48 protein-coding genes (1 of these 48 running past the window's edge) are annotated in these 57,671 nt (G+C 67.1%); 16 read left to right on the forward strand and 32 right to left on the reverse strand.

All coding sequences use genetic code 11. The annotated features are described in order from the left end of the window. The 4 genes from AC1DK4_RS23370 to AC1DK4_RS23385 all read right to left on the reverse strand — a co-directional run. Nucleotides 1–925, reverse strand: a 925-nt coding sequence (locus AC1DK4_RS23370) for a glycosyltransferase family 2 protein (protein WP_477131808.1), incomplete at its 3' end; no start/stop codon positions are given. Beyond that, complete coding sequence (locus AC1DK4_RS23375; protein WP_441611771.1) at nt 922–2,232, reverse strand: hypothetical protein; 1,311 nt, start codon at nt 2,230–2,232, stop codon at nt 922–924. The genes AC1DK4_RS23370 and AC1DK4_RS23375, both read right to left, overlap by 4 nt. An 11-nt stretch (nt 2,233–2,243) precedes the next feature. Then, nucleotides 2,244–3,458 carry a glycosyltransferase gene (locus tag AC1DK4_RS23380; RefSeq protein ID WP_441611772.1) on the reverse strand — a complete coding sequence of 405 codons (1,215 nt, stop codon included), beginning with the start codon at nt 3,456–3,458 and terminating at the stop codon, nt 2,244–2,246. A gap of 39 nt (nt 3,459–3,497) precedes the next feature. Next, complete coding sequence (locus AC1DK4_RS23385; RefSeq protein WP_441611773.1) at nt 3,498–4,346, reverse strand: class I SAM-dependent methyltransferase; 849 nt, start codon at nt 4,344–4,346, stop codon at nt 3,498–3,500. An 886-nt stretch (nt 4,347–5,232) separates the two neighbouring features. Here AC1DK4_RS23385 and AC1DK4_RS23390 point away from each other — a divergent pair. The 4 genes from AC1DK4_RS23390 (at nt 5,233) to AC1DK4_RS23405 (ending at nt 10,411) form a co-directional block, all read left to right on the forward strand. After that, nucleotides 5,233–6,129: a helix-turn-helix transcriptional regulator gene (locus AC1DK4_RS23390; protein WP_441611774.1), complete on the forward strand. Its 897-nt coding sequence runs from the start codon at nt 5,233–5,235 to the stop codon at nt 6,127–6,129. 465 nt (nt 6,130–6,594) lie between these two features. Continuing rightward, nucleotides 6,595–7,689, forward strand: a complete 1,095-nt coding sequence (locus AC1DK4_RS23395; protein WP_477131811.1) for a polysaccharide biosynthesis/export family protein — start codon at nt 6,595–6,597, stop codon at nt 7,687–7,689. Nucleotides 7,690–7,700: 11 nt separating this feature from the next. Further along, a complete protein-coding gene (locus tag AC1DK4_RS23400) occupies nt 7,701–8,165 on the forward strand; it encodes an arsenate reductase/protein-tyrosine-phosphatase family protein (protein ID WP_441611775.1) in 465 nt (154 codons plus the stop codon). Then, nucleotides 8,162–10,411, forward strand: coding sequence for a polysaccharide biosynthesis tyrosine autokinase (locus AC1DK4_RS23405; RefSeq protein WP_441611776.1), 2,250 nt, complete (start codon nt 8,162–8,164; stop codon nt 10,409–10,411). The genes AC1DK4_RS23400 and AC1DK4_RS23405 overlap by 4 nt, the downstream gene beginning before the upstream one ends. Before the next feature lie 112 nt (nt 10,412–10,523). On the opposite strand, the gene AC1DK4_RS23410 is transcribed toward AC1DK4_RS23405, so the two are convergent. The 15 genes from AC1DK4_RS23410 to AC1DK4_RS23480 form a co-directional block, all read right to left on the reverse strand. Beyond that, nucleotides 10,524–10,832: a hypothetical protein gene (locus AC1DK4_RS23410; protein WP_441611777.1), complete on the reverse strand. Its 309-nt coding sequence runs from the start codon at nt 10,830–10,832 to the stop codon at nt 10,524–10,526. Nucleotides 10,833–10,858: 26 nt separating this feature from the next. After that, nucleotides 10,859–11,050: a DUF2141 domain-containing protein gene (locus AC1DK4_RS23415; protein WP_441611778.1), complete on the reverse strand. Its 192-nt coding sequence runs from the start codon at nt 11,048–11,050 to the stop codon at nt 10,859–10,861. Nucleotides 11,051–11,107: 57 nt separating this feature from the next. Then, the gene (locus AC1DK4_RS23420; RefSeq protein WP_441611779.1) at nt 11,108–12,955 is read right to left on the reverse strand and encodes an alpha/beta fold hydrolase; all 1,848 of its coding nucleotides are present in this window, start codon (nt 12,953–12,955) and stop codon (nt 11,108–11,110) included. A gap of 207 nt (nt 12,956–13,162) precedes the next feature. Further along, a complete protein-coding gene (locus AC1DK4_RS23425; protein ID WP_477131812.1) occupies nt 13,163–15,547 on the reverse strand; it encodes a polysaccharide biosynthesis tyrosine autokinase in 2,385 nt (794 codons plus the stop codon). A 51-nt stretch (nt 15,548–15,598) separates the two neighbouring features. Further along, nucleotides 15,599–16,321: a Crp/Fnr family transcriptional regulator gene (locus tag AC1DK4_RS23430; protein ID WP_441611781.1), complete on the reverse strand. Its 723-nt coding sequence runs from the start codon at nt 16,319–16,321 to the stop codon at nt 15,599–15,601. Nucleotides 16,322–16,599: 278 nt separating this feature from the next. Continuing rightward, on the reverse strand, nt 16,600–19,179 hold the full coding sequence (locus AC1DK4_RS23435) for a glycosyl hydrolase 2 galactose-binding domain-containing protein (protein WP_441611782.1): 2,580 nt from the start codon (nt 19,177–19,179) through the stop codon (nt 16,600–16,602). A 25-nt stretch (nt 19,180–19,204) separates the two neighbouring features. Continuing rightward, nucleotides 19,205–20,197 carry a DUF1839 family protein gene (locus AC1DK4_RS23440; RefSeq protein WP_441611783.1) on the reverse strand — a complete coding sequence of 331 codons (993 nt, stop codon included), beginning with the start codon at nt 20,195–20,197 and terminating at the stop codon, nt 19,205–19,207. Continuing rightward, nucleotides 20,197–21,192: an amino acid--[acyl-carrier-protein] ligase gene (locus AC1DK4_RS23445; RefSeq protein WP_441611784.1), complete on the reverse strand. Its 996-nt coding sequence runs from the start codon at nt 21,190–21,192 to the stop codon at nt 20,197–20,199. The genes AC1DK4_RS23440 and AC1DK4_RS23445 overlap by 1 nt, the downstream gene beginning before the upstream one ends. Before the next feature lie 10 nt (nt 21,193–21,202). Next, nucleotides 21,203–22,402 (reverse strand): acyl-CoA dehydrogenase family protein, encoded by a 1,200-nt coding sequence (locus AC1DK4_RS23450; RefSeq protein WP_441611785.1) that lies wholly within the window; start codon nt 22,400–22,402, stop codon nt 21,203–21,205. Then, nucleotides 22,399–22,650, reverse strand: a complete 252-nt coding sequence (locus tag AC1DK4_RS23455; protein WP_420997529.1) for an acyl carrier protein — start codon at nt 22,648–22,650, stop codon at nt 22,399–22,401. The genes AC1DK4_RS23450 and AC1DK4_RS23455 overlap by 4 nt, the downstream gene beginning before the upstream one ends. 126 nt (nt 22,651–22,776) lie before the next feature. Next, nucleotides 22,777–24,180 carry an undecaprenyl-phosphate glucose phosphotransferase gene (locus tag AC1DK4_RS23460; RefSeq protein ID WP_441611786.1) on the reverse strand — a complete coding sequence of 468 codons (1,404 nt, stop codon included), beginning with the start codon at nt 24,178–24,180 and terminating at the stop codon, nt 22,777–22,779. A gap of 104 nt (nt 24,181–24,284) precedes the next feature. Then, the gene (locus AC1DK4_RS23465; RefSeq protein ID WP_441611787.1) at nt 24,285–24,953 is read right to left on the reverse strand and encodes a phosphatase PAP2 family protein; all 669 of its coding nucleotides are present in this window, start codon (nt 24,951–24,953) and stop codon (nt 24,285–24,287) included. Nucleotides 24,954–25,638: 685 nt separating this feature from the next. Next, nucleotides 25,639–25,950, reverse strand: a complete 312-nt coding sequence (locus AC1DK4_RS23470) for a hypothetical protein (RefSeq protein WP_441611788.1) — start codon at nt 25,948–25,950, stop codon at nt 25,639–25,641. Nucleotides 25,951–26,049: 99 nt separating this feature from the next. After that, nucleotides 26,050–26,502, reverse strand: a complete 453-nt coding sequence (locus tag AC1DK4_RS23475; RefSeq protein WP_477131809.1) for a DNA-binding response regulator — start codon at nt 26,500–26,502, stop codon at nt 26,050–26,052. A 209-nt stretch (nt 26,503–26,711) separates the two neighbouring features. After that, nucleotides 26,712–27,569 carry a helix-turn-helix transcriptional regulator gene (locus AC1DK4_RS23480; protein ID WP_441611790.1) on the reverse strand — a complete coding sequence of 286 codons (858 nt, stop codon included), beginning with the start codon at nt 27,567–27,569 and terminating at the stop codon, nt 26,712–26,714. Between the two features lie 499 nt (nt 27,570–28,068). Here AC1DK4_RS23480 and AC1DK4_RS23485 point away from each other — a divergent pair, with 499 nt between their 5' ends. Next, nucleotides 28,069–29,673, forward strand: coding sequence for a phage integrase family protein (locus tag AC1DK4_RS23485; RefSeq protein ID WP_441611791.1), 1,605 nt, complete (start codon nt 28,069–28,071; stop codon nt 29,671–29,673). Nucleotides 29,674–29,772: 99 nt separating this feature from the next. On the opposite strand, the gene AC1DK4_RS23490 is transcribed toward AC1DK4_RS23485, so the two are convergent. Beyond that, on the reverse strand, nt 29,773–30,786 hold the full coding sequence (locus AC1DK4_RS23490) for a ParB/RepB/Spo0J family partition protein (RefSeq protein ID WP_441611792.1): 1,014 nt from the start codon (nt 30,784–30,786) through the stop codon (nt 29,773–29,775). Between the two features lie 2 nt (nt 30,787–30,788). Next, complete coding sequence (locus AC1DK4_RS23495; RefSeq protein WP_441612254.1) at nt 30,789–31,448, reverse strand: AAA family ATPase; 660 nt, start codon at nt 31,446–31,448, stop codon at nt 30,789–30,791. 368 nt (nt 31,449–31,816) lie between these two features. Here AC1DK4_RS23495 and AC1DK4_RS23500 point away from each other — a divergent pair, with 368 nt between their 5' ends. Further along, complete coding sequence (locus AC1DK4_RS23500; protein WP_006159056.1) at nt 31,817–32,020, forward strand: cold-shock protein; 204 nt, start codon at nt 31,817–31,819, stop codon at nt 32,018–32,020. Nucleotides 32,021–32,261: 241 nt separating this feature from the next. Here the strand turns inward: AC1DK4_RS23500 and AC1DK4_RS23505 are convergent, their stop codons facing one another. Next, the gene (locus AC1DK4_RS23505) at nt 32,262–33,305 is read right to left on the reverse strand and encodes a replication protein RepA (RefSeq protein WP_441643134.1); all 1,044 of its coding nucleotides are present in this window, start codon (nt 33,303–33,305) and stop codon (nt 32,262–32,264) included. A 1,826-nt stretch (nt 33,306–35,131) separates the two neighbouring features. Then, a complete protein-coding gene (locus AC1DK4_RS23510) occupies nt 35,132–35,335 on the reverse strand; it encodes a cold-shock protein (RefSeq protein WP_017228340.1) in 204 nt (67 codons plus the stop codon). A gap of 379 nt (nt 35,336–35,714) precedes the next feature. On the opposite strand from AC1DK4_RS23510, the gene AC1DK4_RS23515 reads away from it, so the two are divergent. The 3 genes from AC1DK4_RS23515 to AC1DK4_RS23525 all read left to right on the forward strand — a co-directional run bounded on the left by AC1DK4_RS23515 (nt 35,715) and on the right by AC1DK4_RS23525 (nt 39,639). Then, the gene (locus AC1DK4_RS23515; protein WP_441611793.1) at nt 35,715–37,064 is read left to right on the forward strand and encodes an NCS2 family permease; all 1,350 of its coding nucleotides are present in this window, start codon (nt 35,715–35,717) and stop codon (nt 37,062–37,064) included. A 638-nt stretch (nt 37,065–37,702) separates the two neighbouring features. Continuing rightward, nucleotides 37,703–38,143: a hypothetical protein gene (locus AC1DK4_RS23520; RefSeq protein WP_441611794.1), complete on the forward strand. Its 441-nt coding sequence runs from the start codon at nt 37,703–37,705 to the stop codon at nt 38,141–38,143. Between the two features lie 125 nt (nt 38,144–38,268). Then, nucleotides 38,269–39,639: a sigma 54-interacting transcriptional regulator gene (locus tag AC1DK4_RS23525; RefSeq protein ID WP_441611795.1), complete on the forward strand. Its 1,371-nt coding sequence runs from the start codon at nt 38,269–38,271 to the stop codon at nt 39,637–39,639. 67 nt (nt 39,640–39,706) lie between these two features. Here the strand turns inward: AC1DK4_RS23525 and AC1DK4_RS23530 are convergent, their stop codons facing one another. The 7 genes from AC1DK4_RS23530 to AC1DK4_RS23560 form a co-directional block, all read right to left on the reverse strand. Beyond that, nucleotides 39,707–41,047 (reverse strand): transporter, encoded by a 1,341-nt coding sequence (locus AC1DK4_RS23530; protein WP_441611796.1) that lies wholly within the window; start codon nt 41,045–41,047, stop codon nt 39,707–39,709. Nucleotides 41,048–41,108: 61 nt separating this feature from the next. Beyond that, nucleotides 41,109–41,891, reverse strand: coding sequence for a hypothetical protein (locus AC1DK4_RS23535; RefSeq protein WP_441611797.1), 783 nt, complete (start codon nt 41,889–41,891; stop codon nt 41,109–41,111). 1 nt (nt 41,892) lies between these two features. Continuing rightward, nucleotides 41,893–42,585 carry a C39 family peptidase gene (locus AC1DK4_RS23540; RefSeq protein WP_441643111.1) on the reverse strand — a complete coding sequence of 231 codons (693 nt, stop codon included), beginning with the start codon at nt 42,583–42,585 and terminating at the stop codon, nt 41,893–41,895. A 104-nt stretch (nt 42,586–42,689) separates the two neighbouring features. After that, entirely contained in the window at nt 42,690–43,493 is an 804-nt protein-coding gene (locus AC1DK4_RS23545; protein ID WP_441611799.1) for a hypothetical protein, read from the reverse strand. 18 nt (nt 43,494–43,511) lie between these two features. Beyond that, nucleotides 43,512–44,099, reverse strand: a complete 588-nt coding sequence (locus AC1DK4_RS23550; protein ID WP_441611800.1) for a hypothetical protein — start codon at nt 44,097–44,099, stop codon at nt 43,512–43,514. Then, nucleotides 44,096–44,416 carry a hypothetical protein gene (locus tag AC1DK4_RS23555; protein WP_441611801.1) on the reverse strand — a complete coding sequence of 107 codons (321 nt, stop codon included), beginning with the start codon at nt 44,414–44,416 and terminating at the stop codon, nt 44,096–44,098. The genes AC1DK4_RS23550 and AC1DK4_RS23555 overlap by 4 nt, the downstream gene beginning before the upstream one ends. A 682-nt stretch (nt 44,417–45,098) precedes the next feature. Beyond that, nucleotides 45,099–45,248 (reverse strand): hypothetical protein, encoded by a 150-nt coding sequence (locus AC1DK4_RS23560; protein WP_441611802.1) that lies wholly within the window; start codon nt 45,246–45,248, stop codon nt 45,099–45,101. Nucleotides 45,249–45,446: 198 nt separating this feature from the next. Here AC1DK4_RS23560 and AC1DK4_RS23565 point away from each other — a divergent pair, with 198 nt between their 5' ends. The 3 genes from AC1DK4_RS23565 to AC1DK4_RS23575 all read left to right on the forward strand — a co-directional run bounded on the left by AC1DK4_RS23565 (nt 45,447) and on the right by AC1DK4_RS23575 (nt 48,350). Then, nucleotides 45,447–45,611, forward strand: a complete 165-nt coding sequence (locus tag AC1DK4_RS23565; RefSeq protein ID WP_441611803.1) for a DUF1328 domain-containing protein — start codon at nt 45,447–45,449, stop codon at nt 45,609–45,611. A 43-nt stretch (nt 45,612–45,654) separates the two neighbouring features. Continuing rightward, nucleotides 45,655–46,641 (forward strand): YihY/virulence factor BrkB family protein, encoded by a 987-nt coding sequence (locus AC1DK4_RS23570; RefSeq protein WP_441611804.1) that lies wholly within the window; start codon nt 45,655–45,657, stop codon nt 46,639–46,641. A gap of 134 nt (nt 46,642–46,775) precedes the next feature. Further along, nucleotides 46,776–48,350 (forward strand): peptide chain release factor 3, encoded by a 1,575-nt coding sequence (locus AC1DK4_RS23575; protein WP_441611805.1) that lies wholly within the window; start codon nt 46,776–46,778, stop codon nt 48,348–48,350. A 180-nt stretch (nt 48,351–48,530) separates the two neighbouring features. Here the strand turns inward: AC1DK4_RS23575 and AC1DK4_RS23580 are convergent, their stop codons facing one another. Continuing rightward, the gene (locus tag AC1DK4_RS23580; RefSeq protein ID WP_441611806.1) at nt 48,531–50,723 is read right to left on the reverse strand and encodes a TonB-dependent receptor family protein; all 2,193 of its coding nucleotides are present in this window, start codon (nt 50,721–50,723) and stop codon (nt 48,531–48,533) included. 326 nt (nt 50,724–51,049) lie between these two features. Here AC1DK4_RS23580 and AC1DK4_RS23585 point away from each other — a divergent pair, with 326 nt between their 5' ends. The 3 genes from AC1DK4_RS23585 (at nt 51,050) to AC1DK4_RS23595 (ending at nt 54,023) form a co-directional block, all read left to right on the forward strand. Beyond that, nucleotides 51,050–52,303, forward strand: a complete 1,254-nt coding sequence (locus AC1DK4_RS23585; protein WP_441611807.1) for an MFS transporter — start codon at nt 51,050–51,052, stop codon at nt 52,301–52,303. 268 nt (nt 52,304–52,571) lie between these two features. After that, nucleotides 52,572–53,066 carry an asparagine synthase-related protein gene (locus tag AC1DK4_RS23590; protein WP_441611808.1) on the forward strand — a complete coding sequence of 165 codons (495 nt, stop codon included), beginning with the start codon at nt 52,572–52,574 and terminating at the stop codon, nt 53,064–53,066. Between the two features lie 72 nt (nt 53,067–53,138). Beyond that, on the forward strand, nt 53,139–54,023 hold the full coding sequence (locus AC1DK4_RS23595) for a mechanosensitive ion channel family protein (protein WP_441611809.1): 885 nt from the start codon (nt 53,139–53,141) through the stop codon (nt 54,021–54,023). A 35-nt stretch (nt 54,024–54,058) separates the two neighbouring features. On the opposite strand, the gene edd is transcribed toward AC1DK4_RS23595, so the two are convergent. Further along, nucleotides 54,059–55,885 carry a phosphogluconate dehydratase gene (gene edd / locus AC1DK4_RS23600; RefSeq protein WP_441611810.1) on the reverse strand — a complete coding sequence of 609 codons (1,827 nt, stop codon included), beginning with the start codon at nt 55,883–55,885 and terminating at the stop codon, nt 54,059–54,061. Nucleotides 55,886–56,546: 661 nt separating this feature from the next. On the opposite strand from edd, the gene fusA reads away from it, so the two are divergent. Next, nucleotides 56,547–57,671 carry the 5' portion of an elongation factor G gene (fusA, locus tag AC1DK4_RS23605; protein WP_441611811.1) on the forward strand. Its footprint extends 909 nt past the window's final position, so 1,125 of the gene's 2,034 nt are visible here — the first part of the coding sequence; it begins with the start codon at nt 56,547–56,549; its stop codon lies beyond the right edge, outside the window.

A 57,671-nucleotide genomic window follows, 5' to 3' on the forward strand; every position in this document is an offset into this window, starting at 1 on the left:
GCCGGCGTCCGGCGAAGAACCCGCTCCAGCCGCCCAGCAGCTGCCCGGGCAGGCAACGCGGGCGCCGCAGCAGGCTGTGCGCGAGGAAGAACGCGCCGGGACAGCCGCGCGAGCCGATCAGCAACTGGTGCAGCACCAGGCGCGCGCGCATCGCCGGCGGTGCGTACGCCATCGTGATGGCCGTCATGTTGCAGGTCTCTTCGAAGCAGCGCTTGCGCGCGAAGCTCTCGCGCTCGTAGTTGTAGCGCACCGCCGGGTAGTGATCGACGATGGCGGCGGGATCGAGCACCAGCCGCCAGCCCGCGTGCCGCAGCATCTGGCACATCCATGTCTCGTTGCCGGGCTGCGCGCCCTGTCCGTGCAGGCGCTCGTCGAAGCGGGCCGTGCCCATCGCCGCGCGGCGCAGGATCCAGTTGCAGCCCTTCAGGGTCTCCGCCGCGCGCGGCGCGCCGCAGACCCTGTGCGTTTCGCCGATGATGCGGCCCCAGCCGTCGCGGTAGGCGGCAAGCGGCACGTCGGGCAAGGGCAGCGGCCTGCCATCGGCGCCATGCACGACATCGCGCCCGCCAACGCCGCCCACCTCCGGATCGGAAAAATGCGGCAGCACGCGCGCCAGCCAGTCCGCGCGCGGCAGGGCGTCGTCGTCCAGGATCGCCAGCAGTTCGCCAGTGACGTGCGGCAGGCCGGCGTTCATCGCAGCGATCACGCCGGGCTCGACCACCGTGACTGCCTGCAGGCCGGGATAGCGTTGCGGCGCGGTCCGTGCCAGCCAGTCGGCCGTCTCCGCGTCATCGGCGCCGCGGCAGACCACGATCCATTGCGCGGGCGCGGGCGCCAGCGCGCTCGCTGCCTGCAGGCAGCGCTGCAGCATGTCCAGGCGGCGGAAGGTCGGGATCATCAGCGTGACGCTGGGCGCATCGCTCATGGTGCGCTTCCTCCGTTGGCGGCAAGCTGCTCGTCGGCAGGCAGCAGGCGCCCGGCGCGCACGGCGCCGGCAATCTCGCAGACGATGGCCGCGGCCAGCCCCGACGACAGTCCGAGCTGGAACCACAGCACGCCGTCCAGCGTGGTGAGGTCAAGCAGCCGCGGGGCCAGCGCGCACCACGCCGCGACCACCGGCACCTGCACAAAGGCAAAGTGATTCAGTCCGCGGTTGGCCAGCAACTGCCAGGCGATGCCCACCACGCTGGCAAACCCGGAGCCCAGGCACGCGACCACCAGTTCGGCGTGCAGCGCGGCGTAGTTCGGCCCGACCAGCCACAGCAGCAGGCCGGGCCACAAGATCGCGAGCAGGACCAGCGCGGCCGCCGGCAGGCAGGCCAGCGCCACCCATGCCGCAAAGCGCCGCAGCACGCCTTCGCGTGCCTGCGCAAAGCGCGGAATCACGTATGCCGCCACCACCGCGCCCACCGGCATCAGCAACTGGCCRATACGCGACAGCGCACCCAGCGCCGCGGTCTGCCCGACCGCGCCGTGGAACGCCACGATGGCGAACACCATCTGGCCCTGGATGCAGTAGAACGCCTCGAGCGGCAACTGGCGGCGCATCACGCTGCCGATGAACTGGCGGTCGGCGGCGGCGCGGGCGCCATGTTCGGCATGCGATAGACCGGCACCAGGGAGCGTCGCGCCCGCGCCGGGAATCTCGCGTGCGATCCAGCGCCTGACCACCGGCACCCGCAGCCCGGCGCACAGTACGTTGACAAGCGTCGCGCCGAGCACGCCGAGCATGCCCAGCGCGTAGAGCGCCGACGACAGCACCAGCCGGGCGACGGACAAGGCGGTATCGAGCGCCTGGAGCGCCGGCGCGCGGTTGGCGAACAGCAACACCTGGTCCACCACGCGCGACTGCATGTCGAAATACCAGGTAGCCAGCAACAGGGCCAGCAGCAGCGCGGTCAGCACCATGCCAGCATGATTGCGATGCAACAGCCAGGCGGCGATCGCCAGCACCACCGGCAGTAGCCACGCGGAGAGTTTCCAGCGCTGCCCCATTGCCGCGCGGGCGAGTTCCGCCGCGCGCTGGCGGTCCGGCCAGGTCTTGCCGAGCAGCGCGTTCAGCCCGAGCTGGATGCCGCCCTTGGTGACCACGGCGATGGCACCCATGATGATGCCGACGACCGTATAGATGGCGTAGTCGCCAACGTCGAGCCAACGCGCCAGCAGCAGGCCGGTGATGGCGCCAACCCCCTGCGACAGCACGGCATAGACGAGGAAGTTGAGCAACTTCACGGCGTGGCCCCCTAGGCCGCCGGCGCGTGTTGCGCGCGCTGCGCAGGCGGTGCGGCCCCGATGGCGCCGCCCGCGCCCGTTTCCGCCCCGATGATCTCGAGCAGCCGAGCCGCCGCCTGCTCGGCGCGGAAGCGCCGGCTGAAGCATTGCCCTGCGGCCGCGCGCATGCGCGCCTGCGCGGCGGGCGCCATGCGCAGCCACCGCTGCAGGCACGCGGCCGTGCCCTGTGCAGTGTCCGGGCCGACCAGCCCCGCCCCGTCCTCGACGATCTCGCGCCAGATATTGACCTTGTCGGAGATCAGCACGGGCACGCCGCAACCAAGCGCCTCGGCCACCGCCACGCCGAAGTTCTCCTGGTGCGAGGGCAGGCAGAACAGCTCGGCCGCGTGGAAGGCTCCCCACTTGAGATCGCCCTTGAGCATGCCGGTCCAGCATGTGCGCGCGGACAGGCCGTACCCGGCAAGGCGCTGCTCCAGCGCCGTGCGCATCGCCGCATCGTACGGGCCCGCCAGCACCAGGTGCAGCGCCGCATCCTGCGCAGCCACGCCGGCGAACGCGTCGACCAGCAGGTCGCAGCCCTTCTTCTCGTGGATACGTCCGAGAAAGAGCACGATGCGCTTGCCGCGCGTGGCGGGGAAGGTGCAGAAGAACGCTTCGCGCAGTGGCGCGGCCTGCTGCGGCGGCTGTGCCGTACCGTAGGTGGCCACCACTTCGCGGCAGCGATACGGCCAGAAGGCGCCGTGCGCGCGCAGGCGTTCCTCGCTGCAGGTAAACAACACGCCGCGCGCGCCGCGCAGCACCCAGTAGTCGCCCAGCAACCAGTAAACGCTTTTCTTGAGATGCTTGAGCGGATAGTGTTCGCGGAACCACGGGTCGAGCATGCCGTGCGTGAAGACGAAGTACGGCACCTGCTTGCCGCGCAGGGCCAGGCACACGGCCAGCGCGTGGAACTGCCACAGTCCTTCGACGATCACCGCGTCATAGCCTTCGGCGTGCGCGCGCAGCCATTGCAGCATGCGGCGACTGAAGCCGTACTTGAGCGAGGACGGCCCCAGCGCGATCACGTCGAGTTCGCTGTCGCGCACGCAGGCCGCATCCGGCGCGTCACCGCAGCACACCTGCACCTGCACGCCGCATTCGCTCAGGGGCGCGCGCAGCTGGCGCACGCCCTCGATGGGCCCCCCGCCACCGGGATCGATCGAGGAGATGACGTGCAGGATCCTCATCGCTGACTCACTGCCGACTCATTGCCGATCATTGCCGGCTCATTGCCGCAATGGCGGGGTGGCGGGTGCCGCTGCCTTGCGCGCAATGAAGTGGAACCAGTAGACCTCGTCGAGCGCCTGGCCTTCGCGAAGGGGCTCCTTGTCCACGTTGCCGTACACGACTTCCGTGTCCAGGCCAAGTTGCGCCAGCGCGCGGCGCTGCGCCTCGAGCTCCGTGTAGACGATCACGATGCCGAACTTGTGCGCGGCGCATACGCGGATGGCGTAGCCGTCGAACTCGCGGTTCAGGCGCGAATAGCGCAGGTAGTTGAACGTGGCCAGCGGCAGGTTGCACAGCACGCGAGCGGTATCGATGCCCACCGCGATCGGGTTGCCCGACAGATGCGGCAGGCGCAGGAACATCGAGAGATTCTCGCGATAGCTCGGCCCGCGCATGTTGTGGCTGGAGAAGAGCACCAGGCCGCCGGGGCGCAGCACGCGCGCGAACTCGCGCAGGATGGCCTCGCGGCCCGGATAGTCCACCGCGTCGATACCGTTGAAGCTGAACATCACCAGCGCGAAGCTGTTGTCGGCGAAGCGCGACATGTCGCGCGCATCCATCTGCGCGACACGCACGCCAGGATGGTTGCGCTGGCAGATCTCGACCATCTCCGGCATGTAGTCGACCGCGGTGTAGTCGTCGCTCAGCGCGCGCAGCATCGGCACGGTACGCCCGCCGCCAACCCCCACGTCGAGGATCGGCTGTCCGCGGACTTCCTCGGCGAGCCAGGCGATGGCAGCCGCCTCGCCGGGATCGGTCCAGTCGCTGGCGGTGCCAAACCACCGCCGCGCGCCCCAACTACGCCATGCGTGCTGATTGATGCGATCTTGTGCCGTGCCTGACGCCATGGGAACCTCGCTCGAGAAGAGCCGCCGTGGACCAGAGCGCCGCGCTGCCGCAGGCATGCTCCGGGGGCAGGTGACCAGCCTGCGTGCATCGAGAATGCCGAGGCGAGGGACCGGGTTCTGTTCGTTGGCACACACGCTTGCCGCCACCTTGTCGCCGTCTTGCCGGTACCGCTCCGGCCGCCCGGCGCGGCGCGGCGACGACCCGCGCAGAAGGTGCCGGCGACGCCGCACGCAAGCATTTTGCAAGGGGATTAGCACCGGCGCGGCAGGGGTTCAGGCAGCGCTGTCTCTCCCCTCATCCTGATGGCTGAGATGGTCCTCATCCGTTTGTCGTGCGACGGCCAGCGCATGGGTGCAGAGGTAGCCCGTAAATGCGCCGTACTTCACCCTGCAGGAAGTTTCAATTTTGTGCCGAAGGCCTCGGGCGACACCTTCCCGCACCATAGGAATGCGGGCTCCCGGTATTTTCTGTTGCAGCGGTGAAACATAATCCGGCGATGACTGTTTCACTCCTGAAACTTAATCTTTTTGATTATCCCTAACCCGTTCGGGTACCCCGCCATTCGGCCTCCACCAAGGCTTTCCGGATGATGAAAGCAAACCGCACCATCCCATCCCGGGCGCCGACAAAGCAACTTGATTTCGTGCAGATCAGACCATAAGATGACCTTAATTCGTTTTAAGACGAATGGCATTTTGGGGTGGGTTCAGGGGGTCAGCCTTCCGCCATGCTTCTAGTTTCCGACAATAAGATGAGCGGAACTTTCATGGCGGTAGTACGGGGATAAATTAAGGCGGCGCAAGTCAGCAGCTTGGGTCGTGCAGGTCATTATTCCGCGCTGCGTTCAACCTGTTCCTGCCTCAATCATACGGGGGGAATAAGAACATGAACGCGCTTCTCATAGAGGGTCATCCATTGCTGCGTCTCGGGCTGCTTCAGATGCTCGAGCGTATCCACGGCGTGGACCATGTCATCACCGTCGATCCGGGCGACGTTGCGCTGCTCGACGGCAATCACTGCGACCTGCTCGTCTTTGGCATGCCCGCCGATCTCGATGCGGGATGGCAGCTCCTCAACAAGGTGCGTTCCGTGCTCTCGGCGGAGCGCCTTCTGCTGCTCGCCGATGTCCTGCCGCTGCAGATCCCGGCGCTGGCCATGGCGCAGGGTATATGCGGCTGCCTGCCCAAGTCGGCCTCGCTCGCCGTGCTCGAGGCCGGCATCCGGCTGGCGATGGTGGGCGGACAATACGGGCGCGGCCAGAACGGCCGCCAGGCTGGCGGCGCGCCGGGGATGTCCGCCGGCGGCTACCCGCTGGGCGGGCGCGTGCCGGTGCTGGCGCCGCTGACGGATGGCGCCGCCTGCGGCCCCTCGGGCACCCGCATCCAGGGCACGCCTTCCTCGCGCGACTCGCTGGGCGCCGTGGCGCGGCAGGGCGCCGCGGCCGGCGACGGTGGCAGCCAGAACAGCCATGGCGAAACCGCCTACGACGAAGCCGAGATGCTGCAGATCACGCCGCGCCAGTACGAGGTGCTGGTGCTGCTCGCGCGCGGTCATCCGATCAAGACCGTCAGCCGCATGCTCAATATCTCGGTCGCCACGGTAAAGAGCCATGCGTGTACGCTGTACCAGCGGCTCAAGGTGCGCAACAAGGGCGAAGCGGTCTATGCGGCGCTCCAGCGCGGCGCCTTGCTGGAGTGGGTCAGCGGTGACGACGCGGCGCCGCGCAACTCGGTGCGCGCATCCGCCGAATACAGCACCGGAGCTTCCGCGGCGATGCGCTGACACGCTGCATCCTGCACACCTGGCGGCGGCCCCCGGCCGGAGCCGGGGCGTGCAGGCTAGCTTGCACAGAACAGGCCTGTGCGGCGAAGAGTTGGGCGGGAAATGCCGCCGGGAGTCCCCGGCGACCTTTCCCGCAGTGCATTTCACGGTCGCCAATCTGTCGTCGCGAGCCGCCAATGTGTCGCCGCCAGACGACCGCCGCGGCCGCCCCGCGCAGCCCGCTACGCCTTGCCTGGCGCCGTTTCCAACGATTTCCCCGGTGCCGGCTCAATGTGGGACAGCGCACCGATGGGAGGTCATGCGCATCCTAGGATGACAACACGGGGGATTGTCGCAGTCGTTGCGATGGACCTGTCACCGTTAGAGCGGGAGCCTGCCGTGAACGAGACCATCGACCTTGGGATGCAACACTCGACTGGCCAGCTTGCAGAACGGCGCGGCTCCAGCCCACTGGCGTGCCTCGCCATGCTGTGCGCGGCGCTGCTGCTGGGCGCGTGCTCGAGTTCTCCCGGCATGCACTTCGACGCCAAGGCGCCGGTCAGCGCGATCGGGCCCGACGCCATGCCGAACATCACCCCCATCACGCTGGACCTGGTGCGCAGCCAGAAGAACGTGGCCCAGCGCGAACTGGACAAGCTCGACGAACTGTACGGCAAGCCCGAGCCCTACCGCATCGGCGCCGGCGACATCGTCTCCGTGGTGGTGTGGGATCACCCGGAACTGGTCTTCCCCAACCAGACCTACAGCATCGGCGCCGCCTATGAGATACCCGCGGTCGGCGGAGGCGCCAACGTGCCCGGCTACGTGGTCAGCGCACAGGGCGACATCCAGTTCCCCTACGCCGGCGTGATGAGGGTGGCCGGCAAGACTTCCAACGAAGTGCGCGACCAGATCGCGCGGGTGCTCGCGCGCGTGGTGCGCGATCCCCAGATGACGGTGCGCGTGCTGGCGTTCCGCAGCCAGCGCATCTACGTCGACGGTGAAGTGCGCACGCCCGGCATGCAGCCCATCGACGATGCCCCGATGACGCTGATCGAGGCGCYCAACCGCGCCGGCGGCGTACTCAACACGACCGGCGACAACAGCCGCATCCGCATCACGCGCGGCGAGCGCAGCTGGCGCGTCAACATCCCGGCGTTGCTGGCCCGCGGCGTCGATCCGTCGCGCATCATGCTCAGGAACGGCGACATCGTGCGCGTGGAGCAACGCGAAGACAGCAAGATCTTCGTCACGGGCGAAGTCGTGCGTCCCATCACGCTGCTGATGCGCAACGGCCGCATGACGCTCAACGAAGCGCTGGGCGACGCCGGCGGCGTCAATCCGGGTTCGGCCAACGCGGAACAGATCTTCGTGATCCGCAAGGCGGAGGACGGCGAGCCGAAGGTCTTCCACCTCGACGGTACCTCGCCGGTAGCGCTGGCCATCGCCGAGGGCTTCCAGCTCGAGGCCAAGGACGTGGTGTACGTGGATGCGCGCGAGCTGGTGCGCTGGAGCCGTGTGATGAACCTGCTCATACCATCGACCGGCCCGGTCCTTGGTACGGCGACGATGGTGAAATAGGCGCACGCGTCATGATCCGCTCGATCCTGGTGGTGTGCATCGGCAATACCTGCCGCAGTCCGATGGCGCAATGCCTGCTCGGCAATTCGCTGCCCGGCTGCACCATCACGTCGGCAGGCCTGGCGCCGCTCGAAGGCGCCGCCGCCGATCCGCACATCGTGCGCCTGCTTGCGGAGGACGGGCTGGATCTCCCCGGACACCGCGCTCGCGTGCTCGACGCAAGCATGGTCAGCGGCGCCGACCTCGTACTGGTGATGGACACAGAACAAAGAGAGGCGCTGGAGCGCCTGTACCCCCATGCGCGCGGCAAGGTCTACCGGCTTTGCGAATTCGTGCACGCCGACGTACCCGATCCCTATGGCTGTTCGCAGAACATGTTCAGGATCGTGTTCGGGCTCATCAAGCAAGGCGTCGATACATGGGTGGTGCGGATTCGCGCCATTGCACGGGATGCATATCACGGGGAGGTAGCATGAACACGTTCAACCCGCACGAAGCCCTGAGCGGCCCCCAGCGGGGCGCGGCCCGGGAAAAAGGGATCGACCTGACCGGCTATCTCGACATCCTGATGCGGTACCGCTGGACGTTTCTCCTGGTCGCCGGCGTGATCTTCCTGCTGGGCGCGACCTATGCCTTCTTCACCAGGTCCGTCTACCGCACCGATATCGTGGTGCAGGTAGAGGATACGGGCGGCAGCAGCAACACCAGCAAGCTCGCCGGCAGCGTGGCGCCGGTATTCGACGTCAAGCCCGCGGCGGCCTCGGAGATCGAGCTGCTGCACTCGCGCATGGTGGTGGGCAAGGCCGTCGACAACCTGCGCCTGGCCATCGACGCCAGGCCGCGCTACTTCCCGCTGATCGGCCAGCCGCTCGCGCGCTACAACCCGGGCCTGTCCGATCCCGGCCTGTTCGGCTGGGGTGGCTTCGTGTGGGGCGGCGAACACATCGCGGTCACGCGGCTCGACATGCCCGCGCGCATCGAAGGCACCCACATGCTGGTCACGGTGCTGGACAACAACCGCTATAGCCTCAAGATCGAAGGCGAGGACACCGTGGCCACCGGCACCGTCGGCCAGGCGCTGCTGGCGCCCACTTCGCGCGGCAACGTCGGGATCATGGTCTCCGAACTCGACGGCAAGCCCGGCGCGACCTTCACGGTGATGCGCGTGCCGCGCGCCAATGCGATCGCCAAGTTGCAGGAGACCCTGCAGATCGTCGAGCGCGGCAAGTCCAGCGGCGTGATCGGCGTCACCCTCGAAGGCCCGGACCCGGATCTGATCGCCGCCACGCTCAACGAGATCGGCGCCGAGTACGTCGACCAGAACGTGCGCCGCAGGGCAGAGGAAGCCGAGAAGTCGCTGGCCTTCCTCCAGCAGCAGTTGCCGCAGGTCAAGCAACAGGTGGAGACCGCCGAGACGCGCTACAACGCGCTGCGCAACCAGCGCGGCACCATCGACCTGAACGAGGAATCAAAGCTGATCCTGTCGCAGTCGGTGCAGATCCAGACCCGCGTGCAGGAGTTGCGCCAGAAGCGCCAGGAGCTGGTGACGCGTTTCACCGGCAACCATCCCAGCATCGGCATCGTCGACGAACAGATCGCCAGCCTGACCGCCGCGCTCAACGGCGTGACCGCGCGCATCCAGAAGCTGCCGGAAGTGGAGCAGAACGTGGTGCGGCTGATGCGCGACGTGAAGGTAAGCACGGAGATGTACCAGTCGCTGCTCAACGATGCGCAGCAATTGCGGCTCACCAAGGCCAGCAAGGTCGGCACCGCGCGCCTGGTCGACCCCGCCGAGGTGCCGCTGCTGCCGGTGCGGCCCAACCGCAATCTGCTGGTGATCTTCGCCGCCCTGCTGGGCACCGTGGGCGCGTTGATGATCGTGTTCCTGCGCCACCTTCTCGACGGCGGCGTCTCGGAAGCCGACGACATCGAGAGCCAGACCGGCTTCACGGTGTACTCCACCATCCCGTTCAGCCCGGAACAATCGCGCCTGATGGCCAAAGGCGGGCCCAACGCGCTGCTGGCCTGCCGCATGCCGGAAGACCCCGCGATGGAGAGCCTGCGCAGCTTCCGCACCGCCTTGCAGTTCTCGCTGCTGGGCGTCCATCATCCGGTGGTGCTGGTGACCGGGCCCTCGCCCGGCGTGGGCAAGTCCTTCATCTGCGCCAACTTCGCCACGGTGCTGGCCGCGGGCGGCAAGCGCGTGGTGCTGATCGACGCGGACCTGCGCCGCGGCAACCTCAACCACCGCTTCGACACCGAGCGCGGCCCCGGCCTGACCGAGCTCCTGCGCGGCGCGCCGGTGGAAGGCGCGGTGCGCAGGCAGGTGGTCCCCGGCCTGGATTTCATTCCCACCGGCACGCTCCCGACGCACGCCGCCGACCTCCTGCTCAGCCCGATGATGGACACGTTGCTCGATGCGCTGAAGTCGAACTACGACGTCGTGCTGATCGATACGCCCCCGGTGCTGTCCGCCTCCGATACCGGCATCCTCGCCACCAAGGCCGACGCCGTGTTCATGGTCGCCCGCGCCGACTCCACCACGGTGGACGAGCTCGAAGCGGCCGGCAGGGCGATCCGGCAGGCCGGCGGCGAAGTAAAGGGTGTGCTGTTCAACGGGCTGAACGTGCAAGGCCGCTGGTACCGGGCGCACTACAGCTTCGGCAAGTACCGGTACCTGAGCTATCGGTACCAGGATGTGGAAACGGTGGAGGGCAGATAGGCCGGGCGGCGGCCTTTGCCAGGGTGCAGCCAGAGTGGTCTTCTTCGGTCACCCGGGCCGCATTGCGGGCGCGCCGGCGGCTCGCCGCCAATGCGGCGCGCATCGTTCGCGTTCAGGCCCTGCGGGTCGCCTTCATCGGGAACCGCCCGAACACGCCGGCGGTGATCGTGCCTTCCATCGTGTCGCCCGAAAGCTGGGCTTCCACCTTGAGCGTCAATGGCATCGGCGCCGTGAGCTTCATCTTGAAGGTCACGCGGTCGCCATTGAGCTCGCCGTCGATGACCTCGGCCGTAGCCTTCTCGCCCGCATTGGTCCCGCCGAAGCCGCCGGCCCCGGTGCCGACGATGGTAAGCACCGAGCGCTGCTCGCCGCCCGGCGTCTGGGAGATACAGTCCCATTGGCCTTTGATTTCTGTCGTCATAAACAATTTCCTGCTGCTTTTTTTCGTCAACGTAAAAACCATACGGATGTCCCGCCAAATCCCGGCGGCCCGGCTGGAAAGCCGATGGCATTCCTGTCGAGCCGTCCATTGGCGTTGGCGTTCTTGTCCTGGTACGCGATGATCGCATAGTCGCCGGCCGGCACATGCTTGAAGATCACGGCAATACCGGCACGATGGGCAACTGCGCAGGCGGCCACCTGGCAGGCGCTGGCCGCCTGCCATCACGTTCAATGGCACCAGCGCGCGGCGCCGCCTCAGGCTTGCACCGTACCCGGCACGACGTCGTCCAGCGCATTCGACGCCTCGGCCTCGCTGGCGGCTTCGGCAAGCGCGGCGCGCGCGACCTGCGCTTCCATGTACCACACCAGGTGCGCCTGCAGCGCCGCGCGGCTTTCCGCCAGGAACAGCGAGTGATCGAACTTCGACAGCGTCCGCACGCGGATATGATCGAGTCCCTGCAGCGCCTCCAGATTGCCGCCGAAGCGGTCCCGCGCTTCCTCCAGCCCGATATCGCTCATGCCGTAGAGGAAATCCGTCTGGACGCCGCGCCGGTCGAGCTCGCGCATGGCGGCACGCGCGAAGCCCGTCACGGTGGTGGTGTCCTCGCCGCCGCGCCAGCGTGCCACGGCGGACACCGCGCGCTGGCTCAGGCGGCGCGCGCTGCGGCGCACGAACCCGTTGAGGATCGGCACGACCTTCATCTGGCCGCGCATCAGCCGCAGCCAGGTCTCGGCGCGGCGCGCCGCGGCGACGTAGCCGCGCATCGATTGCACGCGCTCGTTGACCGCGGCGGTATCGGTCTCGTCCCAGCGGAACTTGGCCAGGTTGGCCAGCACCACGCCCGCTACGGCCGGGTTGCGCAGGGCCACGTGCAAGCTGATGAAGGCACCCGAGCACACGCCCGCGACCACGATCCGCCGCATGCCCCGGGCACGCAGCCAGTCCACGGCGGCGCTGGCGTCTTCGCAGGCGCTCGGGTCGTATACGGCGGGAATGCTCATCTGGCGTGCCGGCGCGGGGCTGTCGCCGAGCGCGGAGAGGTCCAGGCGCAGCGCGGTGACGCCGTGGCGCGCCAGCTCGCGCGACAAGGAGACGAACAGCCGCCCGTCGCCGACATGGTGGTTGCCGCCGGTGTTGGGGAACAGGATCGCGACCCCGCCGGCGGTGCGCCGCGCGGGTTCGCACAGGATGCCGAACTGGCGGCCGCGGTCCAGCCACACGCGCTGCTCGCGCACGCCGTCCACTTCGCATTCCAGCGCCGGGCGGTCGTCGTGGGCCGCCGGCGCGCCGCGCGCGGCGCCTCTGCCGCCGGCGGCCAGCGCCGGGCGCATCCAGGCCAGTACCGCCTGCCAGGCGGCTTCCGGCACCTTGGCGTATTCCGGCGCCTGCATCATGCCCGGGTACTCGGCAAAGCCGTCCAGCGTGACCTCGGCTCCGGCGTTGCGGTAAAGCGTACCCATTTCTGCGACCGGCGATGCGGTGCCTGGCCATGCATCGAGCAAGAGCACGCGGGGCGCCGGGCAACCCTTGCGACGCGCCATGCGCAGGCCCTCGAGCGCGGCCACGGTGTCGGGCTGGAAGCGGTAGGCGAGCACGTCCAGCGAGCCGTCGGTGGGCGGGATCAGCTGGATATCGGGGATGACGTTGTTGACCCAGCCGGTATGCAGCGCACGCAGTTCTCGCAGGTAGGCGCGCCCGCTCGCGACCGGCGCCAGCAGGACCAGCCCGGCCACCACCCCGGCATCGCGCGCGGCCAGCGCCTCGGCGGCCAGCACGGCCAGCGCGGCGCCAAGGCGCAGGCCGCACAACACCACGCGCGTCACGCCGCCCTGCTCGCGCAGGGTCCGCACCGCGGCCAGGATGCCATGCACGCAACAGGCGATATGGTCGACATCGGCATCGCTGCCGGCGGAGTCCCCGGTGCCGGGATAGTCGAAGCGCAGCACCGGCAGCCCGGCCGCCGCGAGGTCGCCGGCAAGGTGCCGGTAGGCGCGGTGGGACCACATGGCTTCGTGGCCGTGCGGATTGCATAGCACCACGCCCGTGGTGCCCGGTGCTTCATGGAGCCACCCGGCGCACCCCTCGAACAAGACCGGTTTCATCGCTTCTCCCAAGGGAAAACGGGGCTCGGACCCCCGGCATTCGCGCACGCAGAAACGGGTACGCTTTTGTTCTGCTTGTTGTCCTGGCGGGCCATTACCGCCCGCGGCCCGCCGCGCCGGGAGGGCGCGCGGGCCGCCTTGTCTCGCGCTGCGAGGAAGCACGCAGAAACGGGTACGCTCMTGGCCGCCTCGCCGCGTTGCGCGCCGTCAGGCCGCCGGCATCGAGTCTTGTCCGGCCGGCCGGTCCTGCTCCTTGGACGGCGCGCTGCGCGCCTCGAGGGCCAGCGCCTCGGGCTGCGCGGGAGGCAGCGGCAAGCCCAGGTAGGGATTCATGGCGGCGAAATCCGCGCGGTTGCTGCGCCGGCGGATGACGCCGTTGAGCATGCCGCCGGCCAGGCGGGCCTCGGCGCGGGCCAGGCGCTTGACGGCTTCGTCCACCTGGCTCGCCGGCGTCACGTCGGCACGCACCACCAGCAGGGTGGAGCCGGCCAGGTTGGCGACCAGGGTGCCGTCGGCCACGGCCAGCACCGGCGGCGTATCGATGATGACCAGGTCGAAGCGTGCCTTGCAGACCTGCAGCATCTCGGCCAGCGACGGCATCATCAGCAGCTCGGACGGATTGGTCGGCGTTGCGCCGGCAGTGATCAGGCAGAGGCCGGACACCACCGTGGGGCGCACGACTGCCGCCAGGTCGGCGCGGCCCGCCAGCAGTTCGGCCAGCCCGGGCTCCGGCGCCTGGTCGAACCAGTTGGCGATCTTGCCGCGACGCAGGTCGGCGTCGACCAGCAGCACGCGCTGGCCGGCTTCGGCGAACAACACCGCGAGGTTGACCGAGGCGAAGGTCTTGCCCGCGCCGGGCGCGGGGCTGGTCACCGCGAGCACGCCGTCGGGCGCGTTGCGCACGGCGAAATGCAGCGCCGCGCGTACGCTGCGCAGGCCTTCCACCGCAAGCGCATGCGGCGAACGCCGCGCCAGCAGGAAGCGGTCGTGCAGCCCGCAGCGCAGCATCCGCTCGCCTTCGCCGGCGGCAAACGCACCGGGCTCGGCCAGCGCGCTGCCGGGCGCAGGCGCATACAGGCGCGGGCTCGCCGTGGCGGCAAACCCCATCATCACGCCCAGGCGGCGATGCACCTCGGCCTCGTGCTCGAGCTCGGTCTGCTCGCTGCTGAAGGCGATCTCGCCCAGCATGGGCATGCCGAGCCGCGCCTCGGCGTCGGCCGCATCGGCCACCGAGGGCTTGTAGCGCTGGCGCGCCGCCGCGCCGGCCAGGCCCAGGCACAGGCCAAGCAGCGCGCCGCCGAAGGTCAGCGGCACGGGGCCAAGGCCGTCCGGGCGCGAAGGCGGCATCGCCGCATCGACGATGCGCATGGTGTTGGAGCGGTCGGACTGGGCCAGCGAGAGCTGCTGCGCGCGGTTGCGCAGGGTCATGTACATATCCTCGGCCACCTTGACGTCGCGCGTGAGCGCCACCGACTCGCGCTCGGTCTCGGACAGGTTCTGCATGCGCGAATCCATGTCGCGCCGCACCTTGCTGAGTTCCTGGATCTGGGTATCGACCGTGCGCACTTCGTTGCTGTCCGTGGTGAAGCGCTGCAGCAGGCGGGTACGCTCCAGGCGCAGGGCGGCGATCTGGCGCTGGTAGTCCATGCTGCCGCTGAGGTAGGACTGGGCCTCCTGCGAGGGCGCCATGGTGCCGCTGCGCGTGCGATAGCGCGTCAGCGCCGCTTCCGCGCGCTCCAGCTCGCCCTTCACGCGCGGCAGCTCGCTGCTGACGAAGGCCAGGCCGCCGGCCGCGTCATCGCGGCGCTGGGTGGTCTGGCTGTCGATGTAGGCCTGCGCCACGCCGTTGACCAGCGCAGCCGCGAGCTTGCGGTCCGGATAGCGCCACGCAACGCGTACCGTGCCGGCGTCACGCGTGTGTTCGTCCACCACCAGTTCGCGCGAGATGCTGTCCACCGTGGAGAGCGGATCGCTGCGCATCAGTTCGAAGCGCGTGCCGGGCTGCGCATCGATTTGTGCGACCTGCAGCTCCACCTCGTTGGCCGATGCGGGTTCGCCCGTCACGCCTTCGAGCAGCATTGCGTCGCCGGCATAGAGCTGGTAATGGCCCTGGGGCTGCGCCACCAGTATCAGCGGCACGTTGAGCAGGCGCTCGGGCACCGAGAGGCTGTCGAGCTGGATCCGCTCGCCGCCCCAGGCGTAGCCGAGGCCTTCGGGCCACGGCCCGATGGCATGGCCCGGCTCGGCGAAGCGCGCCGCGAGCGCCCCGAGCAACGGCGCACGCACGGGCGCCGCCGAGACGTCCAGGTGCAGACGCTCCACCACCGGCCCGACCACCGCGCGGCTGGTCAGCATGCCGGTATCGAACTGCACCGCCGAGGCATTGACCTGGCCGGAGTTGCGCGGCGCTACCTGCACCAGTGCCTCGACGCGGTAGCGCGGCGGCGTCGACAGCGCCACGAACGCGCCGATCCCTGCGCCGGCAAGCGTGAGCCCGATGATCCAGCCGAGGTGATCGAGCAGGGCGCGCCGCCGGCGTGCGCCCGGCGGCGCCGGCTCATCCGCAGCCGGCCTCGTGGCGGAGAAATACAACCTGTTCACGACGTTCTCCCTGGGCAATGGCCATGTCCTGCCGCTCCTGCCTCAGACGCTTGCCAGCGCCGGCAAGAGACGGTCGAACTCACGCTTGACGAGCTTGTAGCACTCGCACGAATGCGCTTCCAGGCCAAGGCGGTCGAGCACGGTGATGTGCCCGCGGCTATGCTGGATCAGCCCAAGGTCTTCGAGCTTGCCGGCGGCTTCGGTCACGCCTTCGCGGCGCACGCCAAGCATGTTGGCGATGACCTGCTGCGTGATGACCAGCTCGTTGGACGCCATGCGGTCCAGCGCGAGCAGCAGCCAGCGGCATAGTTGCTTGTTGAGCGAATGGTGACGGTTGCACACCGCGGTCTGGGCGATCTGCGTGAGCACGGCCTGCACGTAGAGCAGGGTCACGCGCTGGATTGCCGGGGAATGCAGGAATTCCTGCTTGAGCGTGGCTGCCGACAGGCGGTAGGCAAAGCCCGGCGTGCGCACCTCCACGCGGCACGGCATGGTGTCTCCGCCGGTGAGCACCGGAATGCCGACCAGCCCTTCCTTGCCGATGGCGGCGATCTCTACGGTGGCGCCATCTTCCAGCAGCGAGAGCATCGAGACGATGGCAGTCGTGGGGAAGTAGACATGGTGGATACGCTGGCCCGAGTCGGTCAGCAGCTGGCCGGCACGCATGCGCACCAGCTCGAGGTGCGCCGACAACGACTCCCAATCCTTGCGCGGCAAGGCACCCAGCACATGATTGACGTGCAGATCCGAACGCTGACTGATCATTTTCCTCTCCCCGTGACCAGCCGCACGAACACTTACGACCGAAGCCGGTCCGTCGCATAGCGGGGACCCGCGCCGACCACCTATTCTTTAACCCCGGTTCGTACAGCCTCTGTGTCTGTATTAAGTGCCATATGTGGTCCTCCCAACAGTAGCCGCACGGCTGAAACCTGATCATCCTTCGGTAGGTCTTAGAGCGCCGGAAATCACAACACCGGCGACCAAGCCATGAAGCCCCGGCGCCGCGTGGCACAGCATTCGTACTCCGCGTGTACGGCGTATCAGGCGCCTGGCGCGCTGTAGGCCACCGCACGTCTCGCATTGAGCGCATGGACCTCCCCCATCGGGATGGGAGCCGCACACGCCAGCCCTACATCCTGGCCTCCTCCATTCGGGTCGCCCTCGGGCAGCAGCTTCACGCGCCGGCACGCACCTGGCGCCAGGTGGAACCAGTCGTACTCGGGGCGCATGGCCGCATCGTCGATATGCACCCAGCGCGCGAAGCGCCGCGCCGATATCGTCAGCCACCAGTCGCCGTCCTCGCGCGCCAGCGCCACCGCCAGCTCGGGCGGCTCGAGCGCGGCCGCGCTGCGTTCGGGCAGGTAGCAGGCCTGGCTTATCTGGGTGCCGTCGGCGGGATCGCACAGCGTGGCGCACACCACATCATGCGTACGCGGGCCGAAGCGGTAGGCATAGGTGAAATCGAAGAACGTGCCGGCCAGTTCGGCGCCGCCCATGCGCTGCATGGAGTGCGGCGGCAGGCACAGCTCGCGCGCCACGTCGAGCAGCGCCGTCTCGCCGTCGCGCCAGCATTGCAACCGCAGGCGTACCGCGCGCGGCGCCGGGCTTTCGTTGATCAGGTGCACATGGATGCCGTTGAGGCCTTCGTCGGTGATCAGCACCTGCAGCGGCTGCCATACCTGGCGCAGCGCGTGCCATGCCGATTTCGGCCGCGCCAGCGCATCGACGATGCCCCAGCCCGCGCCCGGCAGCAGGTCCTGCAGCTGCCACACCAGCGCGCCGGAGCAAGTCGAGCCGCTGCGCCGCCATTCGCTGAAGACGTCGGTCATCACCTCGGCCACCACCGCGCGCGACAGCGCCAGGTAGCGCACGCTGTCCTCGTAGCGCAGGCGCGGCGGGTCCACCTTGAACAGTTCGCGCAGGTAGAAATCCCGCACGTCCTCGAAATCCCATCCGCTGCCCGCATCGCGCGGCACGCGCGCCTTCCAGCGCGGGTCATGCGCGGGTGCGACCGGCAGCGCGTCGGCCAGGGTGCGCGCGCACGGCACGTTGGAAAAGGCCAGGCATTCGGACGTGAAACGCACATTGGCACGGCGCGCGTCGTCGAGCGGGCGCTGGTAGGCACCCACGCCGTAGTAGTGCGAGACGCCGCTGTCGGGCTGGAATGGCCACGCGCCGCCACTCGGCGAGTTGCGCACGTATACGGCGTCGGGATGCCAGGCGGCCACGCAGGCCGGGATGATTTCGTCGAACAGCGGTTGCCGCCAGCTCGCGCAAGGCACGCCCATCATGGCGGCCTGCTGTTCGACCTCGCTGCCGCCGCACAGCACCGCCACGCTCGGATGGTGACGATGCGCGGCCAGCCACTCGCTGACTTCGCGCGTGGCCTGGGCCATGAGCGGACGCGCGGCTTCGGCGTTGGCGCAGTAGTCGAAGTTGGCGAACATGAAATCCTGCCAGACCATCAGGCCGAGCGCATCGCAGGCAGCGAAGAAGGCCTCTCCCTGATAGCAGGTGACGCCGCTCACGCGCACCATGTTCATACCGGCCCCGTGCGCCAGCGCCAGCCATTTCCCGACTTCCGCGGGCGCATCGACGTGGCCGGCGAGGTCGTGGCTGGTCCAGCAGGCGCCGCGGCAGAAGATGCGTTCGCCGTTGACGCGCAGGGCGAAGCCATCCTCGCCGGCTGCGGTGCGGCGGTCGATCTCGATGCGGCGAAAGCCCACCTGCGCGCAATCGATGCGCGCGTCGCCCAGCCGCAACTGCACTGCATAGCGCTGCGGCGCACCGTGGGTATGCGGCCACCACAGGCGCGGCGCGCTCACGGCAAGCTCGCCCTCGTACACGATGCCGCCGGGGCCGGCGTCCACGGCGGCGAGCGGCGCCTCGCGCCCGTCCGCGCACAGCATCAGCGGCACGCCCGCCGGCAGCGGCGCCACGTCGCGCAGGCGCAGGCGGATCACGCCGCGTGCAAGATCCGCGTCGAGCGAGGCCTGCAGGTCGTAGCGCGCCGTCAGCAGCGGGCTGGCGCCAGCGTCGAGCGGCAGCAGGTCGACGCCGCGCCAGGGCCCGATCGTATGCACCGGCGGGCACCAGCCAGGCATATGGCCGAGCAGCGTGGTGCGCACCAGCCGCAACGAGGGCGGCGAGACCAGGCGCGGCTTCCACCGCACCGGTCCGCGCTGGCTGCGCAGCCAGCGGTGCAGCGAGCGGAAGCACAGGCAGAGCACGTGGTCGCCGTCGAGATGCAGTTCCGCCTCGTGCGCCGTAAACATGTTCTGCGCGTCGAGCACGCGCAACTCGTCGAGCCATACCTCGGCCACCGTGGCCAGGCCGTGCAGGCGCAGGCGGCAGGCACCCGCGCCGGACAGCGGCACGCGGTACCAGTAGTCGTGGTCGTGCAGGGCGCGCGGCGCGTCGGCCTGCCATTGCCCTGCCGCCTGCAGCGCCTGCGCAACGGTGCCGGGCACCGCCGCGGGCAGCCATGGGCCGCGCCCTTCCAGCCCGGCCGGCGATGCAGCGGCGCCGCAGGGCGTCTCCAGCAAGGCCCAGGCGCCGGCGAGGGGCTCGCGGTGGACTGGCCGCCCGGGAACAGGCGTGAGGACGAGAGGCGCGTGCATGGCGGCGGGCGCAGGTCGGCGGTATCTAGTATTCGGCCTCGCCCACGTAGCTTGCCAGCGCCGGGATCGCCGCGTCGTAGGAGACTTCGAGCTGGTCCAGGCAATCCTGGCAACGGTCCACCCTGCGGCTGATGATGGAGCGCACCAGGCGGAACTGCATCACCATGGCTTCGGAAGCGAGCTTCTGGCATGCACCCGCGATGCTGTCGGGCATCGGCTGGCCATGCTGGGCCAGCCAGCGCAGGTACTGCGCCAGCAGTTCGAAGTTGGCGCCGAGCTGGCGCAGCACGCTGAAGGCGTAGGGATGGAAGACCTGCTCGCCGCCCGCCATGAGCGCTTCCTGGTGCGCGGGAAACGCCGTGCGGAAGGCGGTGATGGGGTTTTGCCGCGGGCGCCGCGCGAGATGCTTGCGCAGCAGCGCGAGCGAGGCGCGTACCAGCATCGCCCCTTCCAGCGCCGGGAAACGGCGGCGCACCACCTCGGCATAGGGGAACAGCAGGTTCACGTCGTCGACCAGGCCGGGCAGGCGGCGGAACAGCCCGCCGTAGTCCTCGCCGCTGGCCACGTGGTAGCCCTCGTTGTGGTAGTAGCCCACCGACTGCGCGTCGGGCATCATCACGTCGATGCCGATGGTGGTCTTGGTGTGCTCGCGGCGGTACGAGGTGGCGCGGTTGTCGGGCAGGTAGAATCCGTCCACCTCGAGCAGCACCACGTGCCCGCGGCAGGTCTGCGCGGCCACGCGCGCTTCCATCGATTCATACAGCGACAGCTCCTGCACCACCACGCCGTACAGGCGCTCGAGATCGTCGTGCGGGTATTTGAAGAAGGTGAACTGGTCGCCCTCGAAATCCTGCGCCACTGTGAAGCCGAGCGCTGCCACGGGGTCGAGCCCCCAGCCGTGCAGCAGCTCGATCCACAGGTCCACATAGCAGTTGGTCTGCGGCCAGACCGGGTTGCCATTGTGCAAGGCGTGCGACACGTGCGTGCCGCGCTCCAGGGTATGGGGGTCGACCAGCATCACAGCCCTCCCAGCGTGGCGCGTACGTCCTTGGGCCAGTGCCCCACGTCAAAGCCGTGGTGGCGCAGCAGCGCCAGCGTCAGGCGCTCGATGCCGAAGCCGACGCAGCCGGTGTGGGCCGGCTCTCCATCGGCGGTGCGCAGTTCCCAGACCTGGCCGAAATGATCCATGTGATAGTTGAAGCTCATGCAGGCGGTCGGCGGGGCGCCGTCGTTGATGGGAACCAGCAGCTCGAACTTGAGCTTCAGCTCGCGCTGGCTGTCGGCCACGATCTTGCCGCCGCGGCCGAAGAACGGGTCATTGGCGACCTCCACCTCGTGCGGCAGCTTCAGCATGCCCGCGAGCTGCTGGCCGCGCTCCATCCACAACTGGCGGAACGCGATGATCTGCGCGGCATTGCCCAGGCGCACGTACTCGCGCTGGCGGAACATCTGCATGCGCGCCGGATCGATCGACGGCTCGTGGCGGAAGCAGTACGACAGCACGTCGACCACCAGTCCCTGCGGCGGCATCGGGCCGCGCCGGGCCACCGCGGGGTAGATCGGATAGCAGGCCGCGGGCGTCAGCACCACGCGCGTGGGACGTTGTTCGTCGGCCCATTCTTCGCCGTCTTCGAGCCGCGCCAGCAGGCGGTGATGATCGCGGTCGTTGCCGCAGAAGCTGTGCACGGTGCCGGCCAGTTGCGGGAAGCTCTTGAGGTAGTCGCTGGCCTCGAAGTCCTTGCGCGACATCGCCGGCGGAAAGCGCATCACTTCGGCGCGCTGGTCCGCGCCAAGCGCGGTGACAGCCACGTTCAGGCCATCGGCGATCGCCTCGAACACGGCGCTGCGGCCATACACGCCATCGACGCCGCCGGGAATCAGCAGGCCGGCTTCGATCAGCGCCTGCTGGTAGCGCCGCTGCCCGACCAGGGGATCGCCATAGGGTGGCGCAGCCGCGGCAGCGGGCTCGAAGGGCGCCGTGCTGGCGTTGTCCGCGCTAATGTTGGCATCCATATCGTGCTCCTCAGCTCGAACGCTCCGCCAGCAGCAGGCTGGCGGTGTTGGTCAGGATCCGGTCGTTGTTGATCATCAGCGGCGCTGACCAGAGATCGCGCAGATGGCGCCCGAGGCTGTAGGGGGTACCGTGCTTGTAGCCTGCCATGCCGCAAATCAACATCGCCTGCTGGACCGCCTCGATGCCCAGCGCGGAGACGCTGGTCTTGAGGCCGTTCATCTCGGCGGCCAGGGAGAACAGCGCCGATACCGACAGGCCGGCATGGCGCTGGCGCTGGTGGGTCAGCGCGAGTTCGAGCCGGCCTTCCATCATCTGCACCATCGCCACCGCATCCGCCACGCGCGTGGCCGACGGCGGCAGCGAGCCGGGACGCGCGCGCGCCTGGCCCTGGAAGAAACTCTTGGCGCGGTGCACGGCGTCGCCCGCGATGCCCGTCCACAGCGCCGCCCACAGGATGTGCGAAACCGGCGTCATGGTGCCGTCGGCGATCTCACCGAAGGCGACCGGCAGGATCTGCTCGCACGCGCCCCGCGCCTCCAGGCGAAAGCCGTTGCTGCAGGTGCCGCGCATGCCCAGCGTGTCCCAGGTGCTGAGGGACTCCAGCGTGAAATCGGGCTTCAGCAGGCACACCATGACCTGGTCGGACGGCGAGGCATCGGCATGCCGGCGCGCGGTGGCCAGGATGGCGTCGGCGTGCGCACCGTAGGAGATCGTCGGCGCCATCTTGAGCAGATGGAAGCGATCGTGCTCCACGTTGACCGCGCAGCCGCTGTTGCGCAGCGCGCCGCCGATGGCCTCTTCGGAGGTGGCGGAGGCCAGCAGCAGCTGTTCGCCGGAGATGCGGTCGAGCAATTGCTCATGCCAGGGGCTGCCGCTGCCATGCTCGACGATGCAGGCGACCTGGATCTGGTGCATGGCGTAGATCATCCCGGCCGACGAGCAGGCCGCGCCGAGCACGCGGCAGATCGCCGCGATGGTGTCCAGCGAAGCGCCCGCGCCACCGTGCTCGGCCGGCACCAGGGCGCTGAGCAGGCGGTGCTGGCGCAGCACGGCGAACGCCTGGTGCGGGAAGGCGGCGTCGCGGTCCACCTGGTCGGCATGCTGCGCCGCCTCGGCGGCAGCCAGTGCCGCGCCGGCCATCAGCTCGGCGGTGCCGGTGTGGGCCGACATCGGGCGCGCCAGCTCCACGCTGGCCAGCGGGGGGCTCATGCTGCCTCCTGCTGCTGTCTGAGTTGCTCGGCCGCGGCCGCCAGCGAATTCACGCTGCGGAAGAGTTGACGGGTGAGCATCGCATCCGGGATCTCGATATTGAACGCATTCTCGATGGCCAGCATCACATGGACGGTTGCCAGCGACGAGAGGCCGGCTTCGTAGAGGTCCGCCTGGTCATCGAGTGCTTCGACCGATACGTCCAGCCGCGCCACGTCGGCGAGGATTTGTCGAATGGTTGCCTTCATCTCTGTACTCCTCGGTGAGGATGATCGGGTGCCACCATTGGGCCGCAGGCGCCATGCGGCTTCGGTGCGTTGGCCCACCAACTTCGCGCCGCCGCAGCCGGGCAGCAACACCCGGCGCCCACGTGCTCAGTACGCCGCGTGCCCCGTCCAGCCATGCAGGGCGGTGCGCAGGATGATCTGCAGGTCGAGCCGGAACGACCAGTTGCGGATATAGAAGATGTCGAACTCGATGCGCTTGCGCATCTTCTCCACGGTGTCGGTCTGGCCGCGCAGGCCGTTGATCTGCGCCCAGCCGGTGATGCCGGGCTTCACGCGATGGCGCAACATGTAGCGGTCGATGATTTCCTTGTAGATCTCGTTATGCTCGATGGCATGCGGGCGCGGGCCCACCACCGACATCTCGCCGTGCAGCACGTTGAAGAACTGCGGCAGCTCGTCCAGGCTGGTGCGGCGCAGGAAGGCGCCCAGGCGCGTGACGCGCGGATCGCCCGGCACGGCCTGGGGCACGCCGCTGTCCTGGTGCATCACCATGGTGCGGAACTTGTAGACGTGGAAGGGCTTGCCATCCATGCCGAGGCGCGCCTGGCGGAACAACACCGGCCCCGGCGATGAGGCCTTGACCAGCACCGCGATCAGCAGCAGCAGGGGCGACAGCCCGACCAGCGCGGCCAGCGAGAAGACGCGGTCGAAGCTGGCCTTGAGCAGGCCCGTGATGCCCGACTGCGGCGGGCTGTTGAGATCGATCACCGGCAGGCCGAGGAAGTCGCTGAACCGATGTCCCAGCAGTTCGACCGCCATGATGTCGGGCACCCAGCGGATGTCGATGAGGTCGTTGCGGAAATGGGAAACCACGTCGTAGAGATCGCGGCAGGCGGCCATCGGCAGCGTCAGCCAGATCTCGCGCACGCCGTTGTTGCGCACGAAGGTGCAGACTTCCTGCAGCGATTCGAGCCGCGTGACGCCGGCAGGCACCGGTTGCATGCCTTCGTCGTAGATGCCGGCCACGTTGTAGCCGGCGCCGCGGTTGTTGCGCACGCGCTGGTACATCTCATGCCCGAGCGAGCCATAGCCGAGGATCACCACGCGCTTGGCGTTGATGCCGAGTTCGCGCACGCTGCCCAGCATGCGGTAGAGCATCACGCGCGAGAGCAGCAGCATCACGGCCACGCTCAGCAGCCAGCCCATCGACCACAGCCGCGACAGCGCAGCCGACTGGTGCATCAGATACGCGGTGACCAGGCCCAGCATGCAGACCGCACCCCACGCCGCCAGCGTGCGCAGCGCCAGCGCCACGTGGTTGCGGCCGCGCCAGGAGTTGTACAGGCCGCAGGCGGGGAACACCAGCAGCGTGCTCACCGAGCACAGAACAGTGATAAAGCCGTGCACGGGCGCGGCGCCGCGCAGGCCTTGCGGGAACAGCAACTCGCCCACCGCCATGCCGCAGGCGGCGACGATGCCGGCGTCGGTAAAGCGATAGAGGATCTGCAGGGCAGCCTGGCGCTCGCCCACAAAGGCGCGGATCGCGGACATGATTCGCCTCCATCCGGCAAGCCGGACTAGTCATGCAAATCATGGTTGTGCCGCGGCGACGGCGAGGTCTGTTAGCTGGCGCACACACAGCGCGCCCCCGGCGCTCAGGACGCCACGCGCGGCTCCGGCACGCAGACCAGCACCGCGGCGCTCTCGGGCTGGCCGGCCCATTCGCGCCACTGTCCGCGCTGGAATGGCTTGTCGCGACCGGCCAGGCGCGCGGCAATCACTTCGAGCCAGTGGTGGGTGGGCGCCGCCACGCCGGCGACCGGCACGCCGAGCATCACTGCCATCAGGAGCGCGGCCGCCAGCGCGGGGGCGGAGCGCCGCGGGCGCACGCTCCACAGGATGAAGGACAGGCTCACGGCAAAGCCGATGGCGAGTCCGCTGGCGACTTCGGAATCGGAATGCGCCTCGAGCTTCAGGCGCGACACGCCCACGAGCAGCGCCAGCAGGATGCCAAAGCAGGATGCGACGAGTGCAAGGCGGGGATAGCGTGCCGACACCACCAGGTACAGCAGCACCGGCAGCACCGAGGCCGCCATCATGCTATGCCCGGAGAAGCCGGTGAAATTCAGCGCTTCGCAGCCGATGCCCCAGCCCATGAATGCCAGCTTCGAAGCCAGCACGAGCGCTGCCCCGAGGCCGAATGCCAGCAGCCAGCGGCGGGCGCTGGCGTAGGCCCCGGCATAAAGCAGCCAGACCGTGATCAGCACCGCGCAGGGCAGCAGCAGGGAGGTTTCGCCAAAGCGTGAGATGAAATGCCAGTGCATCGAGGTGGCCGTCGTCAGGTATCGGAACGCGAGAAAAGTATCACAGTTGTGGGGCAGCCCCGTCTACGGCGGCCCCTGCCGCCCTCATCCTTGCCCGTTCCGGGCAGCGATTCCTGCCCTGCCTCATCCCAGCCAGAAGCATGAAACGGCCAGGGTGGTCCATGGCGCGGCGCCCTGTGCGTCGCGCCGCGGCGAAGCGCGCATTGGGCTGGCGGGTTTCGGCGCGCCGCGGCGGCGTGCGCATTTGCCAAGTGGCAGATGCTGCTTATGGTCGATACAGCTGCCGCCAGGCTTTCGCTATCGTCGGAGAGTGGTCTGCCCGAGCGGAATCGCGCAGGCCACTTAGAGTCCGCATGGTCCCCCGGTCGGCGGACTCTTTTTTTTGCTTGGTGCCGGCGCGCCGGGCATATCGTGCTGGCCACCGGGCGCAAGGCAAAAGAAAAAGCCACGGCGTGCCGCCTGTACCGGCCGGCTCGACCGTGGCCCTAAAGTTCTGGCGCAGCACGCGCTGCGGCCGAACTACGCGTGCGCGCATGCCGCACCGACAGGCATGCGCACCGGATCGCTCCGGTCCCCCGAACACGCGCTCGTCGCTCCCTCCGTTATTTCGGTCCGCGCCGATCCTGCCTGCCGCGCGCCCCGCAAGGGCGCATCGCGCAGGACACCGCCCGAGGGCGGCGGCGGCTCAGTTGTCCGCCGGAACCTGTAGAGGCTCACCTAACGGCTCGCCCGCTACCATCACGCAGTATTCATGGCGGGCGAGCAGCCCGGCTCGCACGGCCGCCACCTGCCTGCGCGCTTCCTGCTCGCCGGCAAAGGTTGCCGCGGCGATTGCCGCGGCCTCGCAGGCATAGCGCCGGCCGTGCAGCTCGCCGCGGTACAGCAGCGGCTCGTCGCGCCCGGTGGTCAGTCTGATCTCGTAGCAGCATGCCCACTTGCCCCGGCCTTCCGGCACGGCAAAGCCACGCACGACCAGGATATCCAGCCCGTTTTCCATATGACCCCCTCTGCAGTGCGCGTCGGCCGGATTGACATTGGCTGTCTCGGCTTCGTTGTGCGCGCGTCTCCAGCATAGGAGGCCGGGCCTGCTGGCGCATCATCCCCTTGCCGTAGACCCACCTGAACCGATGGGGGAAGAAGGCTGCTGCAGGGCGAAAGCCCGGCGCGGGAAGCACTGGCCGCCGGCGCGCACCAGCGCCACGGCGGCTCGGGTCTGCTCGGGCGAGGCAGGCACCGCCAGGCATCCGCTGGCGCCGAGGTGCGCCGCGTGGCCGGCCAGGATGGCGTCAGGCGCCTCGCACATGACCAGCCAGCGCCGCGGCGCCAGCCGGGTGCTGAGCGCTTCGAGCAGTTCGAAGGGATCGGCGTCCGTGCCGCTGCAATCGAGCAGTGCAAAATCGATGGGGCCGCGCGGCAAGTCCGCGGGTGCCGCCTCCAGCAGCCATTCGGGGGTCTGGGACAGGACCGGGGCGATCGCTGACAGCTCGCGAAGCTGACGCAGCACGCCCCGGCGCAGCATCATGTTGTGGGCAAGCAGAAGCRTTGTCATCGGCGCGGGTGACAGCGGGTTGGCAGGATCCGCGCGCCGGGACCGGCTGGCCGCGCGAAGGCACTTGTTGGCGTTGCTGCAGATCAGGGTAGCAAGTACGACAATACGCCGCCTCGTGCTTTCGGATGAGGCAGCGTACTGAAGAAGATGGAGCCGCTAACGCAATCGGCCGCCCGGGCCCACCATGGGCTCCGGGGCGGGACAATCCCTCATGCAGCCTGGCAGATGCTGATCAGTTCGACCGACTGCGGGCCCACACCGCGCAAGGTGGTGGCGGCCGGTGCCGGACCGGGCCAGCTCAGCTTGGCGCCGCGCTGGAGTGCCACGTAAACCGCCTCACCCTTGTTACGCACCTGGAGCCGCTGGTACAAGGTGCAGGCATGGGTCTTGGCGGTCGCCACCGAGATATTCAGCAGCCGGCTGACGGTCTTGATGGGATATCCGCGCGCCAGCAGCGCCAGCACTTCATATTGGCGCTCGGTGATATTGAGCAGGTGCGAGCCGGCCGAGGGCGTCTCCGGTTCGGACTCGGCGGGGCCGGCATGCTGCGTCGGCCGTGCCGGGTACGGGTGGCCGTCGTCCGTCAGCGGCGCGCCGCCAAACCGGTGCACGGTATTCGGGGTCGGGGCCGCCTGCGCGGTGCCCCAGTGTGCGGCGTGCTCGCTGGCGCGGGCGGCCTGGGCACGGGCAGGGAAGCATTCGCCGTCCGCGAGCACGAGCCGGATGGCCGCGTCGAGCATATCGGCGCTGCATGCCTTGGACAGCAGGCCGCGCACGTTGCCGGGGATCTCGCCGGCATGGGGCGGGGCGCAGACCTCGTCCGCCAGCACCAGCACGCGGCGCGGCATCAGCGACCTGCAGGCTTGTTCCAGCTCCTGCCAATGCGTGGCCGGATCCGCGGACAAGCCGTAGATCATCAGGTCTGCGTGGCACAGCCATTCGGCCGGATAGGGCAAGGATCCTGGGTCGATATCGACCAGATCGCCGTGGAGTCCCGCTTGCGTCAGCAAATGGCGCAGACCCAGGCGCAGGAGTGGATGAGGCTCGATCAAGAGGATGGTGGCCATGGCCGCTCTCTTTCTTATTGCTGCATGGCGAGTCCCGCGACAACCCGCGCATGCTGTTGGAAAAGCCCACTATGCTGTGGTTGCATTTCCATACGATCCGGCTTGACTCCCGGTCGCCGCCGCTGCCCCCGTCCGGGTTTCGCTGCGCGCCTGACCATCCCTTGGAATCGTGTCGAACCGCCCCGTTTTGCGTTGTTCTTACGCTTTCGTTGCTTCTTCGATGCCTCTTAAAACAGAGTTAAAAAATACTAACTCTGGTCTGAGCATATGCACTGCAACACGCGATTGCAAGTGAGGGTTACACGGGTCCGCACTACGGGTCGAGGTCACGGCGACTGTCGAATCGGAGAACGTTTACGCGCTTCCATTGCGGTTTTCGGGATATTCCGCGTTATAATTATCGGCATTACATTTCACTATGCATTTGCCTCCGGATGCATTTAGTGGCTGTTTAAGTGCCTTATGAATCAACACCTTAGCATCACAATCGGGCCGTGCGATGCAGCCCGCTAAAACACCCAGTCTGACACTCACACGCAGCCAGTTTGCCGCGGTACGCGCCTACGTCCAGGGCATGCCTGCGGCGATGGTGGCCGATCGCTATCTATCCGACGACGCCGATGACGATCCCGGCGGGGAGTCCGCGCTGCGCGTATTGCTGGGCTTGCGCGACCGGATGGTGCAGCTCGCCCACCTGCATAGCAGGCCGGATCTGGCCGAATTGCTGGAAATGGGTCCAGGACGCTCCAATCGCGGCATGGACCGCCGCGTGGAGGCGCTGGCCGAGCTCGAGCGCCTGGGTACGGCGCGCCCGCGCGCCGACCATGGCATCGAGCTGTGGTTTTCTCCTGCGCTGGCGCGGCGGCTGCGCGCCCAGAAAATATCCAACCTGCATATCCTGGTCGAACTTGCCAACCGGCATGGCAACGCATGGTGGCGCTCCGTGCCGCGCATTGGCTCGCTTGCCGGTGGGGCCATCAATCGCTGGCTGGCGGAGCACAGGGATATCGTCCGGGACGAGCATGGTGCGCCGCTGCTGCGCGAACACGTGGGCGCGCGCGGCCGCCTGGGCGAGGCCGTGCTGGCACCGGGCCTGCGGCAGCTCGTGCCATTCGAACTGATGCGGTGTCCAGAGATAACGCCCGGCGCATCAAGTGACGCAAAGGCATCTTTTCCGGAAGATCTGTCCGCGGTGAGAGCTTGGCTCGCGGCAAATGAAGCGCAGCAGAGTACCTGGCTGGCATATCGGAAGGAAGCCGAGCGTCTCCTGCTCTGGTCGGTCACGGAGCGCCGCAAGACGCTGGCTATGCTGGATGGCCAGGACAGGCTCGATTACCTTGCCTTCTTGCGCAAGCCTGTGCCCGAGCGCCTCTGGGTGGGTCCGCGCGCGCCGAGGGATTCGGTCGCATGGCGGCCGTTTACCGGCCCGCTATCGGATAGCAGTGTTCTGCATGCCTCGCGCATCCTGGGCGCGTTGTTCGAATGGCTGCAACTGCAGGGCCATGTGGCATCGCATGTCTGGCAAGCGGAAACACAGGCGCAATTGCGGTTGCCGCGCGCCGCCCGGCGACCGCCGGGAACACAGTTCGATCGGGATTCGCTGGCACGCTTCCTCGCATGGCTGACAACGCAGGGGCAGGCCGAGGATGGCCGGCGCTATCGAGCCGCCGAGGCTGCCGTGCGCGTATTGCAGGCGTTGCCGATCGGATTCTCCGATCTGGCCGAATTCAAACGCGAGCAGCTTGGTACGCTTGGAGAGTCCGACGGAGATTTTGCGCAGGAGGGTCTGGACGATCCGGCCCGCGCGGCGCTGGCACGACACTGGCAAGACCGGGGGCTGGACTGGGAGGGCCAGGCCGGGCGACCCGTGGCCCTGGTCGGGCCGCCACGCTTGCCGCCTACCGGGCGCGCACAGCGCAAGGCCGATAGCTCGCCGGGCGCCGGATACTCGGTGCGCGGACTGCATGCGCTGCTGAGCCAGGCGATCGAGCGTTATCGGGCGGAGGTGGATGGGGAATTCGCGGCGCGCTCGCCGCGCGATCTTGCCGGACGGAGGACGCGGATGCGGCCCCAACCTTCTGGTGAAGCTACCGCGCCTGAGTGAGTGAATGCGGTGGGCGGCGCCGCACGGGACGCCGCGTCCTGGCTTGCAAGGCGGACGGCCAGGCTGAGCGCGCGTTGCTGGCCGCCGTGGTTCGTGTTGTCAGCCCGCCTTCTTGTCGAGGCCGAAACGTACCTTGAGTGCATCGACAAGGGCTTCGCGCGTCGCGCTGTCGCCGACCTGCACGTCGAGCATCACGCGGCCGGAATCCCACTCCTTTATGGTGCCCAGTAACTGGCCGCCGTCGCTGCGAATCTTGTATTGGCGGCTGATCTCCTTGACCTTGCGCGACTTGCCTTCCTGGGCATGCTTGCGGATGGCCTCGACTTCCCGGCTCGACAAGCCCTCCACCATGATGCGCGCGGCGAGGTCACGGGTCCGGTCCTCGCCAACGATCTTGCAGTAGAGCGTCAGTTCGTAGCCGGTGGCGATGCCGATGGCAGCGGGCCGTTCACGCATGACGCCCAGCACGGATTCCGGCAGGCGCAGCAGTGCCAGTGTCTTGTTGACGGTGCCCGCGGACATACCCGTCAATTCACATATATCTTCCTCTTTCTGGACTTTCCCTTCATCCAGCAGCTGGCGCCAGGCGATGGCGTTATCCAGCGCCGACTGGTCGGAGCGCTGCTCGTTGAGCAGAAAGGAAAGGCGGTAGAAGTCGAGATCGCTGAGGTCGCTCTCGATGAAGCATTCCATCTCGAGCTTGCCCGCCGAGGCCAGCGCGCGTTTGCGGTAGTGTCCATCGACCAGGATGTAATGCCCCGGGCGCGCCGGATCGGGCGTGGCCAGGCCTGGCGTTTTCTGCCCGTGCGTGGCGATGGATGCCGCCCGCTCCTGGACCACGACCGGGTCGTAGATACGACGGGCATTAAACGGATTGTCGTGGAGTTGCGCCAGCGGGACCTTCATCAGGATGCGTCCGCCCTCCTCCTCCGGCTCACTTTCAGCGCTGAAAATCGGGCTCGGTTCGCGCGAGCGTGCCTGGAGCAATCCGTTCGGGTGCTGGGAAATCGCGGCTTCGGCGCGCGCAAAGCGGTCGAGGGCATCGCCGCGTGTTTTCTCGGCAGCCATCCCCGCCAGCATGCCCGCCTTCAGGCTCTTCAGTTTTGTAGCCATTCTTATTGCTCAATCAAAGACAATACCTCGTCGACCATCATGTCGACTTCCTGCACCGACTCGCGTGCTCCAACCACACCATGCACCGTGCAGCCAATCGCCTGACATTCGCGGAATGCCGAGCGCGAGCCGATCATTGCATTCATCAGCGGAACCTCCGCGTCATCGCCGAGGATCTCGATCGCCTGCCGCGCAATCGAGACGCGCCGCTGCACCATGTTTGCCATTACCCGAATCCGCAGGGTTTCGTTCTGTACCTGCGCGTGCTGGGCCAGCGTCTTGGCGGCCACTGCCGCCCAGAGGTCCGGCGGGGAGGGCACTACGGGAATGATGGCCAGATCCGAAATCAGCAAGGCACTCGACGGCGCGGCCGAATGCACCGCCGGCGGGCAATCCACCACGATGTAGTCATAGTCCTGGACGAACTTGCGGACCTCCCTGTGCATTGCGCCCCCCGAAGGCGCCAGACCGATCACTGAAGCGGGAAAAGGACGTTCATCGCTGGCCTGTGCCGCCCAGCGCGTCGCGGTGCCCTGCTCGTCCATATCCACGAGCATGGAGCGTGCACCGCGCAGGCCAAGCGTGCCGGCGAGATGCATGCTGACCGTGGTCTTTCCGCACCCGCCCTTTTGATTGAAGACCGTGATGATTTTAGCTGGCACTTGCGACCTCTCTTTCAGCGCTGAAAGCGCACGATTATCTCTAGGCGCAACTTTAGTCAAAGTGACGTGCGGGCTCAACTGTTTTTTGATTTTATATTTTTTACATAAAATTAGCGAAAACATTTCGTGTTATGGAAATGAAAGATTTTCGCTTGAAATGCGGCATGGAATCCGCCTACAGTAGGCATAGTGCGTCTTTCGCCGCACATGACACAACTAGACAAACTGGTTATGATGCCCGCTACAGTCGAGTCAAGTCGTGTCAACCTCGTCGCATCCGTTCGGTAACTACGAGAATTTAGCGTGCTTGAGCGGTTGTTAGCGTTGTTTGCGTTGTGTACAAGAACTTGCTTCGAAAGGAAATTCACATGGCAACCGGTACGGTCAAATGGTTCAATGAGACCAAAGGCTTTGGCTTCATTACCCCGGACGACGGCGGTGCGGATCTGTTCGCGCACTTCTCCGAAATCCAGGGTTCGGGTTTCAAGACGCTCAAGGATGGTCAGCGCGTCACGTTCGAAGTGAAGCAGGGTCCGAAGGGCTTGCAGGCATCCGCCATCAAGCCGGCCTGATCTCACGAATCACGCCGAACTCGCCGGCCGAGCCGGGACCCCATCGGTCCCGGTCCGGCCAGCAAAGCAAAAGGCAAGCGTTCCACGCTTGCCTTTTGTCTTTTCTGCAATCCCAAGCGAGGCAAGACGCCCACATCGTTCCCGGACGGCAAGGAGCCCGGTAACGCATGCCGCGCGCACTGTCCTGAAAGCAAAAACCCGCTGGGCTAGCCAGCGGGCGGATCGTGCGACAAGCCGGATCTCAGGCCAGCTTGCGAACGCTGGTGCGCGAGGGCTGCAGGATCAGTGCCTTGGACGAGTCTGCATCCACCTTGGCACCCGGATACACCACCAGCACATCCTTGAGTGCCTTGCGGAACAGTGCGCGGAACTTGCGCTCGCTTTCCGTCTCGGTGCCGAACTGCATCTGCAGCGCTTCCCATGGGATCTCGGTGCGGCGCTGGATGGTGAAGAAACGATACGTCAGCCAGGAGTAAACATCGAGCGCAAAAGGCGACTGCTTGAGCGCCTTCAGCGCCCGCATGTCCACTGGCACAGGCCGGTTAACCAGCTCGTTGAAGAAGGGCTCGGACAGCACCACGAAACTCTCGAACATCGAGCCCTGCCCGGGCTGCATCGGATCCCACCAGGTCGACAACTGATCTGCCAGCAGGTACCCGACCCGGTCAATGGACAGCGGTTCGTGATTTGGGTTCTGGTTCTGGCTCGGCGTGGACTTGTTCTGGACGATCGCAATGGTGGCGGAGAACAGACGGATCATCTGCTGGCGCACCAGGGTCATGGTGCCGCGCTTGCCACCCGTGGCCATCGGGATGCCCAGGTTGTACATGAATTCGGAAAGCGAGTTGCCCAGCGAAATGCGGCGATCCTCGACCGTGCCCGTAAACTCCCCTCGCTTCTTCTTGGCCATGATTTCCTTGCCAATCCAGGCAAGCATCAGGCGCGGGTAAGACCCGTAGGGATAGCCGAGCGACACCGTCTCGGACACCAGTTTCTGGCGACCGTTGCTCGCCTTCTCGGATCGCTGCTGCGTGAAGTAACCAGGCTGGATCATCAGGGAAATATTCCCGCTGGTCCGTGTCCACACCGGCGGCGCACCTTTCGGCGCCCGATAAGGCAGGGTCACTTGTACGCTGGCGCGGCTAAGGAAGCCGACTTCGCCACTTTGCCATGCATCTTCCCGTTCCATGGCCTGGGCTTCGTCGAACAGGCGCTGGAATTTCTCGGACGGAACCAGACTGTTCTCGTCGCCGGGAACGATGATGCGGGACGGCTCACGGTCCATGTTGGCCGGATCGTGAGATCCCAGGATGGTCTGGGTGCGTTTGATGGGCATATTGGCGGGCTTCGGAATACACGACTTTTTACGCGAAGCAAACCGCCTTGTCACGCAGAAACAGGTTCGGTAGGCGAATTTCCTGTCCTGCCGCGGGTTTTGGGTCAGGTGGGTCTCATGACTGGTAGCAGGGTGGTCTGCGGTGGGCAACCCGGCAGGGTTGTCCACGGAAGGCCAGCACTGAGCTACCAGTAAACGATAAGCGTATGGGTTAACTACTCGTAAACCGTATACGTAGCCCCCAAGCCACTGATTCGTATACGGAAAAAGCCCCCTTCCGAACCCGATTCTGCGTGAAACCGTACTCGATTCTGCGAAGTGCTGTACCAGATTCTGCGGTATACCGAACCCGTTTCAGCGTAAAGCGCGAACCGGATTCTGCGGGGATAACTCCCTGTTCTCACAGGCTTTTCCACAGCCGGACCGCGCCAAAGCGTACCCGTTTCTGCGGGTCAAGTGCGGTATACGCTCCGTGCCGAGGTAAACAAGGGGTCGTACCGGAGTTATCCCCGCAGAAACGGGTACGCATCCCACTCCCCGACTGCCCTTTTCACCCCGCACCGTACCCAATTCTGCGTCAATCGGGGCGGCGGCGTTCCAAATGCGTACCCAATTCTGCGTGAGCACTTCGAAGCCCGGTTTCGGTCGTGCCAGCGTACCCGTTTCTGCGGCGTACCCAATTCTGCGAAACATCCACCAGGGCCGCTCCGAACTCCGAAGCGTACCCGTTTCTGCGTCACCGCAAGGCGATCATTCGGCGCTGGGCGTACCCGTTTCTGCGTGTATCTGACGCCCTGAAATTCAAGCCGGAAATTTCACCTCTATTATACACAAGGTTCTCAGTAAAAGCGAGCGCTTGCACTCGGAATTATCCAGGCTGCCAAAGGGTATACGTCGGCGTACCCGTTTCTGCGGGACGCTGGAGATGCTGGTGATGAGGGGTGGTCAGCGATCAGGGATATACAAGCGAGTGGCGTACCCGTTTCTGCGAGGCGGGCGCCGGACTACGCGCTTAGCGGGGCGTACCCGATTCTGCGTGGAGCAGGGGATTCGTTGTCGCGACAGGAAACCGGCCAGCCGTGCGGCCGGCCATCAGGCTTGAGGATGGCTCGCGGGGTCGATGCGAGCGGTAAATTCGCCCGAAAACGGGCGGCAGCGTACCCGTTTCTGCGTACGGGCCAGGCGCCCAGCTGGCGGGGAATTGCGTGAGGCGTACCCGTTTCTGCGTTGCACCAATACATCAGCAGGGCGATCTTGGATGCGGTCAGGAGGCCGCAGGCGTATTCGGTGCGCGCCAGGCAGAGCAAAGCGTACCCGTTTCTGCGCTGCAATATGGCTGCGGTGTGGAGCGAACCAGGGCCTGGACGGCTCAGTCCAGGCCCTGGCTGCGTGTCGATTTCAAGCTCAGCGTACCCGTTTCTGCGGACGTTCAAAAGGCGCTGCGCCCGAAGCCCGGGCGTGCGTGGCCCGGCCGGTGCGGCCAAAGCGTACCCGTTTCTGCGCGCTTGTCATCTCGCCGAAGACATGGCTCGCCTGGCCTGTGCGTACCCATTTCTGCGGGCCCGGCGTGTCTTCCGGTGGCTAAGGGCTCAGGCGTGGCTGGACAAGCGGTGCGGCTGCTTTCGGGCGTAGCGAGGCGGGTCGACGGGGCGCAGGCCGCGGGCATGTCGCCACCGTCCGCTTGCGGGCCCCGGCAGGACGAAAAAAAAACCCCGCCTCGAGAGGCGGGGTTTTCTTGACTGGGCGCACCCCAGGAGGGGTGCCAGTCTTACTGCTTACAGCGGCGTGATGTTCGCAGCTTGCAGGCCCTTCGGGCCGTTCTTGACTTCGAACGACACGCGTTGGTTTTCCTGCAGCGACTTGAAACCGTCGGCGCGGATTTCAGAGAAGTGCGCGAAGAGATCGTCACCGCCTGCGTCCGGCTTGATGAAACCGAAGCCCTTGGCGTCGTTGAACCATTTAACGATACCGGTTTGCATGGTATTGCTTTTCCTGACAAAAATTTAAAAAGAAACGGATAGCTCACGCATATCCAGCAAAGCAACTCAAGGAAAGGACACCATGGACAACGGAAGTACCATGACGGTGGCTAACGAATGTGCTGTTGCCTCGTCGCTTGAATCTAGCGGGGTTTATACGGTGGATTAGCGCCAGCGTCAAGGTAGGGTGATTCTGGATGTCTGTCCGGATCCACCGCCAAGCATCGCGGGATCATCACATATTTCGTATGCCACACATTCTCCACCGGCTCTGCCGCAGGGGAGAATCTGTAAGACATTACGCCCGGCCCGGGCTGGGCCCGCCGGGGCGCGAACCCCTTTGAAACATACGCATCACAACAGAATAAGAGGAACCTCCATGCCAACGCAGGATCCCTTGCGCAATCCCCCGGCGGCGTCTGCCGGCCCTTCGCTCGTCGAGCGCGTGTTCAAGCTGAGCGAGCATCAGACCGACGTGCGCACCGAGTTGCTTGCCGGCCTGACGACCTTCCTGACGATGGCCTATATCATCTTCGTCAACCCGAGCATCCTCAGTGACGCCGGCATGCCGAAGGACGCGGTGTTCGTGGCCACCTGCGTGGCGGCGGCGATCGGCACCCTGATCATGGGCTTCTACGCCAACTATCCGATCGCCATGGCGCCGGGGATGGGGCTGAATGCCTACTTTGCCTACACCGTGGTCAAGGGCATGGGTTTTCCGTGGGAGGCCGCGCTTGGCGCGGTATTCATCTCCGGCTGTCTGTTCCTGCTGGTGACCCTGTTCCGTGTGCGCGAGCTGATCGTCAACGGCATCCCGCATTCGATCCGCATCGCCATTACCGCGGGCATCGGGCTCTTCCTTGCCATCGTGGCGCTGAAGAACGCCGGCATCGTCACGGCCAGCCCCGCCACCCTGGTCACCATCGGAGATCTTCACCAGACTCCCGCCATCCTGGCCATCGTCGGCTTCTTCGCCATCGTCGCGCTCGATCACCTCAAGGTCAAAGGCGCCATCCTGATCGGTATCCTGCTGACGACCATCCTCAGCTTCGTGGCGGGCGACAACACCTTCCATGGCGTATTTTCCGCGCCGCCTTCCATCGCCCCGACCCTGCTCAAGCTGGATATTCCCGCCGCGCTCTCGATCGGCATCATCAACGTGGTATTGGTGTTCTTCCTGGTCGAGCTGTTCGATGCCACCGGGACACTGATGGGCGTGGCCAATCGCGCCGGCCTGCTCAAGGCCGGCAAGATGGACCGTCTGAACAAGGCGCTGATGGCCGACAGCACGGCCATCATGGCCGGCTCGTTCCTGGGCACCTCGTCCACCACGGCCTATATCGAGAGCGCCTCGGGCGTCCAGGCCGGCGGCCGCACCGGACTGACGGCGGTGACCGTGGCGGTGCTGTTCCTCGCCTGCCTGTTCATCGCGCCGCTCGCCGGCACCGTGCCCGGCTACGCGACCGCGCCCGCGCTGCTTTATGTCTCCTGCCTGATGCTGCGCGAGCTGGTGGATCTCGACTGGACCGACGCCACCGAAGTCGTGCCGGCCGTGCTGACCGCGCTGGGCATGCCCTTTACCTACTCCGTTGCCAACGGCGTGGCGTTTGGCTTCATCACCTATGCCGGGCTCAAGCTGCTGACGGGCCAGGCCAGGCGCGTTCCGGTCATGGTATGGATCATCGCGGCCGTGTTCGTCTTCAAGTTCTACTACCTTCCCGGCCACTGATCCCGTGGCTGCCGTGCCCGCCAGCCGCGGGCACGGCGCTCCGCGCACGAGCCCGTGCGTACCCGTTTCTGCGTCGCTTCGCGCGCGTGCCGCCGTGGCCCCGGGCGCGGCGACCGTACCCGTTTCTGCGGGCCTGGCCAACCCCGCCCGTGTTCGTCAGGAAACGGAAGCGCGTACCCGTTTCTGCGTACGATGTAAGTGGATAATTACCTGCAATGCCAAGTCGTGTGTAGCAAGGTGCTCATACTAAAGGATGATATTGGGTTGAGCCCCCATACTGAGGGCTGGACAAACTGACCTAAATGCACTGAACTAGAGGCGTGGCAAATTGCGGGGCGCTTCGAGGGCGCCCCTTCTTGACTCCGGCGTTCCGGAGTTTGCGCCGGCTGGCGCAAAGCAACACCAGACATAACGACGGAAACAAAAGTCCCACGCCCGCAGAACGGCCAAGGACTGACCGACCAGACCATCGTCCAGATGGCTTCGCCACCACGGAAGGGAGCGCGCGGATACACGCCCGCCCCACAAGAAAGCAAATAAGAACATCAACGATAAGTGGTAATCGCGAACGTGTAGTGCCGGGGGTGTTGTTCAACGGGGATCACATCATGAATGCAGGAGAAATCCGGCGACCCGCCATGGGAACCATCAGCGAGTCCGCCAGCCTTTCCATTCATCGCGCCTGGACGGCTTTGGGAGAAGCCGCAGCCGAGACGCCACGCCGACACCGTAGCACCGGAGACGCCAATCCGGCCGCCAGCGTCGTCGAAGACTTCCTGAGCCAGGACCGCATGCTGCCGGCACATGCTCGCGCAGCGATCGAACAACTGCTGCAACGCCAGCGCTCGCTCGAAGGTGAACTTTCGCGCCAGCGCAGCCTGCTGCAGGAATGGATTCTCAGCCAGCTCACCTACAAGACGCTCTACTACCGATACTCCGGCCAGTCTCCCGACGCGCCCCGCAGCGAATTGCTGCGCGAGAAAGACCTGGTGCGCCGACGCATCCGCGATCAGCTCCAGGCCGGTGGCGAGCATGCCGCCATTCTCGGTGAGCAGTCCCGCAGTCTGTCCAAGCCGTAATGCCGACGTTGCGCATGGGGGAAGCCCCCCAACCGGCTCAGCTCGACCGCACCCATGGCCCGCATCGAAGCGAGGCCGCGGTGCAAGCCGGAATCATCAAGATGCTCAACGGCAGGGAGAACGCTATGGACCGACTGTGCAAGGTGGCGACACGCACCGCACAGGTGCTGGTCGTGTCGCGCCACGAACCCTATGGATTCGATCCGGCCCAGTTCGGGTCTGGCTGGGAGATTCGCCATATCCAGCAGATCCGCGACCTGAGCCGCGTGGTACGAGGCAGCGCGCCGATGGCAGGCGTGCTCGACCTCGAGAACGAGTACAGCGATGCCGAGCTGGCGCAGCTCGAGCAAAGCCTGCAGTACCTGCACGTGATGTGGGTGGCGATCACCTCGTCGCGCATGCTCGAAGACGAGCGCGTGCGCCGGCTGATCCGCGATTACTGCGTCGATTATGTGCGCACGCCGTTCTCGTTCAGCGAACTGCTTTACACCCTCAAGCACGCCCACGGCATGGCCTGCCTGCACGGCGCGCGCAGCCACGAACTGATCGGCCACGGCCCGATGATCGGCGAGTGCGCGGCCATGCGCGCCATGTTCCGCTCGCTGGCCAAGGTGGCGCACAACGAGGCGCCCGTCTTTATCTCGGGCGAATCGGGCACCGGCAAGGAGCTCGCCGCGCAAGCCGTGCACGAGGCGTCGAGCCGGCGCAAGGGCCCGTTCGTGGCGATCAACTGCGGCGCGATCCCGCCGCACCTCGTGCAATCCGAGCTGTTCGGCTACGAGAAAGGCGCCTTCACTGGCGCCAACCAGCGCAAGATCGGCTGGATCGAGCAGGCCCAGGGCGGCACGCTGTTTCTCGATGAGATCGGCGACCTCCCGCTGGAAAGCCAGGTTGCCCTGCTGCGCTTCCTTCAGCAAGGCACCATCACCCGGCTCGGGGGCCACCAGTCGATTCCGTTGGACCTGCGCATCATCTCGGCCACGCACGTGGACCTGGTCGCCGCGCAGTCGGACGGACGCTTCCGTTCCGACCTGTTCCACCGGCTATGCGTGCTGACCTTGTCGATCCCGCCCCTGCGCGAGCGCGGCGAGGACATCCTGCTGCTGGCCAACGCCGTGCTCGCCGAGCATGGACACGAGGCGCACCGGCGTATCCGTGGCTTCTCGCCATGTTCCACGCAGGCGATGATGCAGTACGAATGGCCGGGCAATGTGCGCGAGCTGATCAACCGGGTGCGACGCGCCATCGTGATGACGGACAACCGCAAGATCACCGCGGAAGACCTGCAGCTGCACGGCGGCACGGATGCCCCGCGCAAGACGCTGGATGCCATCCGCGAGGAAGCCGAGCGCGAGGCGATCCGCACCGTGATGGCCAGTCACGGCTTCCACGTGGTACCGGCCGCGCGCGAGCTCAACGTGTCGCGGGTCACGCTCTACCGGCTGATGCACAAGCACAATATCCGCATCGAGGCGCGCCCGGGAGCAGGCGAATAGCGCTCGTCAGGCGGCATTGAAAAAAGCGGGCTGCGGCCCGCTTTTCTTATCCGCTCCCCGGCACCCCCTAGAACGTATAGGGAAAGCGCAGCGACACCGTGTAGTTCGGCGCGTCCGGCGTCAGGCCGATGCCGAACGCGGTGCTGACCGACAGGCCCTTGGTGATGACGTGGTTGAAGCCGAACGTCATCGTCGCCACATTGGCGCGGCTGCCGATCACGGTCTGCGTCACGCCCGACGTGGTGACCTGCGTGCTGCCCGAGAAGGCCGCATTGAACGCCAGCGACATCGACGTGCGGTCGTTGAGCGCGAGCGCCAGGCCGCCGCCGAAGCCGATGGTGTCGCCCAGCTTCACGTCGGCCGGCGTGACCTGGCCCTGCACCGACGAGATATCGCTCACCGAGCGCTTGATGTTGTAGGTGTAGCTCGCATTGGCGAACAGCACCACCGGGTCGTAGGTCTTGAGCACCGACAGGCCGGCGGTGACCGCCCACACGCCGTTGCCCGTGGGCAACTGGTCGGCGATATTGAGGTTGTTGTTGTTCCGGTCGGCCGACACCAGCTTGATGCCGAACGGTGTGCGCCCGGTTGGCGCGCGCACGCGCACGCTGCCCACCACGTCCGGCGCCGCGCCGCTCTCGCGCAGGAACTGGTAGTACACGCCCATGCTGACGTCGGCCAGCGCGGTGGTGCTGAGCGTGGCGTCCGACAGGCTCGAGGCCGAGCCCCCCGCGCCGCCCGAGATGAAGTTGGTACTGCGGTAGGTCACCGGCACGTCGAAATCCATCGACAGGCGGTCGGTCAGGCCGTAGCGCGCGATGGTGTCGTAGGTGAGCGTGTGCGACTTGGTCTGGTTCAGGTTGATGGTGCCGAGGAAGATCGCATCGAGCGCGAGAAAGCCTGACAGCGACAGCGCTCGCCGGTCGTAATAGCTGTAGACGAAACCGCTGTCGATGGTCAGGCGCCGCTCGAACAAAGGCGCATGCTCGGTCTGGTAGACCAGGTCCTTGCTTTGTACGCGCGCCTGCTGCTGCGTCTCGCGCGCATCGGAGCCCACCACCTGCGCGCTCGTGCCGCTTGCGCCGATTGCGGTGCCGCCCGCGGACGTGGATGGAGTCGCCTCCTGTGCCAAGGAGGGAACACCGGCAGCGGCCATGGCGCTGCTGGCGTTCCCGTCGGCACTGCTCCCCGTTCCCCCCGCTACCCCTCGCCCGCGCGCCCCGACCATTTCCAGGTCGTTCAGGCGCTGCTCGAGAGCCTTGATGGTCTGTTCCTGTTTCTCGACCAGTTCTGTCAGTCGTTCGATCCGCTCGTCCGCGCTCGGCTGCCGGGCGCCAACCTGCGCGTACGCAGCCGCGGAGAGCAGGGTACCCGCGACGGTACCCAGCACAGCGAATTCGGTCTTCATCTTTCCCCCCGGAAATCTGAATGCGCGTGAAGCGGGTGCGCCAGCCCTAGGCATGCAGCGATTATCGTCGCATCGATGCGATTGCCGCTAGTGCGTCGCGCATGCTGGATTGCGTCAGTTGCCGGATCGTCAATTGCTGCACCTGCAGCGTGATATTGGTGAGGTTGAGCACCTGTTGCGCGTCGCCCGTGATGCGCGCGGTCTGCATCAGGCTGCCGCTTTGCGCGTTCTGGGTGGCGCTCCCCGCCGCCGACTGGATCGCCACCGATATCCCGCCGCCAGGGTTGACCGTGGCGCTGGCCGTCATGCCGTTGGCCTGCGCCTGCTGCGGCAGGGTACCGTTGCCAGCCGCAGGCGACTGCGCGACGATGGGCGTGGTCTGCGTGGTGATGGTGCTGACGTTGCTGACCGAATTGCCATCGCCCGCGATCTGCGTCACCTGCCCGACCCCCGCCGCCTGCACCGCGGAGCTGGCCACGCCGCCATTGCCTTGCACCGTGCCGCCCGCCAGGCTTTGCACGCGTGCCGACAGGCTCGCGCTGGCCTGCGCCACGGCCGCGCCCGCCGCCAGGTTGGCCGCCGCCACGCGCGCAGTTGCCGTGGCGACCGCGTTGTCGTTCTGCCAGCGCGACACCATCTCCACCATGAAGCCGCTGACCAGGCTGGCCCCGAGGTATTTGCCGCGCACGCCCGCCAGTTCCTCGTCGGACACCAGCTCGGCCATCACCGGCGCGCCGACGATGTCGCCGACGTCGTCGGCGGCCGAAGCCGCGCGCGTCGGCGCCGCGGCCATCGCCATGCCGGCGGAGCAAGTCAGGCAGAAGAGGCGCAGCGCGGTGTCCATGTCAGAAGTAATCCATCCGGATCAGGCCGAAATCCAGCGCCGCCGGCACCATCCCCCCGGCCAGGGCGGCGTTGGTCCGGTCGCGCAGGGCCGGCGCGGCGAAGTCCAGCAGCGGCGAGTTCGGATCGAACGGCCGGCCGACGATGGCGAACACCAGCCCGTTCCAGTTGGCCGCGAAATCTTCTTCCTTGATGATGCGGTTGCCAAGCGCCGGATCGGCAACGAACACGCGTCCGTCGATCGCCCTGCGTACCACCACGAAGTGCAGGTAGCCGTTGACGTCGAGCAAGGTGATGACCGGGATCTTGAGTTGCCGCAGCGCGCTGTAGTCCACGCGGAAGCCCCGTCCGCGCAGCCCCAGCGTCTCCACGTAGTTGCGCATGTCGAGCATGGAGAAACCGTTTTTGACGACGGTATCGGCATCCGAGATGCGCAGCATGTCTTCCACGATCTTCGGCTCGGCCAGGTCGAGGCCGTAACCGTAGCGCAACAGCGTGCCTACCGCCGCCGCGCCGCAACTGAAGTCGAGCTGCTGGCGCATCATGTTCTGATAGCGCATTTCCAGCATGCTCTTGACCGGCTTCCTGAGCATCGGCTGGCCATCGAGGTTGATGGTCATCGTGCTCTGCCCGCTGGCGCCGAACGCCGCCGACAGCAACAGGCATGCCCCGGCCACGCGAAATAACGCGCGCATCTTGCTACCTCCCTCGGGCTGGATGAGCCGGTCCCCCCCGTGCCCGGCTCTCCCTCCACTGCTTTTTACTGCGTACCGCGGTGCCTTGCGGCGTACTGCTCCACTCAGCGCGTCGCCGTGGAGATGGCGAGCCCGTTGCTCTGCGCGTTGCCCGCGCCGGCAGCGATATTGACGCCGATATTGCCCACTGCGTTGGCCAGGGCGCCGCCGGCGAGGTTGGCGGCATTGTTCGGCTTGCAGCCGCACATCGACAGATCGTTGCCGTAGGTGGCCTGGTCGTTCGACGCGGTCGCCTTGGCCAGCACGCCGACCGGTTGCCCGCCCCGGCCGGTGTAGCCGCTGCCGGTATTGACCGAGGCCGCCAGCGCGTTGCTCTGCAGGTTGCCGGCGCCGGCAGCGATATTCACGCCGACATTGCCCTTGGCCCCGGCGAGCATATTGTCCGCCATGGTGGCGCTGTTGGCCGCGCCGACCATATGCACGCCATTGCCGGCGGTCTTCTGGCTGGAGAACACCTGCGCGGAGGCGAACACATCCGATGCATCGATGCTCGCCAGCGCAGCCTGGTTGGACTGGCCGTTACCCGCGCCGGCGGCAATGTTCACGCCGATATTGCCCTGCGCGTTGAAGAGCGCGTTGCCGCCGCCGAACGCGGTGTTGCTGGACGAGCCCATGCGCACGTTGTTGTCACGGGCGCTTTGCTGGCTGTTGACCACCGCGCCCGACTCGGACTTGAACTTGATATCCCCCCAGGCAAAGCCGAAGCCGCGCACATAGATGTCGTTGCTGATGGCAGTCTGGTTGAAGATGTCGGCGTCGTCGGGGCGATCGAAATAGCTGAATCCACCTGCAAATGCGCTGGTAGACAGCGCCATCATCGCTGCGATGGCGAGGATTTTCGTTTTCATGATTTTCTCCTTCCCTTTTTAGAAAAAAGTGCCCGCCGGGGGACGGAGCACAAATACGTTGGATGAGACATTCCCCGATCCGGCCGTCTGGTTCAGCTGCACCAGGCCCGTCGCGTTGCGGTAGGCATCCGGCTGGATGACTGCCTCGCGGGGTCCTGAGGCGTGGCCCGCTGAACCCGGGCGACTCCCTCCGGCCGATTCGGCGGCCAGCAAGCCGTCCGAGATGGCCTCGATCCTTACCGCGGCGGACGGTGCCAGTACCGCCGCATTGCCCTGCAGATTGCCGTTGCCGCTGGCCACGTTTGCCGAGAGCAGCCCGCTGCCGCTGGCGAAGGCGCCGTTGCCGATGCGGCTGACGGCACCGGCCGCGGGTGCAACCGCGGCGGCGCGCTGCACCGACAGCACTTCCGCGGCACCGGTGCCGATCGCGGCCTGGTTGGTCTGCGCATTGCCGATGCCGGCGGCCACGTTGACGGCGGCGCGCCCGCTCGCACCGGCAAGCGCGCCCGGATCGATGCCGGCGCTGTCCACGCCCGGGACCTGCGCATGGCCCTGCGCGCAACCCAGCGCCAGCGCGGCGCAGACGATGACCGGAGCCCGTGTCATGGATGGGCTCCTGCAGCAAGCGGCGCCAGTCCGCGCAACAAGGCGCCGCTCATGTTTCCGGTAGCCTGCGCCACTTGTCCCGCGATACCGCCCGTGGCGCCTGCCGTGCCGCTGCCCGTGGCCAGGCCCTGCAACTGGCCTGGCTGGCCGGCGAGCAGGCCGGCCACGGCCTGGCCGGCGCCAGGCACGGCGCGGCCGGCGGTGCTGCGACCCACCGCGGCAGCGAGATCGCTGTCGGTCAGGTCGCTCACCACGGCGGCGGCGGATTGTTCGAAGCGTTTGGACGGAAACGGCTCGACAGCGGCAGCTATCGGCATGTCCCCCGACGGTATGCCGCGATAGGCAATGCGCGGCTCGACGCTGCGCAGTACGACGATATCGCCTGGTTCTGCAAGCGCGCAGATGGGAGCAAAGGCGGCGACAAAAGCTGCAAGACCGATGGCGCAGGTCGCGCCAGCCGATAAGAGCGCCTTCGTGCCGTCATTCGTGCAGGCGGCTGACGCATGGCAGAACTCACTCCCGCGTTGTAGGACTCGTCGCGTCATTTTTTTATGTCTCCCTGCCGGTGAGAGAGCGACAAGCGTGCCAATCCCCGCAAAACCAGCACTGGCGCCGGCTCTCGGGTGGTATACGGCCACGCGCGGAAGTTCCCCGCGGAGGCGGGAACATTTTGGTTGCAGCGCTGAAACGCGCGTTTGCGGCCGTGGCTGGCGGGCGCTGCCCGCCAGCGGCTGCACGGCTTTGCTGCATCAGGCGCCGGGCCTGCCATGGCGTGGCCCGGAAGGCCGCCCGGCTTTGGTTGCAGCGTTGTAACAGGCCATTCCATGGCCAACTGGTCTGACCGCGGCCGCAACGTTCACGCAGAAACGGGTACGCCGCGCGCTTGCAGTGGGGCGCAGGAAGTGGCGCAGGACGTGGCGCGGACGCACGAAGGCGGGCGCAATCGCTGGTGTATCAAGGCGCCGCGCAATGCGCCGGAGCGCGGGCCGTGCGGCCCGCCTAGCGTGCCGGCAAGGTGCCGGCCTGGGCGGCCGCTTCGCTGGAGATCGGCTTCGGGCCTGGCTGGCTGCGCTCGCAGCCCGTGGCGGCGAGCAGGCCGAACGCCAGCAGGACAGCGATGCCAAGCCAGCGCGTGGTGATCCGGTTCATGGTGCCTCCTTGTGACAGGGAAACAGCCTCGGTGCTGGAGGAAGACTGGGCGGACGGCGGCCTGCGCGACGGCGAGCCGCCCGCCTTCCAGTCTAGCCTCTGGCCGCCCGCCCGCGGCTTGGGCAAAGCGCGCAGGCGGCTGTATCATGGACTTTCGGACGCATAACAAGAACGGGAGAGCCTCACTGGAGTCTCATCATGTTGCGCTATGCCGCGCTCTTCTTCGTGATCGCCGTGGTCGCCGCGCTGTTCGGCTTTGGCGGCGTCTCCGCCGGAGCGGCCCAGGTCGCCAAGCTCTTGTTCATCGTCTTCCTCGTGCTGTTCATGGTCTCGCTCATCTGGGGCCTGCGCAAGGAGCGCTAGCCGTGCTCGTGCAGCTTTCGCCGCCAAACCTCCGGACCCCAGCGTGAATCCCGCCGACACCCCTCGCCGCCCCCTGGACCCGAAGACCCCCAGGCCCCGCCCGGGCCACTGGTTGCCGGACCGCCACACCGCCGCGCGTACCGCCAGCGTGGTGCTGGCCGCGATCCGCTCGTGGCTGGCCCATCGCGCCGCCAGCAAAGGCGCGGCGCTCTCGTTCTATATGCTGTTCTCGATGGCACCGATCCTGGTGCTGGTGATTTCCATCGCCGGCATCTTCTTTGGCGCGGAAGCCGCGCGTGGCGAGATCTTCGCCCAGATCGACGACCTCGTCGGCGCGCAGGGCGCGGCCGCCATCCAGCAGATCCTGGCGGCCACGCACCGGGCCGGTGGCAGCGGCCTGGCCACTGCCATCGCCACCGGCATCCTGTTCGTCGGCGCCACCAGCGCCTTCGCCGAGCTCAAGGGCAGCCTGGACGAGATCTGGGCCGCGCCGGTGCCGCAAGGCGCGGGCTGGCAGCAATTGCTGCGCGCGCGGCTGTTGTCGTTCAGCCTGGTGCTGGTGCTTGCCTTCATGCTGCTGGTATCGCTGATCGTCAACGCCGCGCTGGCCGTGGTGGAACGCTTCTGGGGGCAGATGTGGACACAGTCGTGGTTCGCGCCGGTGGCCGACGTGCTCTCCACCGCGTTTTCCTTCGCCGTGGTCACCCTGCTGTTCGCGGTCATCTTCAAGATGCTGCCCAATGCGCGCATCGCCTGGCGCGACGTGATCATGGGCGCGATCATCACTGCGCTGCTGTTCTCGATGGGAAAGCGGCTGATCGGCCTCTATCTCGGCAACAGCGCGGTGGCGACCTCCTACGGTGCTGCCGGTTCGGTGGTGGCGCTGATGTTATGGGTGTACTACTCGGCGCAAATTTTCTTCTTCGGGGCCGAGCTTACGCGCCAGTACGCCCTGCAGTTCGGCAGCTTGCGGGGGCAAAACGCCGCCTCGCCACCCGATCAGCACGCCGCTGGCCCCGCGAACCGGTAAAATACCGCCCGATTCCCTTCGTGCATGCCCGCAGTGCCCGGCGCCCGACCGCAAGCTGATGGTCCCGCCGGCCCCTGGCGCCGGTCCGCTGCGCCCCGGGCCCCTTCCATCTTCTGTTTGCCGAATCCACTGCCGTGAGCTCGCTCGTATCCGAAATTGCGCGTCGTCGCACCTTTGCCATCATTTCGCACCCTGACGCGGGTAAGACGACCCTGACCGAAAAACTGCTGTGGTTCGGCGGCGCCATCCAGGTCGCCGGCGAAGTGCGCGCGCGCAAGGCGGATCGCCACGCCACTTCCGACTGGATGGAGCTGGAAAAGCAGCGCGGCATCTCGGTGACCTCCTCGGTGATGCAGTTCCCGTACCGCGAGAACATCGTCAACCTGCTCGACACCCCGGGCCACGAAGACTTYTCCGAAGACACCTACCGMACGCTGACCGCGGTGGACTCCGCGGTGATGGTGATCGATTCCGTCAACGGCGTGGAAGCGCAGACCATCAAGCTGCTCAACGTCTGCCGCCTGCGCGACACGCCGATCATCACCTTCATCAACAAGCTCGACCGCGAAGGCCGCTCGCCCATCGAGTTGCTCGACGAGATCGAGGACGTGCTGAAGATGCAGTGCGCGCCGATGACATGGCCGATCGGCATGGGCAAGTCCTTCCGCGGCGTGTACCACCTGATCGATGACCGCGTGCAGCTGTTCGACCCGCACGGCGAGAAGGGTACCTCCGCCATGGTCGACGGGCTGGACAACCCCGAGCTGGACCGCGTGCTGGGCAGCCAGGCGGAAGAGCTGCGCATCGAGATCGAACTCGTGCGCGGTGCTTCGCACGCCTTCGACAAGGACGCCTTCCTCTGCGGCAAGCAGACCCCGGTCTACTTCGGCTCGGCCATCAATAATTTCGGCGTGCAGTCCCTGCTCGACGCGCTGTGCGAACTCGCGCCGCCGCCGCAGGCGCGCAACACCGAGACGCGCGTGGTGGAGCCGGACGAAACCAAGTTCACCGGCTTCGTGTTCAAGATCCAGGCCAATATGGACCCGCGCCACCGCGACCGCATCGCCTTCGTGCGCGTGTGCTCGGGACGCTTCGAGCGCGGCATGAAACTGCTGCACGTGTCCACCGGCAAGACCGTGGCCATCAACAACGCCATCACCTTCATGGCGCAGGACCGCAACACCACCGAGGAAGCCTACTCCGGCGACATCATCGGCGTGCCCAACCACGGCACCATCCGCCTGGGTGACGTGTTCACCGAAGGCGAGGCGCTCAAGTTCACGGGCATCCCGTCGTTTGCACCGGAATTCTTCCGCCGCGCGCGCCTGAACAACCCGCTCAAGGTCAAGCAGCTGCAGAAGGGCCTGCAGCAGCTGGCCGAGGAAGGCGCCACGCAGATGTTCCGTCCCATTGCTTCCAACGACCTGGTGCTGGGTGCCGTGGGTATTCTGCAGTTCGACGTGGTGGCGCACCGCCTGGAGCACGAATACGGCGTGGACGCGATCTTCGAATCGCATGAATGCGCCACGGCGCGCTGGCTCAAGGGCGATCCGGCCGAGATCGAGAAGCTGATCGAGAAGGCCGGCCACAACGTCGCGCTGGATGGCGCCGGCGATCACGTCTATCTCGCGCCGAGCATGGTGAACCTGCGCCTGACGCAGGAGCGCTTTCCCAAGGTCGAGTTCAAGGAAACGCGCGAGATCGTCTGAGCCCCGCGGGCTTCGCAGCGTCACGCTGCGCCCCGCCGCCAGGCCTGCATCCGCATACACGCCCGCCAGCGCGAACGGCACCAGCCGCGTGAGCGTGCTGACGCCGATCGGTGCCTGCGCGCGGGACTGGAAGCGAAAACGGCGCCCCGGGGCGCCGTTTTCTTGCTGCGGGATGCCGGCTTAGTAAGCCAGCGAAGCCTGGATGTAGAACGTGCGCGGCATGCCCACGTACTTGCCCGCGTTGTTGTCGGTCGAGCGGGTGAAGTAGCGGCGGTCGAACAGGTTCTTCACGCCCACGGCGATCTTCAGGTTCTGCGCCGCCTTGCCGAAGTCATAGCCCAGGCGCATGTTCACCAGCGCGTAGCCCGGGATATCGCCCAGCGCGCCATTGGCGCTCTCGGCGGTCTGGTAAGTGGCCGACGTGCTCGGGTCGCCCGGCGAACGCTGCTTGGACTGCGCGAAGGTGTCCACGTTGAGCATCCAGCGGTTGCGCAGGTATCGCATGCCCAGCGTCGCCACGTGGCGCGAGTAGAACGGCAGGTCGCGGCCGGCGAAATTGCCCTGGTTGTAGGTCGCGTCGGTGAACGTGTAGGTGGCGTACGCCGACAGGCCGATCAGGGTCTTCGACAGCGTGCCGAAGTCGTAGCGCAGTGACGATTCGACGCCGCGGTGCGTGGTCGCGCCGAGGTTGGTCCACGCGTCCGGCGCGCCGCCGGTGCCGCCGCGCAGCTGCAGTTCGTCGTCGAAGTCGATGTTGAACAGCGTCAGCTCGCCGCCCCAGCCGTTGGCGTTGAAGTGCGTGCCGACCTCATAGGTCTTGGCCTTCTCCGGCGTCAGGCCGTTGGTGGTCGAGGCGATCTGGAAGTACTGCAGCGGGCCGAACGACACGCCCGCGTTGGCGAACAGCGTCCAGTTGTCGCTCACGTGGTACATCACGGCCAGCGAGGGCAGCGGCTCGTTGGACGAGACATCGGTGCGCACGTTGGTGAAGCGGTCGGTCAGGTTCGAGCGAATGAACTCGTAGCGCAGGCCCGGCGTGATGGTCCAGTTGCCGATGTTGATGGTGTCGTCGATGTAGACCGCATTGGCGGTGGTGCCGCCGGTGCGCCACTGGTAGACCGGCGAGGCCAGGTCCGGCGCGTTCACCGAGCCCGGCGTGTAGAAGCTCGTGCGGCTTGCCTGTTCGTCGCTGGCCTCGCGCAGGTAGCGGTAGCCCACGCTGACTTCGTTGCTGACGTCGCCGGTGCGGAACAGCTGCGAGTAGCGCGGCTCGATCGCGAACGTGTGGTAGTTGCGCGGCGCGGCGGTCAGGCGGCGCTGGCTGGCCTGGGCGCCCGTGCCCTGTTGCTCGATGTTGCTGCCGCGGAAGCTGTCCGTGTAGTACGTCAGCACTTCGAACTTGCGGTCCTTGTCGTTGTGCGCGTACTTGAACGAGAAATCGTTGCGGCGGCCGCTGAAGTTGTCGAAGGGGCGCACCGACTGGAACGGGTTGGCCGCGTACTGCGCCGACGTCAGGCCGCCGGGCATGCCGGCGTTGCCCTCGTAGTAGTAGAAGGCGGCGCTCAGCTCGTCGGCCGGCGTGATGCGGTAGGAACCCTTGAGGATCAGGTCGTCGATGCTGACGTGGTCGTTGCTCTCGCGGAAGCCGTTGCCATGCACGCCGGAGTACAGCAGCGCGCCGCCCAGGCCGTTTTCAGCGGTGCCGCCGATGAATGCGCTCGGGGTGGTCTTGACGCTGCCGCCATGGGAGTAGATGTCGGTTTCGACCGAGGCATCCGCGGCGAACGTCTTCGGGATCGCGCGCGTCACGAAGTTGATGATGCCGCCCACGTTCTGCGGGCCATAGCGCACGGAGCCTGCGCCGCGCACCACGTCGACCGCGTCCAGGTTGCCCAGCGCCACCGGCGCCATCGACAGCTGCGGCTGGCCGTAGGGCGCCACCGCCAGCGGGATGCCGTCCATCAGGATGGTCGAGCGCGGCGACAGGCGCGAGGCCAGGCCGCGCACGCCCACGTTCAGCGATATATCGCTGCCGCCGGTGCCGTTGCTCTCCTGCACCTGCACGCCCGGGATCTGGCGCAGCACGTCGCGCACATTGCTGGCGCCGCTTTGGGCGAAGGTCTCGCGCTCGACGATGGTGCGGGCGCCGGGGTGCTCCAGCACCTTGGTCTCGCTGGGATTTTCCAGCCAGTTGCCCACCACGGTGACGGCGCCGAGCGTTTTCTCGCCCTGGGAGGCGGGTGCGCCGGCCGCGTCTGCCGCCGGTGCGGCGGCGGCCTGCGCAGGTGTGGCGTCGGCTGCGCGTGTGGACAAAGAGAGGCAAAGCAGGGCGGCGCCAAGGGCGGCACCCGTGAGTCGGATGGTGGGCTGCAAGGGTGGACTTCCTGGAATGCGCGGGCGGGAACTAGGGTTTGCCCGTACCGTATCGAGGGCTCGAATTATAAATACGAATCATTATCGGAATCACTTCATTTTTCGGCTCTGTGGTGACATTGCATCAAAGTTGATACATGGAAGTTGCCGCCAGCGTCGGCGGGCGCGCCCTCGCTCGGATAGAATCCGATACTTGTGGAATCAAGCATTAGCCCCGATCGGAAGTCCCGATGTGAGCAAAAGGGCAGCGTAAGGCGCTTTTCTTGTGTTTCGCCGAGTGCGGCGCGCCATGTGCCGCGCCAACTGTCCCGTCCTTGCCGCCATCCATGTCGACCCCTGCCTCCGTTCCGGCCGCCGAGCCGGACTCCGTCTTCCGCGATCCTTCGTTCCGGCTGTTCTGGTTTGCCCGCCTGTGCACCACCATCGGCTACCAGATCTTCACGGTGGCGGTGGGCTGGCAGATCTACGACCTCACGCGGGATCCCTTCATGCTCGGCATGGTGGGCCTGGTGCAGTTCCTGCCCTCGGTGATCCTGCTGCTGATGTCCGGCCACGTGGCGGACCGCTTCGACCGGCGCCTGATCGTGCGCACCTGCCAGACGCTCGAAGCGCTGATCGCCGCCTCGATGGCGCTGGCCAGCCTCAAGGGCTGGATCGCGCGCGAGCATATCTTCGTGTTCGTCGCCCTGATAGGCGCCACGCGCGCCTTCGAGACCCCCACGCTGCAGGCGCTGCTGCCCAGCGTGGTCACGCCGCGCCTGCTGCCGCGCGCGGTGGCGATGTCCAGTTCGGCGGTGCAGACCGCCATCATCATTGGCCCGGCGCTGGGCGGATTCGCCTACGTGGCCGGCCCCGGCGTGGTCTATGCCATCAGCGCCACGCTGTTCGCGGTGGCGGCCTGCCTGGTAAGCGCGATCAAGCTGCGCCAGATCGCGCAGCGCGTCACCACGCCGGTCAGCCTTTCCACGCTGTTCGCGGGCATCGCCTATATCCGTGGCCGGCCGGTACTGCTGGGGGCGATCTCGCTGGACCTGTTCGCCGTGCTGCTGGGCGGCGCCACCGCGCTGCTGCCCATCTACGCGCGCGACATACTGCACACCGGCCCGTGGGGCCTCGGCCTGCTGCGTTCGTCGCCCGCCATCGGCGCGCTGGCCACGGCGCTGTGGCTGGCGCACCACCCGATGAACCGCCGCGTGGGCCGCATCATGTTCGGCGCGGTGGCCGTGTTCGGCGTGGCCACCATGGTGTTCGGCATCTCGCGCTGGCTGCCGCTGTCGATGGCGGCGCTGGTCATGCTCGGCGCCTCCGACATGATCAGCGTGGTGGTGCGCTCCACCCTGGTCCAGCTCGACACGCCCGACGACATGCGAGGGCGCGTGGGCGCGGTCAACTCGGTCTTCATCGGCGCGTCAAACCAGCTCGGGGAATTCGAGTCCGGCGTTACTGCGGCATTGCTGGGGCCGGTGGGCGCGGTGCTGCTGGGCGGCATCGGCACGCTGGTGGTGGTGGCGGTGTGGATGCGCCTGTTCCCGTCGCTGGCCGAACGCGACCGCCTGCACGATCATCCCGTCACGGCCTGAGCGCCGCCATGGTTGTCCCGGCACGGCGCTCCTGCCCTGCCGGCATTCCCTTGCGGACGCCAAAGCGCGAAAGCGTACCCGTTTCTGCGTGCCCTGCGCGCCGCGCCCCGCGGCCGCAACGCCGAAGCCAAAACACCCCGATCGGCACATCGGCAAATTTCTTCGATTCGCCGCCAGGCCTTGCCACGCAAGGGCTGGTGCCGCTTCGGCGCCTGCGCTTTGCCGCCACGCTGGCGGCGCTGCTGGCTGCGCGCTGCCATGCGCAGCCGTGCGCCGCCGCACCGTGGCCGATGTGCCGGTGGGCATGCTGCCTTCGGGCGGCGTGGACTCGAGCCGGATCACCGGCCTGCACGCAGAAACGGGTACGCCCGGCCTGCGCACCCATGCAATCGGCTTCGAATCGGTGGGCGGCGAAGCCGGTGACGCGTCCCAATACCCGGACCTCGTGGCCAGTCATTTCGGCACCCACCGCGAGAAGATGCCGATCCCCGCGCCGGGCACGATGTGCGTACCGCGCTGCTTTGCTTCGGCGCAGGTGCATCGCATGGCGACGAGCGCACCCGTCTGCCCGTGCCCGTGCCTCTCGCGGAGCTGCCCACCGTCTATATTCAGAGCGGCCCCACCTTGCCGGAAGACCGCCAGCGCCACACAGGCTCGGCGGCCGGCTTCTCGCACCAGCCCGATCCGGGCCAGTCCGCGCGCAGCGCCGCTGCCCGATGCGGGCGAACGGATGCATCGCCATCGCGAAGATCGCTCGTCCTGAGCCGTCGCGCTCAGTTCTTTCCTTTTTTTCAGTCATTCCCGCGTTTACGTTTACTCTCCGGAGCCGATTGCCATGAACCTCAACTTCATCGAGCCCCACAAGCTGGAAGCGGCCTGGGCCTACCTTGCGCAGCTGATCGTGCAGCAGGGCCTGAACTGCATTGCCGCCGTGCTGATCCTGGTGCTGGGCTGGTGGTTTTCCGGGCGCGCCCGTTCTGCCGTGCTGCGCGCATTCGACCGGCCGCGCGTGGACGCCACGCTGCGTCCCATGCTGGCCAGCGTCACGCAATGGGTCGTGCGCGTGATCACCGTGGTGCTGGTGCTGTCGCAATTCGGCGTGCAGACCGCCAGCATCATCGCCATGCTCGGCGCGGCCGGCCTGGCCATCGGCCTGGCGCTGCAGGGCACGCTGCAGAACATCGCGGCCGGCATCATGCTGGTGTTGCTGCGGCCGTTCCGCGTGGGCCAGTACATCGACGCGCAGGGCGTGGCCGGCACGGTGCGCGAGACCGGCTTGTTCATGACCGAGCTGACCACGTCCGACGGGGTTTGCCTGCGCGTGCCCAACGGCAAGATCTGGGGCAGCGCCATCACCAACTACAGCGAGAACCCCACGCGCCGGCTGGATATCGAAGTCACCGTCACCTTCGGCGCCGACATCCAGGCCGCGCTCGACGCGCTGCGCGCCATGCTTGCCACGGAAAAGCGCCTGCTGCCCGATCCTGCCGCCGAAGTCATGGTGGTCAACTACGCCGCGCAGGGCGTCACGCTCAACGTGCGCTGCTGGACCCGCGCCGACAACTACTGGAGCGTGCGCTTCGGTTTCTACCAGCGCATCAAGCCGGTGCTCGAAGCCGCCGGCTGCCCGATCGCCGTGCCGGTGCAGGAAGTGCGCGTGCCCGACGATGCGCAACGCTCCGGGCCTGTCGCCCCCGGCGCTGCGCAGCGCCTGAGCTGACGCGCATCTTCACGCGACCCGCAGCGCCGCAGCACTCAGCCCTCGTCGGCCAGCAAAGAGCAAGCGCCTTCCTCGGCCGTGCTCACGTGCCTGCGGAAGCCGCTGAACAGGTCGCGGCCCACACCGTGCCGGTTGGCGGAGAGATCCGGCGGCGTGATGTCGCGCGCGTCCCATTGCGCCTGCGGCACCATCACCGTCAGCACGCCGGCATGCGCGTCCACGCGCATCGGGTCGCCGTCGCGCACGCGCGCGATGCCGCCGCCGTTCAGCGCCTCGGGGCAGACATGGATGGCGGCCGGCACCTTGCCCGATGCGCCCGACATGCGCCCGTCCGTCACCAGCGCCACGTGAAAGCCGCGATCCTGCAGCACGGTCAGCGTGGGTGTGAGCTTGTGCAGCTCGGGCATGCCGCAGGCGGCCGGCCCCTGCCATGGCAGCACCGCGACGAAGTCGCGCTCCAGCTCGCCGCGCTTGAACGCCGCGATCAGTGCATCCTGCGTGTGAAAGACCAGCGCCGGCGCCAGCACGACATGGTGCTCGGGCTTGACGGCGGAGATCTTGAGCACGGCGCGGCCGATATTGCCGTCGAGCAGCTTGATGCCGCCCTCCGGCGCGAAGGGCTGCGCGGCGGGACGCACGATGGCGTCGTCCAGCGGTGCGGCCGGCCCGTCGATCCACGTCAGTTTGCCGTCGCGCAATACCGGTTCGCGCGTGTAGTCGGCCAGGCCCTTGCCCACCACGGTGGTCACGTCGTCATGCAGCAGGCCGAGTTCCAGCAGGCCGCGGATCACCACGGGCAGGCCGCCCGCCGCCTGGAACTGGTTCACGTCCGCGCTGCCGTTCGGATACACGCGCGCCAGCAGCGGCACCACTTCCGACAGTTCGGCGAAATCGTCCCAGCCCAGCACGATGCCCGCGATACGTGCCATCGCGATGAGGTGCAGCGTGTGGTTGGTGGAGCCGCCGGTGGCCAGCAGCCCCACGATGCCGTTGACGAAGGCGTGCTCGTCGAGCACGTCCGCCACCGGCGTATAGCGTTCGCCACCATGCACCAGGCGCAGGGCCTGGCGCGCGGATTCGCGCGTGAGCGCTTCGCGCAGCGGCGTGTTGGGATTGACGAAGGCGGTGCCGGGCAGATGCAGGCCCATCATCTCCATCAGCATCTGGTTGGAGTTGGCGGTGCCGTAGAAGGTGCAGGTGCCGGGGCCGTGGTAAGACTTGCTCTCCGCTTCGAGCAGTTCCGCGCGGCCGATCTTGCCCTCGGCGTACTGCTGGCGGATGCGCGCCTTTTCCTCGTTGCCGATGCCGGTGGTCATGGGCCCGCCCGGCACGAAGATGGCAGGCAGGTGACCGAAGGACAGCGCACCCATCACCAGTCCCGGCACRATCTTGTCGCACACGCCCAGGTACAGCGCGCCGTCGAACATCTGGTGCGACAGCGCCACCGCCGTGGACATCGCGATCACGTCGCGCGAGAACAGCGACAGGTCCATGCCGTCCTGGCCCTGCGTCACGCCATCGCACATGGCAGGCGTCCCGCCGGCGAACTGCGCGGTGCCGCCCGCCTCCAGCGCGGCTTCCTTGAGCCACTGCGGATATTCCGCCAGTGGCTGGTGCGCGGACAGCATGTCGTTGTAGGACGAGACGATGGCGAGATTCGGCCGCTCCTGCGCCTTCAGGCGGATCTTGGCCTGCTCCGGCATGGCAGCCATGCCGTGCGCCAGGTTGGTACAGGACAGGTTCGCGCGTTCCACTTTCTGTCCCGCCATGGCGTGCGTGCGCGCCAGGTAGGCTTGCCGGGTGCCGGCGCTGCGCTCGACGATGCGGGCGGTGACCCGTTCCAGGACTGGATGGCTTGGCATGGGGATCTCCTGCGTGGGGTATCGTTGTCAGCCTGCGTTTTTCAGCGTAGTGCACTTTGTCGGGGGATGCACGCATGCATCGCGTCCTGCACGTGGCGCCGACAAGTGCTAGACTGCGCTCCATTCTCCGGAGTTCAGACGACATGAAGCAAGCAGCCCGACGCACCGCCGCATATGCCGCATTCGCAGCGTTTGCAGCGTTTGCCGTGGCACCTTACGGTGATCGCGTGCTGCTGGCCTTTCACGTCTAGTCTTCCGAGCGTCGCGCCCGGAAGGCACAGAAGCCATTCCGGGAAACGACGAAGCAAGAACATCGCCAACCCCGGACGGCCCCGCAGGTCTTCCGGGGTTTTGTTTTTGCAGTTCACCACCATCTGATGCGCCATGCGTACCTACGACAAGCTGATCGCCACGATTCACTCCGGCCAAGGGAACGGGAGCTTGCGCTCGTCCCTTGGCTTGGTAGCGGCGCCGGTTGTCGCAGCCGTCGATGTCATTGCGTGCCGCATGCGGCATGCCGGCGCCGTTCCGCAAGCGATTCCATAGCCCCCTGGCTGCCATGCGCAGTCCCGGGGCATCGCACGGACCGCCTGCCCGGGGACACCAGAAGCACCCTGGCAGGCACGCACCCGCCAGGGTGTTTTTGCACAGGCAGCCCATCATGGAACGCAAGGAACCCAGGAACGACAACGTCAGGAACATCGGCATCATCGCCCACGTGGACGCGGGCAAGACCACCACCTCCGAACGCATCCTGTTCTACACCGGCGCCAGCCACCGGCTCGGCGAAGTGCACGACGGCGCCGCCGCCATGGACTTCGACCCGCAGGAGCAGGCGCGCGGCATCACCATCAACAGCGCCGCCACTTCGGTGGCCTGGCGCGGCCACCGCATCAACCTGATCGATACGCCCGGCCACATCGATTTCAGTATCGAGGTGAACCGTTCGCTGCGCGTGCTCGACGGCGCCGTGGTGGTGTTCGACGGCGTGGCCGGCGTGGAGCCGCAGACCGAGACCAACTGGCGCCTGGCCGACCGCTACCGCGTGCCGCGCCTCGCCTTCGTCAACAAGCTCGACCGCACCGGCGCGGACTTCCTGCGCGTGGTGGGCATGATCGAGGCGCGCCTGGGCGCGGTGCCGCTGGTGCTGCAATTGCCCATCGGCAGCGAAGCCGCGTTCGCGGGCGTGGTCGATCTCGTCGCCATGCAGGCGCTGCTCTGGCCCGACGGCAACGGCACGCAGGTGTACGCCACGCAGCCCGTGCCGGCCGGAATCGCGCAGCAGGCCACGGCCTGGCGCCAGCGCTTGCTGGAGACGCTGGCCGAGCACGACGAGGCCATGCTGGAAGACTATCTCGCCGGCCGCGAGCCGGACGAGGTGGCGCTGCGCGCGGCCATCCGCCGCGTCACCGTGGCCGGCGCCGGCGTGCCGGTGCTGGCTGGTTCCGCCTTCAAGAACAAAGGCGTGGAACCGCTGCTCGATGCCGTGACCGGCTACCTGCCCGCGCCGCAGGACGTGGCACGCCCCGATCTCTGCGCGGACCCCGCCGGGCCGCTGGTGGCGCTCGCCTTCAAGGTGGTGCACGACGCGCACGGCACGCTCACGTTCGCGCGCATCTACCGCGGGCGGCTTGCCGCCGGCGACACCGTGCTCAATGCCCGCAGTGGCAAGCACGAGCGCGTGGCGCGCTTGTACGAGATGCATGCCGGCTGCAAGCAGGAGCGCGGCGTCGCCGTGGCTGGCGATATCGTGGCAATCGCGGGCCTCAAGGCCACCGTCACCGGC

The organism is Cupriavidus sp. 05N38, from assembly GCF_056397345.1.

Excerpts from the sequence above, each read along its gene's own strand:
- AC1DK4_RS23380 (WP_441611772.1), bottom strand. The coding sequence starts at position 3,458 with ATGAGGATCCTGCACGTCATCTCCTCGATCGATCCCGGTGGCGGGGGG.
- AC1DK4_RS23385 (WP_441611773.1), bottom strand. The coding sequence starts at position 4,346 with ATGGCGTCAGGCACGGCACAAGATCGCATCAATCAGCACGCATGGCGT.
- AC1DK4_RS23390 (WP_441611774.1), top strand. The coding sequence starts at position 5,233 with ATGAACGCGCTTCTCATAGAGGGTCATCCATTGCTGCGTCTCGGGCTG.
- AC1DK4_RS23400 (WP_441611775.1), top strand. The coding sequence starts at position 7,701 with ATGATCCGCTCGATCCTGGTGGTGTGCATCGGCAATACCTGCCGCAGT.
- AC1DK4_RS23405 (WP_441611776.1), top strand. The coding sequence starts at position 8,162 with ATGAACACGTTCAACCCGCACGAAGCCCTGAGCGGCCCCCAGCGGGGC.
- AC1DK4_RS23410 (WP_441611777.1), bottom strand. The coding sequence starts at position 10,832 with ATGACGACAGAAATCAAAGGCCAATGGGACTGTATCTCCCAGACGCCG.
- AC1DK4_RS23420 (WP_441611779.1), bottom strand. The coding sequence starts at position 12,955 with ATGAAACCGGTCTTGTTCGAGGGGTGCGCCGGGTGGCTCCATGAAGCA.
- AC1DK4_RS23430 (WP_441611781.1), bottom strand. The coding sequence starts at position 16,321 with ATGATCAGTCAGCGTTCGGATCTGCACGTCAATCATGTGCTGGGTGCC.
- AC1DK4_RS23435 (WP_441611782.1), bottom strand. The coding sequence starts at position 19,179 with ATGCACGCGCCTCTCGTCCTCACGCCTGTTCCCGGGCGGCCAGTCCAC.
- AC1DK4_RS23440 (WP_441611783.1), bottom strand. The coding sequence starts at position 20,197 with ATGCTGGTCGACCCCCATACCCTGGAGCGCGGCACGCACGTGTCGCAC.
- AC1DK4_RS23445 (WP_441611784.1), bottom strand. The coding sequence starts at position 21,192 with ATGGATGCCAACATTAGCGCGGACAACGCCAGCACGGCGCCCTTCGAG.
- AC1DK4_RS23450 (WP_441611785.1), bottom strand. The coding sequence starts at position 22,402 with ATGAGCCCCCCGCTGGCCAGCGTGGAGCTGGCGCGCCCGATGTCGGCC.
- AC1DK4_RS23455 (WP_420997529.1), bottom strand. The coding sequence starts at position 22,650 with ATGAAGGCAACCATTCGACAAATCCTCGCCGACGTGGCGCGGCTGGAC.
- AC1DK4_RS23460 (WP_441611786.1), bottom strand. The coding sequence starts at position 24,180 with ATGTCCGCGATCCGCGCCTTTGTGGGCGAGCGCCAGGCTGCCCTGCAG.
- AC1DK4_RS23465 (WP_441611787.1), bottom strand. The coding sequence starts at position 24,953 with ATGCACTGGCATTTCATCTCACGCTTTGGCGAAACCTCCCTGCTGCTG.
- AC1DK4_RS23470 (WP_441611788.1), bottom strand. The coding sequence starts at position 25,950 with ATGGAAAACGGGCTGGATATCCTGGTCGTGCGTGGCTTTGCCGTGCCG.
- AC1DK4_RS23480 (WP_441611790.1), bottom strand. The coding sequence starts at position 27,569 with ATGGCCACCATCCTCTTGATCGAGCCTCATCCACTCCTGCGCCTGGGT.
- AC1DK4_RS23485 (WP_441611791.1), top strand. The coding sequence starts at position 28,069 with ATGCAGCCCGCTAAAACACCCAGTCTGACACTCACACGCAGCCAGTTT.
- AC1DK4_RS23490 (WP_441611792.1), bottom strand. The coding sequence starts at position 30,786 with ATGGCTACAAAACTGAAGAGCCTGAAGGCGGGCATGCTGGCGGGGATG.
- AC1DK4_RS23500 (WP_006159056.1), top strand. The coding sequence starts at position 31,817 with ATGGCAACCGGTACGGTCAAATGGTTCAATGAGACCAAAGGCTTTGGC.
- AC1DK4_RS23505 (WP_441643134.1), bottom strand. The coding sequence starts at position 33,305 with ATGGACCGTGAGCCGTCCCGCATCATCGTTCCCGGCGACGAGAACAGT.
- AC1DK4_RS23510 (WP_017228340.1), bottom strand. The coding sequence starts at position 35,335 with ATGCAAACCGGTATCGTTAAATGGTTCAACGACGCCAAGGGCTTCGGT.
- AC1DK4_RS23515 (WP_441611793.1), top strand. The coding sequence starts at position 35,715 with ATGCCAACGCAGGATCCCTTGCGCAATCCCCCGGCGGCGTCTGCCGGC.
- AC1DK4_RS23520 (WP_441611794.1), top strand. The coding sequence starts at position 37,703 with ATGGGAACCATCAGCGAGTCCGCCAGCCTTTCCATTCATCGCGCCTGG.
- AC1DK4_RS23525 (WP_441611795.1), top strand. The coding sequence starts at position 38,269 with ATGGACCGACTGTGCAAGGTGGCGACACGCACCGCACAGGTGCTGGTC.
- AC1DK4_RS23530 (WP_441611796.1), bottom strand. The coding sequence starts at position 41,047 with ATGAAGACCGAATTCGCTGTGCTGGGTACCGTCGCGGGTACCCTGCTC.
- AC1DK4_RS23535 (WP_441611797.1), bottom strand. The coding sequence starts at position 41,891 with ATGGACACCGCGCTGCGCCTCTTCTGCCTGACTTGCTCCGCCGGCATG.
- AC1DK4_RS23540 (WP_441643111.1), bottom strand. The coding sequence starts at position 42,585 with ATGCGCGCGTTATTTCGCGTGGCCGGGGCATGCCTGTTGCTGTCGGCG.
- AC1DK4_RS23545 (WP_441611799.1), bottom strand. The coding sequence starts at position 43,493 with ATGAAAACGAAAATCCTCGCCATCGCAGCGATGATGGCGCTGTCTACC.
- AC1DK4_RS23550 (WP_441611800.1), bottom strand. The coding sequence starts at position 44,099 with ATGACACGGGCTCCGGTCATCGTCTGCGCCGCGCTGGCGCTGGGTTGC.
- AC1DK4_RS23555 (WP_441611801.1), bottom strand. The coding sequence starts at position 44,416 with ATGCCGATAGCTGCCGCTGTCGAGCCGTTTCCGTCCAAACGCTTCGAA.
- AC1DK4_RS23560 (WP_441611802.1), bottom strand. The coding sequence starts at position 45,248 with ATGAACCGGATCACCACGCGCTGGCTTGGCATCGCTGTCCTGCTGGCG.
- AC1DK4_RS23565 (WP_441611803.1), top strand. The coding sequence starts at position 45,447 with ATGTTGCGCTATGCCGCGCTCTTCTTCGTGATCGCCGTGGTCGCCGCG.
- AC1DK4_RS23585 (WP_441611807.1), top strand. The coding sequence starts at position 51,050 with ATGTCGACCCCTGCCTCCGTTCCGGCCGCCGAGCCGGACTCCGTCTTC.
- AC1DK4_RS23595 (WP_441611809.1), top strand. The coding sequence starts at position 53,139 with ATGAACCTCAACTTCATCGAGCCCCACAAGCTGGAAGCGGCCTGGGCC.